At 70.8% G+C, this 40,837-nt stretch carries 32 protein-coding genes, 1 tRNA gene and 1 pseudogene; 14 read left to right on the top strand and 20 right to left on the bottom strand.

The features are described from left to right. Positions 1-147 precede the first annotated feature (147 nt). The 6 genes from ACFV9O_RS30490 to ACFV9O_RS30465 all read left to right on the top strand — a co-directional run bounded on the left by ACFV9O_RS30490 (position 148) and on the right by ACFV9O_RS30465 (position 4,748). Positions 148-813 (top strand): amino acid ABC transporter permease, encoded by a 666-nt coding sequence (locus ACFV9O_RS30490; RefSeq protein ID WP_385423449.1) that lies wholly within the window; start codon positions 148-150, stop codon positions 811-813. Further along, a complete protein-coding gene (locus tag ACFV9O_RS30485; RefSeq protein ID WP_385423447.1) occupies positions 810-1,748 on the top strand; it encodes an amino acid ABC transporter permease in 939 nt (312 codons plus the stop codon). The genes ACFV9O_RS30490 and ACFV9O_RS30485 overlap by 4 nt, the downstream gene beginning before the upstream one ends. Before the next feature lie 200 nt (positions 1,749-1,948). Further along, entirely contained in the window at positions 1,949-3,550 is a 1,602-nt protein-coding gene (locus tag ACFV9O_RS30480) for an FAD-dependent monooxygenase (protein WP_385423445.1), read from the top strand. 32 nt (positions 3,551-3,582) lie between these two features. Beyond that, positions 3,583-3,669, top strand: coding sequence for a putative leader peptide (locus tag ACFV9O_RS30475; RefSeq protein ID WP_311307652.1), 87 nt, complete (start codon positions 3,583-3,585; stop codon positions 3,667-3,669). Between the two features lie 147 nt (positions 3,670-3,816). Beyond that, positions 3,817-4,344, top strand: coding sequence for a cysteine dioxygenase (locus ACFV9O_RS30470; RefSeq protein WP_385423441.1), 528 nt, complete (start codon positions 3,817-3,819; stop codon positions 4,342-4,344). Beyond that, positions 4,341-4,748 (top strand): rhodanese-like domain-containing protein, encoded by a 408-nt coding sequence (locus tag ACFV9O_RS30465; protein WP_385423439.1) that lies wholly within the window; start codon positions 4,341-4,343, stop codon positions 4,746-4,748. Before ACFV9O_RS30470 ends, ACFV9O_RS30465 begins: the two co-directional genes overlap by 4 nt. A gap of 406 nt (positions 4,749-5,154) precedes the next feature. Here ACFV9O_RS30465 and recX read toward each other — a convergent pair whose 3' ends face one another. Together recX and recA are read right to left on the bottom strand one after the other, a co-directional pair. Next, positions 5,155-5,748, bottom strand: a complete 594-nt coding sequence (gene recX, locus ACFV9O_RS30460; protein WP_385423469.1) for a recombination regulator RecX — start codon at positions 5,746-5,748, stop codon at positions 5,155-5,157. Continuing rightward, a complete protein-coding gene (gene recA, locus ACFV9O_RS30455; protein ID WP_385423437.1) occupies positions 5,745-6,878 on the bottom strand; it encodes a recombinase RecA in 1,134 nt (377 codons plus the stop codon). Before recA ends, recX begins: the two co-directional genes overlap by 4 nt. 246 nt (positions 6,879-7,124) lie before the next feature. Here recA and ACFV9O_RS30450 point away from each other — a divergent pair, with 246 nt between their 5' ends. Next, complete coding sequence (locus tag ACFV9O_RS30450; protein WP_385423435.1) at positions 7,125-8,108, top strand: SDR family NAD(P)-dependent oxidoreductase; 984 nt, start codon at positions 7,125-7,127, stop codon at positions 8,106-8,108. A 54-nt stretch (positions 8,109-8,162) separates the two neighbouring features. Here ACFV9O_RS30450 and ACFV9O_RS30445 read toward each other — a convergent pair whose 3' ends face one another. After that, positions 8,163-8,384, bottom strand: coding sequence for a hypothetical protein (locus ACFV9O_RS30445; protein ID WP_385423433.1), 222 nt, complete (start codon positions 8,382-8,384; stop codon positions 8,163-8,165). A gap of 62 nt (positions 8,385-8,446) precedes the next feature. On the opposite strand from ACFV9O_RS30445, the gene ACFV9O_RS30440 reads away from it, so the two are divergent. Next, the gene (locus ACFV9O_RS30440) at positions 8,447-8,752 is read left to right on the top strand and encodes a hypothetical protein (protein ID WP_385423431.1); all 306 of its coding nucleotides are present in this window, start codon (positions 8,447-8,449) and stop codon (positions 8,750-8,752) included. Between the two features lie 27 nt (positions 8,753-8,779). Here ACFV9O_RS30440 and ACFV9O_RS30435 read toward each other — a convergent pair whose 3' ends face one another. Together ACFV9O_RS30435 and ACFV9O_RS30430 are read right to left on the bottom strand one after the other, a co-directional pair. Continuing rightward, complete coding sequence (locus ACFV9O_RS30435) at positions 8,780-9,934, bottom strand: AI-2E family transporter (RefSeq protein ID WP_385423467.1); 1,155 nt, start codon at positions 9,932-9,934, stop codon at positions 8,780-8,782. 393 nt (positions 9,935-10,327) lie between these two features. Further along, positions 10,328-10,522: a DUF3046 domain-containing protein gene (locus ACFV9O_RS30430; RefSeq protein WP_385423429.1), complete on the bottom strand. Its 195-nt coding sequence runs from the start codon at positions 10,520-10,522 to the stop codon at positions 10,328-10,330. A 79-nt stretch (positions 10,523-10,601) separates the two neighbouring features. Between ACFV9O_RS30430 and ACFV9O_RS30425 the strand changes: the two genes are divergently transcribed. Continuing rightward, a complete protein-coding gene (locus ACFV9O_RS30425; protein ID WP_385423427.1) occupies positions 10,602-11,507 on the top strand; it encodes a hypothetical protein in 906 nt (301 codons plus the stop codon). A 45-nt stretch (positions 11,508-11,552) separates the two neighbouring features. On the opposite strand, the gene ACFV9O_RS30420 is transcribed toward ACFV9O_RS30425, so the two are convergent. The 3 genes from ACFV9O_RS30420 to ACFV9O_RS30410 form a co-directional block, all read right to left on the bottom strand. After that, complete coding sequence (locus tag ACFV9O_RS30420; RefSeq protein WP_385423425.1) at positions 11,553-11,861, bottom strand: AzlD domain-containing protein; 309 nt, start codon at positions 11,859-11,861, stop codon at positions 11,553-11,555. After that, a complete protein-coding gene (locus ACFV9O_RS30415; RefSeq protein WP_385423423.1) occupies positions 11,858-12,601 on the bottom strand; it encodes an AzlC family ABC transporter permease in 744 nt (247 codons plus the stop codon). The genes ACFV9O_RS30420 and ACFV9O_RS30415 overlap by 4 nt, the downstream gene beginning before the upstream one ends. 408 nt (positions 12,602-13,009) lie before the next feature. After that, positions 13,010-13,843: an AraC family ligand binding domain-containing protein gene (locus ACFV9O_RS30410; RefSeq protein ID WP_385423421.1), complete on the bottom strand. Its 834-nt coding sequence runs from the start codon at positions 13,841-13,843 to the stop codon at positions 13,010-13,012. 55 nt (positions 13,844-13,898) lie between these two features. On the opposite strand from ACFV9O_RS30410, the gene ACFV9O_RS30405 reads away from it, so the two are divergent. From ACFV9O_RS30405 to ACFV9O_RS30395, 3 genes are read left to right on the top strand one after another with little or no spacing between them, the layout of a single operon-like run. Next, positions 13,899-18,521 (top strand): ATP-dependent helicase, encoded by a 4,623-nt coding sequence (locus ACFV9O_RS30405; RefSeq protein ID WP_385423419.1) that lies wholly within the window; start codon positions 13,899-13,901, stop codon positions 18,519-18,521. A gap of 52 nt (positions 18,522-18,573) precedes the next feature. Continuing rightward, positions 18,574-19,398, top strand: coding sequence for an Fpg/Nei family DNA glycosylase (locus tag ACFV9O_RS30400; RefSeq protein WP_385423417.1), 825 nt, complete (start codon positions 18,574-18,576; stop codon positions 19,396-19,398). A 33-nt stretch (positions 19,399-19,431) separates the two neighbouring features. Further along, positions 19,432-20,208: an SDR family NAD(P)-dependent oxidoreductase gene (locus tag ACFV9O_RS30395; protein WP_385423415.1), complete on the top strand. Its 777-nt coding sequence runs from the start codon at positions 19,432-19,434 to the stop codon at positions 20,206-20,208. Here the strand turns inward: ACFV9O_RS30395 and ACFV9O_RS30390 are convergent. The 11 genes and pseudogenes from ACFV9O_RS30390 to ACFV9O_RS30340 all read right to left on the bottom strand — a co-directional run bounded on the left by ACFV9O_RS30390 (position 20,156) and on the right by ACFV9O_RS30340 (position 36,618). Then, on the bottom strand, positions 20,156-20,410 hold the full coding sequence (locus ACFV9O_RS30390) for a hypothetical protein (protein ID WP_385423413.1): 255 nt from the start codon (positions 20,408-20,410) through the stop codon (positions 20,156-20,158). The two genes, ACFV9O_RS30395 and ACFV9O_RS30390, sit on opposite strands and share 53 nt — an antisense overlap. Positions 20,411-20,995: 585 nt before the next feature. Then, positions 20,996-21,853: pseudogene (locus ACFV9O_RS30385) on the bottom strand (alpha/beta fold hydrolase). Between the two features lie 128 nt (positions 21,854-21,981). Beyond that, on the bottom strand, positions 21,982-22,452 hold the full coding sequence (locus ACFV9O_RS30380) for a Dps family protein (RefSeq protein WP_385423411.1): 471 nt from the start codon (positions 22,450-22,452) through the stop codon (positions 21,982-21,984). Between the two features lie 200 nt (positions 22,453-22,652). After that, the gene (locus ACFV9O_RS30375; protein WP_019889909.1) at positions 22,653-23,036 is read right to left on the bottom strand and encodes a helix-turn-helix domain-containing protein; all 384 of its coding nucleotides are present in this window, start codon (positions 23,034-23,036) and stop codon (positions 22,653-22,655) included. 109 nt (positions 23,037-23,145) lie between these two features. Continuing rightward, positions 23,146-23,679, bottom strand: coding sequence for a CinA family protein (locus ACFV9O_RS30370; protein WP_385423409.1), 534 nt, complete (start codon positions 23,677-23,679; stop codon positions 23,146-23,148). Then, on the bottom strand, positions 23,676-24,380 hold the full coding sequence (gene pgsA / locus ACFV9O_RS30365; protein ID WP_385423407.1) for a CDP-diacylglycerol--glycerol-3-phosphate 3-phosphatidyltransferase: 705 nt from the start codon (positions 24,378-24,380) through the stop codon (positions 23,676-23,678). Before pgsA ends, ACFV9O_RS30370 begins: the two co-directional genes overlap by 4 nt. Next, on the bottom strand, positions 24,377-25,924 hold the full coding sequence (gene rimO / locus ACFV9O_RS30360; RefSeq protein ID WP_385423405.1) for a 30S ribosomal protein S12 methylthiotransferase RimO: 1,548 nt from the start codon (positions 25,922-25,924) through the stop codon (positions 24,377-24,379). Before rimO ends, pgsA begins: the two co-directional genes overlap by 4 nt. A 76-nt stretch (positions 25,925-26,000) precedes the next feature. Beyond that, entirely contained in the window at positions 26,001-26,840 is an 840-nt protein-coding gene (locus tag ACFV9O_RS30355; RefSeq protein WP_385423465.1) for a helix-turn-helix domain-containing protein, read from the bottom strand. 226 nt (positions 26,841-27,066) lie between these two features. Next, positions 27,067-29,820 (bottom strand): DNA translocase FtsK, encoded by a 2,754-nt coding sequence (locus tag ACFV9O_RS30350; protein WP_385423403.1) that lies wholly within the window; start codon positions 29,818-29,820, stop codon positions 27,067-27,069. A 288-nt stretch (positions 29,821-30,108) separates the two neighbouring features. Then, positions 30,109-30,789 carry a two-component system response regulator gene (locus ACFV9O_RS30345; protein ID WP_385423401.1) on the bottom strand — a complete coding sequence of 227 codons (681 nt, stop codon included), beginning with the start codon at positions 30,787-30,789 and terminating at the stop codon, positions 30,109-30,111. A 306-nt stretch (positions 30,790-31,095) separates the two neighbouring features. Continuing rightward, positions 31,096-36,618 (bottom strand): HAMP domain-containing protein, encoded by a 5,523-nt coding sequence (locus ACFV9O_RS30340; protein ID WP_385423463.1) that lies wholly within the window; start codon positions 36,616-36,618, stop codon positions 31,096-31,098. A 269-nt stretch (positions 36,619-36,887) separates the two neighbouring features. Between ACFV9O_RS30340 and ACFV9O_RS30335 the strand changes: the two genes are divergently transcribed. Then, positions 36,888-39,542: a SpoIIE family protein phosphatase gene (locus tag ACFV9O_RS30335; protein WP_385423399.1), complete on the top strand. Its 2,655-nt coding sequence runs from the start codon at positions 36,888-36,890 to the stop codon at positions 39,540-39,542. Positions 39,543-39,613: 71 nt separating this feature from the next. Here the strand turns inward: ACFV9O_RS30335 and ACFV9O_RS30330 are convergent. Then, positions 39,614-39,686, bottom strand: a tRNA-Thr gene (locus ACFV9O_RS30330). A gap of 115 nt (positions 39,687-39,801) precedes the next feature. Here ACFV9O_RS30330 and ACFV9O_RS30325 point away from each other — a divergent pair. Beyond that, positions 39,802-40,707, top strand: a complete 906-nt coding sequence (locus tag ACFV9O_RS30325) for an alpha/beta hydrolase family esterase (protein ID WP_385423397.1) — start codon at positions 39,802-39,804, stop codon at positions 40,705-40,707. Positions 40,708-40,837 lie beyond the last annotated feature (130 nt).

Raw genomic sequence — 40,837 nt, 5'->3', positions numbered from 1 at the left:
TTTTCACCTAATCAGCAAAAAAAACATCCCCCCCAAAAGCACCCCCCCCCCTCGCAGCGCTCCTGCGCTTCGTGCACCCCCCCCCCCCCCGCCCGCCCCCCCCCCCCCGGGCCCTTCCCACACGCATACGCGGAAGCGCGGGAGATCGTGTTCGACTTTCTTGATATGAACGCCCTACTGGGGGCCTTCTGGGTGACGGTGAAACTCACCGTCTACTCGGCCCTCGGCTCCCTGATATGGGGAACGCTGCTGGCCGGCATGCGGGTCAGTCCGATCCCGCTGATGCGGGGTTTCGGTACCGCGTACGTGAACGTCGTGCGTAACATCCCGCTCACCGTCGTCATCGTCTTCACCTCGCTGGGCCTGTTCCAGACGCTCGGTGTCACCCTCGGCGCAGACGACTTCAAGGTGATCAACTTCCGGCTCGCGGTGCTCGGTCTGATCGCTTACACTGCCGCGTTCGTGTGCGAGGCACTGCGGTCCGGCATCAACACGGTGCCGGTCGGGCAGGCTGAGGCCGCGCGTGCGCTCGGCCTCAGCTTCACGCAGGTGCTGCGGCTCATCATCCTCCCGCAGGCCTTCCGCTCGGTGGTCAATCCCCTGGCGAACGTGCTGATCGCGCTGACGAAGAACACGACCGTGGCGTCGGCCATCGGCGTCGCCGAGGCCGCGTACCTCATGAAGGGCTGGATCGAGGAGTACGCCGCCCTCATCCCGATCGTCGCTGTCTTCGCGTTCGGGTTCATCTGCCTCACGCTGCCGACCGGACTGGTCCTCGGCTGGGTCAGCAAGAAGGTGGCGGTGAAGCGATGAGTTCCGTTCTCTACGACGCCCAGGGGACCCGCGCCAAGCGGCGCAACATCCTCTACACGGTGCTGTTCACGATCGCCCTCGCCGGTGTGCTGTGGTGGGTGTACGACAGCCTGAACGCCAAGGGCCAGCTCGACTGGATCAAGTGGGAGCCGTTCTTCACGAGTTCCCAGCCGTACACGACGTACATCTGGCCGGGTCTGCAGAACACCCTGATCGCTGCGAGCCTCTCGCTGGTCATCGCGCTGCCGCTGGGCGCGTTCTTCGGTATCGCCCGGCTCTCCGACCACCGGTGGGTCCGGGGCGTCGCCGGCACCGTCGTGGAGTTCTTCCGCGCGATCCCGGTGCTGATCCTGATGCTGTTCGCCAACCAGGCGTACTCGGACTTCACCGACATCAGCAGTGATGTGCGGCCGTTGTACGCGGTGGTCACCGGCCTGGTGCTCTACAACGCCTCGGTGCTCGCCGAGATCGTCCGGGCCGGCATCCTGTCGCTGCCCAGGGGGCAGAGCGACGCGGCCAAGGCGATCGGTATGCGCAAGGGCCAGACGATGCGGTACGTGCTGCTGCCGCAGTCGGTGACCGCCATGCTTCCGGCGATCGTCAGCCAGATGGTGGTCATCGTGAAGGACACCGCGCTCGGCGGCGCGATGCTCACCTTCTCCGAACTGCTCGCATCGGTCCGTCCGATGAGCGCGAACTACGGCGCGAACACCATCGCCAGCTTCACCGTCGTCGCCGTCATCTTCGTGGCCCTGAACTTCGCTCTCACCTCGGTCGCGAGCTGGCTGGAGAAGAAGCTCCGGCGCGGGAAGAAGAGCACGGGCGCGGTGGTGCACGCCGGGCCCGGGGGCGGCCTGGAGACGGTCGGGCCTCCCGGCGACGGCATCTCGACGCAGGGCGACTTCAAGTCCGGCGCCGGAGGCGGCGGCATCTGACGGCACGAGTCCGAAGGCTCCACGGGCGAAGGTTCCACGAGCGAACGCTCCACGGGGGCGGCGGCGCGAACGCGCTGCCGCCCCCGTCGCTTGACGGGGGCACCGGCAGTGGGTTGCATACGTTCTGTGATCGCGCACCGGGCTTCGCCCAGCCCATTCCCACTGTTCCCTCTGTCTCCGCGGGCCTCAGGAGCAGCGCCGTGGACCCGGTGATCGTCGTCGGCGCGGGGCCCGTCGGGCTCGCGCTGTCGCTCGCTCTCGCTGCGCAGGGTGTTCCTTCCGTCGTGCTCGACGAGGGTGCGGGGAAGGACGAACCGCGCCCCGCCCGCACGGTCGTACTGCGTGCCGACACCGCGGCCCTGATGGAACGGCTCGGTTGCGCCACGATCCGTGACGAGGGAGCCCGCTGGATCGGCTGGCGTTCGCTTCGGCGCAAGCAGGAGATGCGCGTGCTGGAGCTCGGCGGGGACGAGATGCCGGCTCCACTGCACATTCCGCAGCACGCTCTGCTGCGCGGGCTGCGCGACGCCATCGCCGCGGACGACCTCGTGCAGGTCGCCACGCACAGCCGGCTGGACGCACTGGAGCAGGACGGCAGCGGGGTCACCGCGCACACGCGCGGGCCCGAGGCGACCTGGTGGCGCGGGAGTTATCTGGTCGGCTGCGACGGGGCACGGTCGACCGTGCGGAAGCTGCTGGGGGTCCGCTTTCCCGGGCGTACCGCCGTGGAGCGCCATGCCGTGGCCGCTCTCCGCACCGAAATGCCGTGGCCGGACGAGGCGGTGCTGCACCGGCTGCCGCCGTGGCGCTCGGGCGGCGAAGAGGTGACGGCCCGGCCGCTGCTGGACGGTGCCTGGCGGCTCGACTGGCTGTTGCCCGCCCGCGGCGAGCTGGTGACACCGGACGCGCTGGTGTCCCGGGTGCGGGACACCCTGTCCGGCTGGTGCGACGGGCCACCTCAGTACGAGCTCATCGACACGGGTGTCTACACCCTGCATCACCGTCTCGCCCGGCGCTGGCGCGTGGACCGGGCCTTTCTCGCCGGCGACGCGGCCCATCTCCTCGGCGCGGTCGGTACGCAGGGGCTCGACGAGGGGCTGCGCGACGCCGACAACCTCGCCTGGAAGCTGGCGCAGGCCTGGCACCACGGCGCTTCGGACACGCTGCTGGACAGCTATCAGGCCGAGCGGCGCACCGCCGTCGCCGCGCGGCTGCGCGCCGCCGACCAGTCGCTGCCGATACTGCGGAGCAGCGGCGGTCTGCGGACCTATCTGCCGGGTGCGGGGCGCGGGCACGACACCCTGCTGACCGACGGGCATCTGGGGCTCGGGCCGCTGGGCGCGCCCCCTTCGTACCCGCACTCTCCCCTCGCACCTCAACACGCCGAGGCGCACACCGCGGTCGGTACCCCGTTCGGAGCACCGGTCGACGACATCCGGGTCACGGCCCCGGACGGCACGGCCGTACGGCTCCGGGACCGGCTGGGGCGGGGCCGGTTGCTGGTCGTGCTGGTGGCGCCCGGCACCGGGGTGTGGGACCGGCGGCACTGGGTGAGCGCGGGTGTGATGCCGCGGCTGGCCTCGGCCGTCGAGGCACTGCCGGTACGGGCCGAGTTGCTGGTCACCGAGGCCTACCCGGGGGCTTCGGCGCACACGGTCCTGCTGGTACGGCCGGACGGGCATCTCGTGGCGGCGTTCGGCGGGGTGCACCCGGCCGAGCTGTACGCGGCGGCGGACGCGGTGCGTGGGGGCGTGCCCGAGTCCTCCTCGGTCGGTGCTGACCGCACTGCGGACATCAATTGACCGACGCAGGCGCACATGGTGTACTCCGGATCGTGACCGACACCGATGTGCGCCTGTGGCGGAGGGTCCATATGGATCTGCTCCGCTATGCGGGCTGCGTGTGTCGTCCGTCCTGCTGAATTCGCCTTCTTCCCCCCTCGCGGCCCCTTCGCGTTCGTACGCGTTCCTCGTACGCGCTTCTCCTACGCGTGGTTCGCGCGCATGAATTCGTGCGCGCTTCGTACGCCGGGCCGTATGCATCTCAGCGAACTTCCAGGACGGTTCTTGTGGCCCAGTCTGTCCCTGTACCCACGAAAACGGCCGCGCCCACCGCGGCCGACCTCCTCGACTTCGTCCGGCGCACCGTCGCCGACGCCGGACTGATCAGCTCCCTTCCGCTCGATCCGGAGGGCCGCACCTGGGTACGGCTCGACGGGCCTGGTGGCAGCGAGGCCTGGCTGATCAGCTGGCCTCCGGGCACGGGAACGGGCTGGCACGACCACGCCGAGTCGGTCGGCGCGTTCGCCACGGCCTCCGGCGAGCTGAAGGAGAACTCGCTCGCGGTACGGCTCCCGGCGAGCGGCTGGAAGACCCTGGAGCTGGCCGAAGGGGTGGACCGCGAGCGGCAGTTGGGCCCCGGCCAGGGCCGGGCGTTCGGGCGGCACCATGTGCACGAGGTGCTGAACGAGTCGGAGACCGAGCACGCGGTCTCTGTCCATGCGTACTATCCGCCGCTGCCGCTGATCCGGCGCTTCAGCCGGTCCGGCGCGGTGCTCCGTCTTGAGCAGGTCGAGCGTCCGGAGGACTGGCAGTGAGCAACCGCCCTGTGGGTGTCGACGAGTTGCTGGAGCAGGTCCGGGTGGGCCTCGACCGGGTCGGGCCGAGCGAGGCCTTCGACGCGGCGGCGAACGGGGCGCTGCTGGTGGACATCCGCTATGCCGCGCTACGGGACCGGGACGGGCTGATCCCCGGCGCGCTGGTCGTGGAGCGCAATGAACTGGAGTGGCGGCTGGACCCGCAGGGCAGCCACCGTGCGCCCGAGGCCACCAGCCATGACCTGCAGGTCGTGGTGATCTGCAACGAGGGGTACGCCTCGTCGCTCGCGGCCGCCTCGCTCAAGCAGCTGGGGCTGCACCGGGCAACGGATCTGGTGGGCGGCTTCCAGGCCTGGCGGGCGGAGGGCCTGCCGGTGCAGGTGCCGCCGGGGGCGGTGGCGTAGGCGCGCCTGGCCGTGGGCCCCTGCACCCGCGTGCCCGTGGGCCCCGGGCTGGGGGAAGGGCACAGGTGCGGGCTTTGCGGTACCCGGCCCGGCGGCGAGGGGCATGCTGCCCTGAGCGCCACCGGTGGCCGGTGCGTATGACTCGGTGCACCGGACCGGCGACCCCGGGGTGGAGCTTCCCCCACCCCGTCCCCTCCGGGGTCGCCGGTCCGGTGGTGCCCGGTACTGCGGGCAGATGCACCCGTCGGCCCGCCCCGAGCGCGGGCCGTCATGGTGCTGAGGTCACAGAGGTGCCGGTGGTCAGAGCAGTGCCGCGAGCACAGCAGTGCCGGCACAGCGGTACCGGTGGGCACGGTGCTGGTGGGCACGGTGCTGGTGGCACGAGCGGTACCGGGTGGGCACCGGGTCAGTACAGGCCGTCGTCCAGGCCCTCGCCCAGACCCTCGGTGTCCTCGCCCTCTTCCTCCAGCGCCTGGCGGACCACCCGCAGGGCCATGCCCTCCGGGTATCCCTTGCGGGCGAGCATGCCCGCGAGGCGGCGCAGCCTGCGGTCCCGGTCGAGGCCGCGGCTGGTCCGGATCTTACGGGCGACCAGCTCGCGGGCCGTCGCCTCCTCCTGGTCCGAGTCGAGCTGACCGACCGCCTCGTCGATCAGCGCCGGGTCGACGCCCTTGGTGCGCAGTTCGCGCGCGAGGGCGCGGCGGGCCAGGCCCCGCCCATGGTGCCGGGACTCCACCCAGGCGTCCGCGAACGCCGCGTCGTCGATGAGGCCAACATCCTCGAAACGGGACAGGACCTCATCGGCGACATCATCCGGGATGTCCCTCTTGTGCAGCGCGTCGCGGAGCTGCTTCCGCGTGCGCGGGGTCCCGGTGAGCAGGCGCAGGCAGATCGCCCGCGCCCGCTCAGCCGGATCCTGGGGCGACAACTCCTTCTCGGCCCTCGACGAGTCGGGGCTGTCGCCCGGCCATTCGGTGCGCCGGGTCACGGATCGGCTCAGCTCTTGGCCGAGGCCGCCGCCTTGGTGGCTTTGGTGGCCTTCGCGGCGGGTGCGGGAACCGACTTCGCGGGCTCATCGGCCGAGGCCGCGGCGCTCGCCGCGTCCGCGCCCGGCTCTGCCGACGGCGCCTCCGGGCGGACACCGACGCCCAGCTTCTCCTTGATCTTCTTCTCGATCTCGTTGGCCAGGTCGGGGTTGTCCTTCAGGAAGTTCCGCGCGTTCTCCTTGCCCTGGCCGAGCTGGTCGCCCTCGTACGTGTACCAGGCGCCGGCCTTGCGGACGAAGCCGTGCTCCACGCCCATGTCGATGAGCCCGCCCTCGCGGCTGATGCCCTGGCCGTACAGGATGTCGAACTCGGCCTGCTTGAAGGGCGGCGCCACCTTGTTCTTCACGACCTTGCAGCGGGTGCGGTTGCCGACTGCCTCCGTGCCGTCCTTGAGGGTCTCGATACGGCGGATGTCGATGCGCACCGATGCGTAGAACTTGAGGGCCCGGCCACCGGTCGTGGTCTCCGGCGAGCCGAACATCACTCCGATCTTCTCGCGGAGCTGGTTGATGAAGATCGCGGTGGTCTTCGACTGGTTGAGCGCACTGGTGATCTTCCGGAGCGCCTGGCTCATCAGCCGGGCCTGGAGACCCACATGCGAGTCGCCCATCTCACCCTCGATCTCCGCGCGCGGCACGAGCGCGGCGACGGAGTCGATGACGATCAGGTCGAGGGCGCCGGAGCGGACCAGCATGTCGACGATCTCGAGCGCCTGCTCGCCGTTGTCGGGCTGGGACAGGATCAGGTTGTCGATGTCGACGCCGAGCTTCTTCGCGTACTCGGGGTCGAGGGCGTGCTCGGCGTCCACGAAGGCGACCTGTCCGCCGGCCTTCTGCGCGTTGGCCACGGCGTGCAGGGTCAGGGTCGTCTTACCGGAGGACTCCGGTCCGTACACCTCCACCACACGGCCGCGCGGCAGGCCGCCGACGCCGAGGGCCACGTCGAGCGCGGTCGACCCGGTGGGGATGACCTCGATGGGCTCATTCGGCCGCTCGCCCAGGCGCATCACGGCGCCCTTGCCGAATTGCCGTTCAATCTGTGCGAGCGCGGCGTCGAGCGCCTTCTCGCGGTCGGTTCCTGCCATGGGTTCCACCCGGGTTGCTTGAGTCGATCGCTTCACGTCAAAGACGCTAACCCCTGCCACTGACAATGCGCCCCGACGTCCGTCCGGCCTGTGGAAAACCCGGCGGAATACCCCGGAGTTTCAAGGGCCGAACCCCATAAGAATGGATGTTCGATTTTGGTGTCAAGCGCGCCACGGTGCGTGGCGCGCCGACGCCACGGCGCCACGACTTGCCTTCGAGTGCGCTCCAATTCGTAGCGTCGAAGCATGACAACTCCTCAGCACAAGATCGGATCGGGCTTCGGAGCCCGGAGCACCACACAGGAGGTTGCGCGGGGGATCGACCTCACCGGAAAGCTCGCGATCGTCACCGGCGGCTACGCGGGCCTCGGGCTGGAAACGACGCGGACACTCGTCAGCGCCGGCGCCCACGTCGTCGTACCTGCCCGGCGGCGCCCGGTCGCCGAGGAGGCGGTCGCGGGCATCGACGGCGTGGAGGTCGACGAGCTCGATCTCGCCGACCTCGACAGCGTCCGCGGTTTCGCCGACCGCTTCATCGCCTCCGGCCGCAGCATCGACCTGATGATCAACAACGCCGGAATCATGGCCAGCCCGGAGACACGGGTCGGCCCGGGCTGGGAGGCGCAGTTCGCGACCAACCACCTCGGCCACTACGCGCTCGTGAACCGCCTCTGGCCGGCGCTCTCGCGCAACGGCGGTGCGCGTGTGGTCTCCGTGTCCTCCAGGGGCCACCACCTCTCGCGCATCCGCTGGGATGACGTCCAGTTGGAACACGGTTACGACAAGTGGCAGGCGTACGGTCAGTCGAAGACGGCGAACGTACTGTTCGCGGTACGGCTCGATGCGCTTGCCCGGGACTTCGGAGTGCGGGCGTTCGCGCTTCATCCCGGCGAAATCATGACCGAGCTGGTACGCCACCTGGCCAAGGAGGAGATGGTCGCCGCCGGCTGGATCGACGAGGAGGGCAACCCGACGGACCGCAGCTTCAAGACGCCGGAGCAGGGCGCGGCGACGCAGGTGTGGGCCGCGACCTCCCCACAGCTGGCAGGCATGGGCGGCGTCTACTGCGAGGACTGCGACATCGCGGAGCCTTCGAGCGAGGACGACCGTGAGGGAGAGCTCACCCATGGGGTGCGCGCCTACGCGATCGACCCGGCGCAGGCGGCGCGGCTGTGGACGCTCTCGGCCGAGCTCACGGGCGTCGACGCGTTCGCGGCGACGACCGCCTGAGGCGTACCGTCCCGCCCGCCCGGACGGGCCGCTGCCGACAGCCCCACTCGACGGCTACTCGCCCGTTGGGGAGTCGGCGGAGCGACTGACCTCGGCCCACTCCGCGGCTTCGGCGGCACGGTCCCTGGAGGCCCGGTCGGCGAGCTCGGCGGCCCCGGCACCGAGCAGGAGGCGCAGAGACGGTTCGTCGAGGCGGGCGATGTCGGTGATGATCCTCGCCGCGCGGGCGGGGTCTCCCGGCCAGGTGGCGACGGTGGATTCGCGGTATCGGTTCATCTCGCCGACCGTCCGGTCGTAGTCCGCGCTCACCGGGCCGGCAGGACGCGCATGTCGCGCGCGTGCTCGACGAGGTCCCCTTCACGGCCGACGACCTGCCGGGCTACGCGGGCCGCCTCTTCGACTTCCTCATCGCCAATCCGCACCAGCTCCGGCCGGCCACCTGGAACCGCCTCGAACGCGCGGTCGCGCTCGGCGTGATCACACTGCTCGCCGTCGGCTTCGGCGAGGCACATCAGACCGCGGGCAGGCGTCAGATCGACGACACCATCGTCCCTGCGGTCATTCAGCTCCTCGGGCGCAGTGCCTGGTGGCTGCCCTCCTGGCTGCGCCGGGCGTTGCCGAAGGTGGAGCTGGAGCACCACTGACGCGCGGCCGGGACCGCCCGAGGCGTCTCAGGCGTCGCCCTCCGCGGCCGGCGCCTGCTCCTCCCGGGCAGCCGCGTTCTTGCTGCCCGGGGCGGGCTGCAGCCGGGCCACCACCGCCTCGCCGTGGCGACGGTGGCCGTGCACGCGCGGGTCGTCCGTCACGGCGTACCGCTTCACATACGCGCCGAGGAACGCCTGGAGCGTCGCGACCGCCGGAATCGCGATCAGCGCGCCGACCGCCCCGAGCAGCGCCGTGCCGGCGATGACGGATCCGAACGCCACCGCGGGGTGGATGTCCACGGTCCTGGCGGTGAGCTTGGGCTGCAGCACATAGTTCTCGAACTGCTGGTAGATCAGGACGAAGCAGAGCACCCACAGCGCGTACCAGGGATCGACCGTGAACGCGATCAGCATCGGCAGGGCGCCCGCCAGATACGTGCCGATCGTGGGGATGAACTGGGAGACCAGGCCCACCCACACCGCCAGCACCGGAGCGTACGGGACGTCGAGCAGCGCCAGCAGGACGTAGTGCGCCACACCGGAGATCAGGGCCATCAGACCGCGCGAGTAGAGATAGCCGCCCGTCTTGTCGACGGCGATCTCCCAGGCGCGCAGCACCTCGGTCTGCTTCGCCGGCGGCAGCACGGAGCACAGCGCCCGCCGCAGCCGGGGCCCGTCGGCCGCGAAGTAGAAGGAGAACAGGAAGATCGTCAGCACCTTGAACATGCCGCCGAGCACGGTCGCGGAGACGTCGAGCACGCCGGTCGCACTGTTCTCCACGTACTGCTGCAGCCAGTCGGAGCGCAGCAGGCTGTCCTGTATCTCGACGCGGGACAGCTCGGTGTGGAACGTCTCGTTGATCCAGTTGATCACCTGGTCGAGATATTTCGGGAAGTCCCCCACCATCTCGACTATCTGACCCGCCAGCATCGAGCCGAGCAGCACGACGAAGCCGGCGCCTACGGCCAGCACCGCGAAGAAGACGAGGAAGGTCGCGAGACCGCGGCGCATGCCGCGGGCGGCCATGCGGCCCACTGCCGGCTCGATCGCCAGCGCCAGGAAGAACGCGATCAGGATGTTGATCAGCAGCCCGATGAGCTGGTGGAAGGCCCAGCTGCCGAGCTGGAAGCAGGCGTAGAGAGCCAGGGCCAGGATCATGGCGCGGGGCAGCCAGCGGGGCATACGAGCGGGACCGCCGGTCTTGGCGGTCCCTGTGCCCGAGCCTGCACCCTGACCTGCGTCGCGGTCGGGTCCAGGGGCGATCCCGGCTCCGGGGCCTGCCTCGGGAGCGGCGCCCGGCTGGGGGACGGTCGCGGAGGCGGGCGCAGAGGCGGAGCCGGGGGCGGAGGCGGGGGCGGTCCCGGGACAGGTGTCCGTCCCGGGTGCCGTACGCGTGTCCGCGTCCGCGGCCGTGTCGGCAGCCGCGCCCGCTTCCGTGCGCGTGTCCGCCCCGCCGGCGCCGGGCAGGGCGGTCGGCGGCTCTTCGTCCCGGACTGTCTCGTCAGTCGATGCCACGGAGCCAGTCTCGCGTACCGCTCCGACGACTGGACCACGGCCTGTGGAAAACTCCTCGGCTCATCGCTTGTCCGCGGGGATCCCCACGGCGGCGCAGACCCCTCGCCAGACGTCCTTCGTCTCCCATCCGGCCGCCAGTGCCTCGTGCACCGTGCGCCCGCCGAGTTCGGCCATCACATGGTCGCGTGCGAAGGAATCGGCGTACGCCGCGCCGAAGTGCTCTTCCATCCGCTCCCAGAAAATCGTCAACCGCATGCCCTCAGTATCCCGCTCCTGAGAGTGCAGCCGTGTCCGTCCGCCTTGCCGAAAGCCCTTTCCGCCCTACGGTCGGAACATGGCTGGAACACCCTCGGCACGGGCCGAGCACTTCATCTGGCTGACGGCCCGCGTGCTCGAGCAGCGGCGGTTCGCGTACCACTTCCTGCGCGCGGACGCGGAGCCGGTCGAGGCCGCGCTGAGCGCGTATCTCAACGAGGACGGCGGTTACGGACACGCCCTGGAGCCCGATCTCCGCGGCCCGGTGAGCCAGCCGCTCCACACGGCGCACGCGCTGCGCGTGCTGGACTCGATCGGCCGCTGCGGCGGGCTGCGGGTGGAGCGGATGTGCCGTTATCTCACGGGCGTCGCCACCCGGGACGGCGCACTGCCCGCGGTGCACCCCTCGCAGCGGGGCTATCCCGCTGCGCCGTTCATCCCGATCGTCGACGACCCACCGAGCGAGCTGCTGGCGACGGGGCCGGTCGTCGGACTGCTGCACCGCAACCGTGTGTGGCACGCCTGGCTCTTCCGCGCGACCGACTTCTGCTGGGCGGCCGTCGACGCGCTGGAGAAGTCGCATCCGTACGAGATCGAGGCGGCGGTCGCCTTCCTGGACGGCGTCCCGGACCGGGCCCGCGCCGAGGCCGCGGCGGACCGGCTCGGCCGGCTCGTGCGCGAGCAGCGCCTCGTGGTCCTCGACCCGTCACGGACGGACGCGTACCCGGTAGCCGAGGGGTACGCCCCGGGCGAGCACCACTTCCCGTACGACTACGCGCGCGTGCCCGACTCGCTGGCCCGCCGCTGGTTCACGGACGAGGAGATGGAGCGCTCGCTCGACCACCTCGCGGCGGAGCAGCAGGAGGACGGCGGCTGGCCCGTCAAGTGGCGTCAGTGGGCACCGGGCACGGCCCTGGAGTCGCGTCCGATCGTGACGATCGAGGCCCTCAGGACGCTGAGGGCGCACGGACGCGCGGTGCGCTGAGGCACCCGTCGCCGAGCCGGCTTTACGGGGTGGATCCCACGAGTCTCATCCCCCGAGGGCCCGTACACCCGCGGTGACGAGCACGGCCGCGGCCACGACGACGAGGAAGGGCGCGCGCAGAATCAGGGCGACCGCTGCCGCTCCCAGCCCCGCGGCCCTGGCGTCGAGGACGAGTGCGCTGTCGGCGCCGAACGTCTGCTGCGCGGTGAGGGCGGCCAGCAGTGCCACCGGGAGCAGCGCGGCGAGCCGCTGCACGAGCGGGCGCTCCAGCACCCCGGCGGGGACCAGGAGGCCGGTCAGTTTGACCAGGTAGCAGGCGACCGCGGTCACGCCGATCGCGATCCAGACGTTCAACGGTCCGTTCCCTTCCGGTTGTTGGTTTCCTGCCGATCGGTGATGGCCTTCCGGCTGTTGGTTTCCTTCCGGCTGCCGATCCTGCGCCCGTCGAGCCAGAGGACGGCGGGCGCGGCGAGCGCCGCGATCAGCACCGGCACCCCCGCTGGGAGCACCGGCAGCAGCCCGAGACCGAGGACGACCGCGACACCGGCGACGATCCGCTCGGTCGTGGTCCGCAGCATGGGTGCGAGCAGGGCGAGGAACACCGCAGGCCCGGCGGCGTCGAGACCCCAGGCATTGGTGTCACCGATCGCCTCGGCGCCGAGCGCGCCGAGCAGCGTGGTGAGGTTCCACAGCACGTAGAGGGTGAGGCCGGTGACGGTGAAGCCCAGTCGGGCGGCGCGACGGGTCGGCTGGGCCAGGGAGACGGCCGTGGTCTCGTCGATGACCCAGTGGGCCGCGAAGGGGCGCACCGGCCGCGGCAGGGCGAGGAGCTGCGACAGCCGCAGGCCGTAGAAGGCGTTGCGGGTGCCGAGGAAGAACGCACCGGCCGCCGCGGTGAACGGGTTGCCGCCCGCCGCCAGGGCGCCGACCAGCGCGAACTGCGAGGCGCCCGTGAACACGAGCAGGCTGAGCGCGCAGATCTGCAGCACATCGAGTCCGGCCCCCGCCGCCGTGACGCCGAAGGCGAAGCCGGAGAGGCCGACGGCGACACCGACGCCGAGGGCGTCCCGTACGACCGCGGAGTCGGCCTTCACGGAAGCACCGGGGACTCCGGATGCGCCCAGAGTGCCGAAAGCGCCGGGTACACCGTGTCCTGCGGGCCCACGGGCGGCCGTCGGTCCTTCGCCGATGGGTATGTCTGCGGATGCTGTCTGTTCTGCCACGTCGTGGACGTTACGGGGGCGGTTCGCATCAGGTCTTGTACGTTTTTGCGCTTCGCAGCACCGGCCCGGCCCAGCGTACCCGTGACGTCAGGCGCTCTTGATGTCAGGGCGCCCTTGACGTCCCTTGCGGGCGAGCCGGAACGGATCGCGAAAGACCGGGGACGGAGCCCGAAGGACCGGAAGCGAACCCCGAAGGACAGGGCACCCCCTGAGCCTCTCGAGTGCCCGCCTGCCCGCCTGCTCGCCAGCCCGCCAGCCCGCCTGCTCTCCGCCCGGATCTCAACGGGCTCCGTCGAGCCCCCGCCCCCGCTGGTACGCGCCCGGCGGCACCCCCACGATGCGCGCGAAGTGCCGGTTGAGGTGCGGCTGGTCGGTGAAGCCGACCGCCACGGCCGCCTCCGCCGGGGCGATGCCGGCGTCCAGCAGCCGCCGGGCGCGGCGGACCCGCGCGTCCGTGAGCCAGGTGTGCGGCGGCATGCCGTAGCTGTCGCGGAAGGCCCGCAGCAGGGCGAACGGGCTGGTGCCGAGCTCGGAGGCCAGGGCCTGGAGGGTCGGCGGATCCGTCATCCGCTCCTCCAGCACCGCGCGGGCGCGTGCGGCGTCGCGCGCGCCCGCAGTGCGCAGCTCGCGCGGGGGCAGTGCGCTGCCGTACGTGCGCAGCATCCGGGAGACCATGATCCGCAGCATGCTGTCGGCGGCGAGCGCGTTGCCCTCCTCGGCCGCGCGATGGACCTCACGGATCAGCCGGGCGGCCTGGTGGTCCACCACATCGGTCTCGGCGAAGCCCGGCGTGCCGCGGATGGTGGTCGTCTCGGCGGCGATGTCGGCGACCACCTGGGACGACGGGTAGAGCGTCGAGTACATCCAGCCCTCGGGGCCCCCGGCCCGCGCGGTGTGCGGGACCTCGGGATTGATCATGACGACGGTGCCGGGTCCGGCGTGCACGACCCCGTCCGGCAGCCCGACGTCCTCGATCCCGCCGGTGATCGTGGCGAAGACGTACCCCTCGTGGCTGTGGCGGGGGAAGGTGTGCCGGACGTAGTGGGCACGGAGCAGATCGATGCCCGGCAGCCCGTCATGCTGCCAGTAACGCGCCCACTCACCCTTGGCCATGAGGACATTCTCGCAGGTCGGACCCGTTGTCAGTGGCGGGGTGCAGGATGGGTGCATGTCCAGGACAGCGCTCGATTCCTTCTCCCCCGCGACCCGCGGCTGGTTCACGGGGGCGTTCAGCGCGCCCACCGCGGCCCAGGAAGGTGCGTGGCGGGCCATCGGGCAGGGTTCGGACGTGCTCGTCGTGGCCCCGACCGGCTCCGGCAAGACCCTCGCGGCGTTCCTGGCAGCTCTCGACCGGCTCGCGTCCACTCCGCCCCCCGCGGACACGAAGAAGCGCTGCCGCGTGCTGTACGTGTCGCCGCTGAAAGCGCTCGCGGTCGATGTCGAGCGCAATCTGCGCAGCCCGCTGACCGGTATGCGCCAGGAGTCCGTGCGGCTCGGCCTGCCCGAGCCCGAGGTGCGGGTCGGGATCCGCTCCGGCGACACTCCGGCCGCCGAGCGGCGGGCGCTGGCGACGCGTCCGCCGGACATCCTCATCACCACACCCGAGTCGCTGTTCCTGATGCTCACGTCCTCGACGCGCGAGGCGCTGGCGGGGATCGAGACGGTGATCCTGGACGAGGTGCACGCGGTCGCGGGGACCAAGAGGGGCGCGCACCTCGCCCTGTCGCTGGAGCGGCTGGACGAGCTGCTGCCGCGCCCGGCCCGCCGGATCGGTCTGTCCGCGACCGTCCGGCCCGTCGACGAGGTGGCGCGCTACCTCTCGCCGCAGCGCAAGGTGGAGATCGTCCAGCCGCCTTCCGGCAAGGAGTTCGACCTCTCCGTCGTCGTTCCCGTCGAGGACCTCGGCGAGCTCGGCGGCTCCCCCGCGTCCGAGCCCGACGGCCCTGGTGAGAAGCCGTCGATCTGGCCCCATGTCGAGGAGCGCATCGCCGACCTGGTGCAGGCACACCGTTCGACGATCGTCTTCGCCAACTCCCGCCGTCTGGCGGAGCGGTTGTGCAACAGGCTGAACGAGATCGCGTACGAACGGGCCATGGGCGCGGCTCTCCCGGAGAGCGCCCCGCCGGCCGAGATCATGGCGCAGTCCGGGGCCGCGCAGGGCGCCCCGCCCCTGCTCGCCCGCGCGCACCACGGTTCGGTCTCCAAGGAGCAGCGCGCCCTGGTCGAGGAGGACCTGAAGGCGGGCCGGCTGCCCGCGGTCGTGGCGACGTCCAGTCTGGAGCTGGGCATCGACATGGGCGCGGTGGATCTGGTCGTCCAGGTCGAGTCGCCGCCGTCCGTCGCGTCCGGTCTGCAGCGCGTCGGCCGAGCCGGACACCAGGTGGGCGCGGTCTCCACGGGCGTCGTCTTCCCCAAGTACCGGGGCGATCTTGTCCAGGCCGCCGTGGTCACCGAGCGGATGCGCACCGGCTCCATCGAGTCGCTCCGTATCCCCGCCAACCCCCTGGACGTGCTGGCCCAGCAGCTCGTCGCGATGGTCGCCCTCGACACCTGGCAGGTCGACGACCTGCTCGCCCTGGTGCGGCGCGCCGCGCCTTTTGCCTCGCTCCCCGAGTCGGCCTTCACGGCCGTGCTGGACATGCTCGCGGGACGCTATCCGTCCGACGCCTTCGCGGAGCTTCGCCCGCGCGTGGTGTGGGACCGGGTCGCCGGGACAGTCACGGGGCGTCCCGGAGCCCAGCGCCTCGCCGTCACCTCGGGCGGCACGATCCCCGACCGCGGGCTGTTCGGCGTCTTCCTCGCCGGGGCGGACCCGAAGAAGGGCGGTGGCCGGGTCGGCGAGCTCGACGAGGAGATGGTGTACGAATCCCGTGTCGGGGACGTCTTCACGCTGGGCACGACCTCGTGGCGCATCGAGGACATCACGCGCGACCGGGTGCTGGTCTCTCCCGCTCCCGGTGTGCCGGGCCGGCTGCCGTTCTGGAAGGGCGATCAGCTGGGGCGGCCCCTCGAACTGGGGCGCGCGGTGGGCGCGTTCCTCCGTGAGGTCGGCTCGCTCTCCGAGGAGGACGCCCGGCTGCGGCTGCTGGCCGCCGGTCTCGACGCGTGGGCTGCCGGCAATGTGCTCGCGTATCTGGACGAGCAGCGCCGCGCCTGCGGCCATGTGCCCGACGACCGCACGATCCTGGTCGAGCGGTTCCGTGACGAGCTGGGCGACTGGCGAGTCGTGGTGCACTCCCCGTTCGGCGCGCAGGTGCACGCTCCCTGGGCGCTCGCGCTCGGCGCCCGGCTGGCGGAGCGGTACGGGATGGACGCGCAGGTCATGCACGCCGACGACGGCATCGTGCTGCGGCTTCCCGACGCCGATCTGATGGGCCTGGACCTGCTCGACCAGGACCCTGTGCACCTGGACACGACCTACGACAGCGAGCAGGCCCCGGTCGGTGCGGCCGACACCCTCTTCGACAAGGGCGAGATCGGTCAGATCGTCACCGATCAGGTGGGCGGCTCCGCGCTGTTCGCGTCCCGGTTCCGTGAATGCGCTGCGCGCGCCCTGCTGCTGCCGCGGCGGAATCCCGGCAAGCGCACCCCGCTGTGGCAGCAGCGGCAGCGCGCGGCCCAGCTGCTGCAGGTGGCAAGCGAGTTCGGTTCGTTCCCGATCGTCCTGGAGGCCGTGCGGGAGTGCCTCCAGGACGTCTTCGACGTTCCTGGGCTCGAGGAGCTGATGGGCGACATCGAGTCCCGCCGGGTCCGGCTCGTCGAGGTCACCACCCCCGAGCCCTCCCCCTTCGCCCGCTCCCTCCTCTTCGGGTACGTGGCGCAGTTCCTGTACGAGGGGGACTCGCCCCTCGCCGAGCGCCGCGCCGCCGCCCTGTCGCTGGACTCGCGGCTCCTCGCCGAATTGTTGGGCCAGGCCGAGCTGCGCGAGCTGCTCGACGCGGACGTGCTGACCGAGCTGGAGCAGGAGCTCCAGTGGCTCACCGATGACCGCCGTGTCAAGGACGCCGAAGGCGTCGCCGATCTGCTGCGCGTCCTCGGGCCGCTCACGACCGCCGAGCTGGAGGAGCGCGGTGCCGACCCGCGCTGGCCCCAGGAGCTCGCCGCGGCCCGCCGGGCCATCCGGGTCCGTGTCGCGGGGGCCGACCACTGGGCGGCGATCGAGGACGCCGGACGGCTGCGGGACGCGCTGGGCACGGCGCTCCCGGTCGGCGTGCCCGAGGCGTTCACGGAGCCCGTGAAGGACCCCCTGGGCGATCTGCTGGCCCGCTTCGCGCGTACGCACGGGCCGTTCACCTCGTCGCAGGCCGCTGCCCGGTTCGGCCTCGGGGCCGCCGTCACCGACGGGGCGCTGCAGCGGCTCGCGGCGACCGGGCGGGTGGTGCAGGGCGAGTTCCATCCGTCGGGCATCGGCCAGGAGTGGTGCGACGCGGCCGTGCTGCGGCGGCTGCGGCGGCGCTCCCTCGCCGCGCTGCGCCAGGAGCTGGAGCCGGTCCCCCCGGCCGCGCTCGCCACGTTCCTCCCCCAGTGGCAGCACCTGGGGAACAACAGCCTGCGCGGCGTCGACGGACTGGCCCGCGCCATCGAGCAGTTGCAGGGCGCGCCGGTGCCCGCCTCCGCGCTGGAGAAGCTGATCCTGCCGTCCCGCGTCACGGGCTACTCCCCGGCGCTCCTCGACGAGCTGACGACGACGGGCGAAGTCGTGTGGGCCGGAGCCGGCGCGCTCCCCGGCAAGGACGGCTGGATCTCCCTCTACCTCGCCGAGGCCGCACCGCTGCTGCTCCCGCAGCCGCACCCGCTGGAGCTGACCGCCCTCCACGAATCGGTGCTCACCACACTCTCCGGCGGATACGGGCTGTTCTTCCGTCAGATCGCGGACCAGGTCCGCGCCACCACCCACCCCGACGCCACCGATCCCCAACTGGCCGACGCCGTCTGGGACCTGGCATGGTCCGGACGGCTCACCAACGACACCCTGGCACCGCTGCGTTCGCTCCTCGGCTCGGGCCGCACCGCGGGCTCCACGGCGCACCGCGCCAAGCGCACGGTCCCGCGCGGGCGTTACGGCTCGCTTACGGCGGCCGCCCGCCCCGCGTCCCGCACGGGCCCGCCCACCGTCTCCGGGCGCTGGTCCCTGCTCCCCGCCCAGGAGCCGGACCCCACGCACCGCGCCCACGCCCTGGCCCGCACCCTGCTGGACCGCCACGGCGTGGTCACCCGGGGCGCGGTCGCCGCCGAAGGCGTCGAGGGCGGCTTCTCGGCGACGTATCGCATCCTGTCCGCCTTCGAGGACAGCGGGCAGGCCCGGCGCGGCTATGTCGTCGAGGGCCTGGGGGCCGCCCAGTTCGCGATGGACGGCGCGGTCGACCGGCTGCGCGCCGCAGCCACGGCCCGCGACCGCGCCGATGCGCAGGCGGCGCCCCGCGCGGTGGTGCTCGCGGCGGCCGATCCGGCGAACGCGTACGGGGCGGCGCTGTCCTGGCCCGAGCCGCCGAGCGGCGCGGGCCACAAGCCGGGACGCAAGGCGGGCTCCCTCGTCGTCCTGGTCGACGGCGAGCTCACGCTCTACATGGAGCGGGGCGGCAAGACCCTGCTGTCCTGGCCCACCGAGCCGGACGCCCCCGAGCTCCGGTCCGCCGCCGAGGCCCTCGCCGCGGCGGCCCGGGCGGGCACACTCGGCACGGTCACCGTCGAGCGGATCAACGGAGCCGCGGCCCTGACCTCCCCCTTGTCCCGCCCCTTGGAGGAGTCCGGCTTCCACGCCACCCCCCGAGGCCTCCGGATACGCCCGTAGCGACCCTCGGGTGCCACCGCGCCCGAGCCCGTCGTCCCGCATGATGGATGCCATGCCCGAAGGAGACACCGTCTGGCTGACCGCCCGGAAGCTGCACGACGCCCTTGCCGGGCGGATACTCACCCGTTCCGACCTGCGGGTTCCGCGGTTCGCCACCGCGGATCTCACGGGCCGGGAGGTTCTTGACGTCACCCCGCGCGGCAAGCATCTCCTCACCCGTATCGAGGGAGGCCTCACCCTCCACTCCCACCTGCGGATGGACGGTTCCTGGCAGGTGTACGCGGCCGGGGAGCGCTGGCGCGGCGGTCCGAGCCACCAGATCCGGGCGATCCTCGGCAACGACGAGAGCACCGCCGTCGGCTATCGCCTGCCCGTCCTGGAGCTGCTCCGCACCAGGGACGAGGAACAGGTTGTCGGCCATCTCGGCCCCGATCTGCTGGGCCCGGACTGGGACCCCGCCATCGCGGCGCGCAATCTGCTGGCCGACCCCACCCGCCCCCTCGGCGAAGCCCTGCTCGACCAGCGCAATCTGGCCGGCATCGGCAATGTCTACAAGTCGGAGCTGGCCTTCATGGCGCGGGTCACGCCCTGGCTGCCGGTGGGTGAGCTCCCCGCCGGCGTCCCCGACCGGCTCGTCGCCACGGCCCATCGCCTCCTGGAGACGAACAAGGACCGTTTCGACCGCCGCACGACACCCACGGCGCGTGGCACCGCGCAACGCCGCACCGAGCAGCGCCTGTTCGTCTACGGCCGCGAGGGCCATCCCTGTCTGCGCTGCGGCACCCCGATCCGCAGGGCGGGCCAGGACGACCGCGTCACCTACTGGTGCCCGGACTGCCAGTCCGGCCCCGCCGACCGGACCACGACACCTAGTTGACGATCCGTCAGATATGGTCGTACGTTCACCGCCATGCCCCTCACCGCGTACGACCTCACCGGCCGCACCGCGTTCATCACGGGTGCGGCGAGCGGCATAGGCCGCGCCACCGCCGTCCTCCTCGCCCAGGCGGGCGCCACCGTCCACTGCGCGGACATGCAGGAGAAGGGCCTCCATGAGACCCGGACCCTGATCGACGACGCCGGGGGCACTGCCCACACCCACCTCGTCGACGTCAGCGACCGCGACCGGCTCCACGCGGCCGTACAGGCTGCCGTACAGGCCTCGGGACCCCTGCACATCATGGCCGCGGTCGCCGGAATCATGCATTCCAGCCCGGTCCTGGAGACCCTCGACGAGGACCTCGACCGGGTCCTCGCGGTCAACTTCAAGGGCGTGCTCTACGCCGGCCAGGCAGCTGCCCGATCCATGATCGACGCAGGCGTGAGGGGCTCCATCGTCACCATGGCCTCCGGCGCGGTCGATGCCGCGAACCCCGGCCTGCTCTGCTACAGCGCCGCGAAGGCGGCCGTCGTACAGCTGACCAAGACCCTTGCCGCCGAGCTCGGACCGCACGGCATTCGGGTGAACGCGGTCGCACCGGGCTGGATCCGCACCCCCATGACCGACCGCCATGACGCAGGCCTTCGGCAGAAGGCGGAGGCCGCCATGGTTCGGCTGTCACCGCTCGGCCGGGTCGGCGAGCCCGAGGACATCGCACACGCGGTCCTCCATCTCGCCTCCGACGCGTCGTCGTTCACGACGGGTCAGATCCTCCGTCCGAACGGGGGCGTCGCGATGCCGTGGTAGCCGTGGTCGTTCCCCCGGCCGTGCCGGCATTCCCGGCCCGCGACGCGACATGCACCGGCAGCAGACTGAGCCCCCACCCGCCTGCCGCCACTGCCCCCTCGACGAGCCCCGCATGCTCCGGCACCAGCGCCAGCCGCAGTACGGCCCACCACCACAGTGCGCCCAGTGCGAGCGCCGGCAGCAGGACCCATCGCCTCACCATGGCCGCCTCCTCCGGTCGACGCTAGACCGGACCGATCACTCGGCGGGAGGGCGCACCGGATGCACACCGGGCGCGCCGGCAGCGTATGTGCCAGGCGCCCCAGGGGTTCATGCCCCGGGCCATGCGCCCGCGCACACCCCAAACGTCAGCCGCACCCTCGATCGATGCGGGAGCATCCTCGATCAGCGCAGGAGCGTCGTCGATCACGGCGGGAACACCCGCGGCCAGGGCGGCCCGGGGGCGCCTCTCGGAGACCCCTCCGGCAGGCCCCTCGGACACCATCGCCACCGGACGCTCGCCTACAGGCTCTCCGCTGGGAACACCCAGGTGTGACGTCGCGGGACACGCCCTGGCCTGGGACAGACTCGGTTCGTCGCCACGAGATTCCGGGATCCTTCCGCTCGGTTCCGGAGATTCCTCCGTCGAGCCAGTCTCACCCGCGCCATCCCCCGCCGCATCCAGAACCGAGCAGGTCCACCCCTCCGCGCGCGGGCGAACATACGTACGCGCACCGCACGCTGCGCGACCGCGTCCTCGCCGAGTCCGTCCGCGTCATGCGTCGAAGGGCGCTGCCCGTCGGGTCGTTCACCCCAGGAACGCCGCAGTGGTCGCCACGAACCGGTCGGCGTCGTCGAGCCACGGGAAGTGTCCGGCTCCGGGCTGGACGACGTACTGGGCGTTCGGAAGCAGCCCGGCGAGCTCGGCCATCGCGGGAGGCGGGGAGTTCAGATCGAACTCCCCGGCGAGTACCAGCACCGGCTGCCCGAACGCTGCGGGTGCCGTGCGGGTCGCGTCCGGGTCGAAGGCACCCTCGGCACCGAAGACAGCCGCGGCCTCCCCGTTCCTGTGCCCGCCCTCCGCGGCCTGATGAGCCCGGGCCGCGTCGGCCCAGCGGCAGTGGCGCGGCGGTGCGACGGCCTCCCAGGAGTCGGCGGTGGCCTTGCCCGCGACGATCGCTTCCAGGGCCGCGAACGCCGCCGGGAACCACGGCTCGTCCCGGAGGAGCCGGGCCGTCGCGCGCCGGACGTCCCCGGTGATCGTGATGCCGACGCCGATGGGGCTCGGCGTGATCAGCGCGAGCCTGCCGACGCGTTCCGGATGGCGCTCGACATAGCGTGCGGCCAGAATCGTGCCGCCGGAATGCGCCAGCAGGTCCATCCGGTCGAGGCCCAGGTGCTCGCGCAGGGCGTCGACGTCATCGACGAGGCGGTCGCAGCGGTAGGAGGCAGAGTCTTACGGTGTCGCCGACCGACCGGTTCCCCGAGGGTCCGGCATGATCAACTGTCGGTGCGCGGAGAGTCCGCCGAGGTCGCCGAGGCACATGGAGTCCCGCATAGGTCCGCCGGGAAGGCAGACCGCCGGAGGGCCGTCTCCCACCAGGTGTTGGGCGAGCTCGGTCCCGTCGTGCGCGGAGAAGGCAGGCGTGCGGCACGACCCTGTCAGCGGCACCCAGCCAGAGCAACTGGGTTCCTCATCCGGTTCCTTACCGGGCACTTCACCGGCAGGCCGCCCCCGGGCCCGGCCTGCCGGAGTCCCGGCCGGCCGGGGCTACAGGGGACTTCCCCACGAGGTCAGACGCTCTCCGCCTGGAACATCCACGCGTGCTTCTCCAGCTCGCGTGTCAGCCCGATCAGGATGTCCTGGCTCACCGGGTCGGGCTCCGCCGTGGCGTCGATACGCTCCCGCATCTTGCCGATCACGGCACCGAGCGCCTGCACCATCGTGCTGACCACATCGACGTCCTGGATCCAGCCCTCCGGCACCTTCCCGATCGCGCTCGTCGACGCGACGGTCCCGGCCCGCCCGTCCGGCGTGACGCCGATCGCCGAGGCCCGTTCCGCCACGATGTCGGAGTGCTGCCGCGCAGCGGCGACGACTTCGTCCAGCTGAAGATGGACCGAGCGGAAGCGCGGACCGACCACGTTCCAGTGGACCTGCTTGGCCACCAGCGCCAGATCGACCAGATCCACCAGCGCGCCCTGGAGCGCCTCGCCGGTGACCTTCCGGTCCGCCTCGGACAGTGGGCTCTTCACAACAGACATGCGTGACCTCCCTTGAGATGACACCGCATCCCACGATGGCACATATGCCGAAAAACAGTCATTCGGTGACAAAGCGAAATCGGTGACGCAACGAAAGCGGCACCGCGAAAGCGGACACAGTGATACCCCGGCCGGATACCCACCCGACCGGGGCTCACACGTGGAGATTCAGCGTACGGACGCCATTCGGCACATCGCCGTCACGCGGCGACGACGTCCACCGCTTCTGCGGGCGCCTTGATCGTCACCCGCTCCGTCGGCACGCCCGCCACCGACGTCACGGACACGGAATTGAGCATCGGGCGTACTGGCGCAGGCACCGGCTCACTCGCCGCTGCCGACTCGGCCAGCTCGGCCAGCGACAGCTCGTCGCTCACTTCACGCATGAGCTCGGACATCCGTACGTCAAGCGCGTCGCAGATCGCGGAGAGCAGCTCGGAGGAAGCCTCCTTCTGCCCCCGTTCCACCTCGGAGAGATAGCCGAGCGATACTCGGGCGGACGAGGAGACTTCGCGCAGAGTACGGCCCTGGCGCTGGCGCTGCCGACGCAGCACGTCACCCAGCAGGCGACGGAGCAGAATCATCGGTGGCTCCCTCCTCGGACCGCGTAGCCGCATCCTTCACGCCCCACCGTACCGCCTCGCGCTGCGGCCGTGCGGGGAGCGATGACGTGTTCACTCAGGGCTGCAAACATCAAGTCCCCCCGTTCTGTTCCGTATCCTGTGCCCGCTCATTCCCCGGGAGTTCGCCGGCAAGCACTCCCGCGAGCAGCTCCAACACGCTCCGTACACTCTCTCTACGGATTTCCGAACGGTCGCCGTTCAATCGCAGAGCGGCCACTTTCCGTGTGCCGTCCGGCCCGGCGACCGCCAAGAAGACCGTTCCGACCGGCTGTCCGTCCTGCTCCTCGGGACCTGCGACACCCGTGGTCGCGATCCCCCAGCCAGCCCCGAGCCTGGCCCGCACGCCTGCCGCCATCTGGGCCGCCACGTCGGGGTCCACCGCGCCGCGCGCGGCCAGCAGGGTCCCGTCGACCCCCAGGATGTCCTGCTTCAAGGCCGTTGCGTACGCCGTCACGGAGCCGCGGAAGGATTTCGAGGCGCCGGGCACCGCGGTCAGCTCCGCGGCCACCAGGCCGCCGGTGAGCGACTCGGCGACGGCCAGGGTCTCGCCACGCCGCGCAAGGAGCGCGAGCACCCCGGCTGCGGATCCCGGCACGGCACTCATCGCGAGCGCTCCGCGCCGTCCCGTCCGGCCGTCTGCGCCTCGGCGGCGGCCCGCTCGGCGCGCTCGGCCGCGAGCCCCTTGCGCCGCAGGACCACTGCCTGGCGCACGTAGTCGAGTCCCGTGACCACGGTGAGGACGACCGCCACGGCCATCACCCACCACCGCAGGGTGGCCAGCGCACCGGTCAGCGCGAGCACGTACATCCCGACCGCGGTGCCCTGCGCGAGGGTCTTCATCTTTCCGCCGCGGCTGGCCGGGATGACCCCGTGCCGGATGACCCAGAAGCGCATCAGAGTGATCCCCAGCTCACGGAAGAGGATCACGCCCGTCACCCACCAGGGCAGATCCCCGAGCGCCGAGAGGCAGATCAGACCGGCCGCCATGATCGCCTTGTCGGCGATCGGGTCCGCGATCTTCCCGAAGTCGGTGACCAGGTTGTACGTACGGGCCAGGTGGCCGTCGAAGATGTCGGTGATCATGGCCACGGCGAACGCGGCCCACGCCCAGGCGCGCCAGGCCGGGTCGTACCCGCCGTCCTGGAGCATCAGGATCACGAACGCCGGCACGAGCAGCAGCCGCACCATCGTGAGGATGTTGGCGATGTTCCACAGGCTGGCCTGATTGACGGCCGCAGCACCCAGCTTGCCCCCGGGCGCCGGCCTTCCGGTCCCACCCGCCGCGGATGCCGGGACTCCCGTCATCTGGCTGCCTCCTCACGACACTCCGTAACGACCTCGGCCACCAGGTCGACGCCCTCGGTGCCGACGACCTTGGCCTCGACCATACGTCCGGGGACCAGGCCGTCGGCACCCGTGAAGATCACCTGACCGTCGGTCTCGGGCGCCTGGTGCGCGGCCCGGCCCACCGCCGCGTACTCGTCCTCGTCGCGCTCCTCGTCCTGATCCGCGTCGAAAACGGACTCGACGAGTACTTCCAGGGTCTCTCCGATCCGCTCTTCCGCGCGCTGGGCGGTCAGCTCCTCGGCGAGCCGGGACAGCTGCGCGAGGCGCTCGTCCACGACGTCCTGGTCCAGCTTGTGGTCGTACGTGGCGGCCTCGGTGCCCTCCTCGTCGGAGTAGCCGAAGACGCCGATGGCATCCAGCCGCGCGGCCGTGAGGAAGCGCTCGAGCTCGGCGAAGTCCTGCTCGGTCTCGCCGGGGAAGCCCACGATGAAGTTGGACCGCACACCGGCCGTCGGGGCCTTCGTACGGATCGTCTCCAGCAGCTCCAGGAACCTCTCGGTGTCGCCGAAGCGCCGCATCGCGCGCAGCACGCCGGGCGCGCTGTGCTGGAAGGACAGGTCGAAGTAGGGCGCGACCTTCTCCGTCGACGTCAGGACGTCGATGAGACCCGGGCGCATCTCGGCGGGCTGCAGATAGCTGACCCGTACGCGCTCGATCCCGTCGACGGCCGCCAGCTCCGGCAGCAGGGTCTCCAGCAGCCGGATGTCGCCGAGGTCCTTGCCGTACGAGGTGTTGTTCTCGGAGACCAGCATGATCTCCTTGACGCCCTGTTCGGCGAGCCAGCGCGTCTCGCCCAGCACATCGCCGGGGCGCCGCGAGATGAAGGAGCCGCGGAAGGACGGGATGGCGCAGAAGGAGCAGCGCCGGTCGCAGCCGGAGGCGAGCTTCACGGAGGCGACGGGGTTGGTGTCCAGGCGGCGGCGCAGGGGGGCGCGCGGCCCGGAGGCGGGCGCCAGACCGGCCGGCAGGTCGGCGGGCACGTTCTCCGGAGCCTGAGCGGGTGCCTGGGCCGGAACCTGGGCGTGGGCGGGTGCCTGGGCGTGCCCCGGGAGGGCCACGTCGGCCGCCTGCCGCTCCGCCGGGCTGATCGGCAGCAGCTTGCGCCGGTCGCGCGGGGTGTGCGAGGCGTGGATGCCGCCGTTCAGGATGGTCCGGAGCCGGTCGGAGATGTCGGCGTAGTCGTCGAAGCCGAGCACCCCGTCCGCCTCGGGCAGGGCCTCGGCGAGCTCCTTGCCGTACCGCTCGGCCATGCAGCCCACGGCGACGACGGCCTGGGTCTTCCCGTGGTCCTTGAGATCGTTGGCTTCGAGGAGGGCGTCGACGGAGTCCTTCTTGGCGGCCTCGACGAATCCGCAGGTGTTGACGACCGCGACGTCCGCGTCGGCGGCGTCCTCGACGAGCTCCCAGCCGTCCGCTGCCAAGCGGCCTGCGAGCTCCTCCGAGTCCACCTCGTTACGGGCGCAGCCAAGAGTGACAAGGGCGACGGTACGGCGTTCGGGCATGGGCTCAAGACTACTTTGTCCTGGCCCACGCCCGATCCGCGAGGTGAACTGTGGGGAACCACCAGGTCCCGGCGGTTCAGCCGGCCTCGGGGTCGCCCTTCGAGTACGACAGGCGCTCGACCTGCCCGGGCTCGAACTTGTCCTCGACCTTCTTGCCGTTCACGTACAGCTCGATCGCACCGGCGTTGCCCAGTATCAGGTCCAGCCGCTCGTCGTCCTGGAACGTCTTGGACTCGCCCGCGAGGAGCAGCCCGTCGAAGAGCAGCTTCCCGTTGGCGGACTTGGCGGAGATCCAGCTCTTGTCGTCGACGGCGGACAGCTTCACGGTCACCTTGTCCTGCGGAACAGCGGCGATCGCGCTCTCCGAGGGCGCAGGCGGGGGCGCGGCAGGCTGGGTCGGGGTCGGCTTCGGGGTGGTCTTCGCCGGGGCCGGCCCGGCGACCTGCTTGCCGCTGTTGGCGCCGTCCCCACCGTTGAAGAGCGTGAATCCGGCGAAGCCGACGACGGCGACGATCGCCGCCACCATGGCGGCGGTCCAGTTCGGGCGCCTGGGCTCGGGACGGATACGTTCCGCCTCGAAGAGCGGCGCGGCAGGCGTGGGCGCCGGCCGGCCGCCGTGCTCGTCGTCGTACTGCGCGACGAGCGGGGCGGGGTCCAGTCCTACGGCGCGCGCAAGCGTCCTGATGTGCCCGCGCGCGTACACATCGCCGCCGCAGCGGGAGAAGTCGTCCTGCTCGATCGCCTGCACGATGGGGACGCGGACACGGGTGGAGGTACTGACCTCGTCCACGGTCAGACCTGCGTCGATACGGCCCTGCTGGAGCGAGCGACCGATGGAAGGCAGGTCGTCTCCGATCGAGGGCCGGTCGTCCTCGGTGGAAGGCCGGGCGTCTTCGGGGGAGTTGCCGATGGACACGGGGGCGCCTTTCGAGCGTGTAGCCACCTGCTGGATGTTCAGTCTAGGGGTGGTACGAAAGGGTGGGGCAACCGGGCGGATGCCGTTTGTACGCCATCAGAATGGCCGGACAGCACGGCCGGACAGCGAGAGGGTGGGACACGAACCCGTCCCTCCTCCCAACTTGACGTACAACCAAGGGAAACGGTTGCCTCACAATCCCGTACGTCATCCTTTATGACATCCCTTAGGAGTCAGACTCCCCACGGATCACGGCAAGCACTCCATCCAGCTCATCAGGTTTCACCAGAACGTCGCGCGCCTTGGACCCCTCGCTGGGTCCGACGATGTTCCGCGACTCCATCAGATCCATCAGCCGGCCGGCCTTCGCGAAGCCGACGCGCAGCTTCCGCTGGAGCATGGACGTTGACCCGAACTGGGTGGACACCACCAGCTCGGCGGCCTGGCAGAGCAGATCCAGATCGTCGCCGATGTCCTCGTCGATCTCCTTCTTCTGCTTCGTCCCGACCACCACGTCGTCCCGGAAGACGGGGGCCATCTGGTCCTTGCAGTGCTGGACGACGACGGCGACCTCCTCCTCGGTCACGAAGGCGCCCTGCATACGGGTCGGCTTGTTGGCCCCCATGGGAAGGAAGAGGCCGTCGCCCTTGCCGATCAGTTTCTCGGCGCCGGGCTGGTCGAGGATGACGCGGCTGTCGGCGAGCGACGAGGTCGCGAAGGCGAGCCGGGACGGCACGTTCGCCTTGATCAGACCGGTGACGACGTCGACCGATGGCCGCTGGGTGGCCAGTACCAGATGGATGCCGGCCGCGCGCGCCAACTGCGTGATCCGGACGATGGCGTCCTCGACGTCCCGCGGGGCGACCATCATCAGGTCCGCGAGCTCGTCGACGATCACCAGCAGATACGGGTACGGCTGGAGCTCGCGCTCGCTGCCCTCGGGCGGCTTGACCTTGCCGTTGCGGATGGCCTGGTTGAAGTCGTCGATGTGCCGGTAGCCGTACGCCGCGAGGTCGTCGTAGCGCAGATCCATCTCGCGGACGACCCACTGGAGTGCCTCGGCGGCCCGCTTGGGGTTGGTGATGATCGGCGTGATCAGATGCGGGATGCCCTCGTACGCGGTGAGCTCGACCCGCTTGGGGTCGACAAGGACCATCCGGACGTCTTCCGGGGTCGCCCGCATCATGACCGAGGTGATGAGGCAGTTGATGCAGGACGACTTTCCGGAGCCGGTGGCACCGGCGACCAGGACGTGCGGCATCTTCGCCAGGTTGGCCATGACGTAGCCGCCCTCGACGTCCTTGCCGAGCGCCACCAGCATCGGGTGGTCGTCCCCCGCCGCGTCGGCCAGCCGCAGCACGTCGCCGAGGTTGACCATCTCGCGGTCGGTGTTGGGGATTTCGATGCCGACGGCGGACTTGCCCGGGATCGGCGAGATGATCCGTACGTCGGGGCTGGCCACGGCGTACGCGATGTTCTTGGTCAGCGCGGTGATCCGCTCGACCTTCACGGCGGGGCCGAGCTCCACCTCGTAGCGCGTGACGGTGGGGCCCCGGGTGAAGCCGGTGACGGCGGCGTCGACCTTGAACTCCGCGAAGACGTTCGTCAGCGAGGCGACGATCGCGTCGTTGGCGGCACTGCGGGTCTTGCCAGGTCCGCCGCGCTCCAGCAGGTCGAGCGACGGCAGGGAGTAGGTGATGTCGCCGGACAGCTGCAGCTGCTCGGCGCGCGGCGGGAGCGGCTGGGGCGCCTCGGGCGCGGACTTGGTCAGGTCCGGTACGGGGACACTCGGCTCGGGCTGACCGGTCCGTGCACCAGGTACGGGGCCGATGGCGCGCCGCCGGTCGGCGGTGAGGTCCCGCGTCAGATCGGCGACGACCGGGGAGGGCGGCATTCCGTTCAGTACGGCGCCGTCGAGGGCCGCCGCGGCGGCCGCGGCCACGTCGACCGGGTCCATGGACCGGTCGAGGGCGGCGGGCTGCGCGGAGGCCTTGCGCGGCCTGCGCCGGGAGAGCGCCTCCTCCTCCGCGTGCTCCGCGTCGTACACCTCCGCCGAGGAAGGGCCGCGGCGGCGGGAGGGCCTCGCGGACACGACGTCGCGCCACTGCTGGTCGTACCGCTCGTCGTCCTCGCCGTCCTCGCGGGCCCCGGGCTCGTAGGGCGCGTCGATGAGGCCCAGCCTGACCCCGAGCCCGCGCAGCCGCTGCGGGATCGCGTTGACCGGGGTCGCGGTGACGACCAGGAGGCCGAAGACGGTGAGAAGCACCAGCAGCGGTACGGCGAGGACTGTGCCCATCGCGAGGATCAGGGGCTTGGAGGCGGCCCAGCCGATCAGCCCGCCCGCGTCCTGCATCGCCTCCGAGCCTTCGCCGCGGCCCGGCGCACCGCAGGCGATGTGGACCTGGCCGAGCACGCCGATGACGAGTGCCGAGAGGCCGATGACGATACGCCCGTTGGCCTCGGGCTTCTCGGGGTAGAGGATCAGCCGCACGCCGATCGCGGCGAGCAGTATCGGCACGAGCAGGTCGAGCCGTCCGAATGCGCCCGTGACGAGCATTTCGACGAGGTCGCCGACCGGGCCGCGCAGATTGGACCAGGTGCCGGCGGCGACGATCAGCGCGATACCGAGCAGGAGGAGCGCGAGGCCGTCCTTGCGGTGCGCCGGGTCGAGTCCCTTGGCGCCGCGCCCTATGCCGCGGAGCATCGCGCCGACGGCGTGGGCGACGCCCAGCCACAGGGCGCGGGCGAGCCGGTACACGCCGCCGGTGGGGCTGGGGGCGGGCCTGGGTGCGGCCTTCTTCGCCGCCGTCTTCCGCGCGGGTGCCTTCTTCGCGGGGGTGGTCTTCTTGGCGGCGGTCTTCTTCGCCGCGGGCTTCTTGGCGGGCGCCGCCTTCTTCGCGGCGCCCGTCGTACGGCCGGCGCGCGGCTTTGCGGTGCCCGCCGTGCCCTGGGAACCCTTGCCGGACGTACGTGAGGCCATGGTGGTGAGGTTACCGGTGTGAACGCCGGCGGACACGCGTGCCCACCGCTTCACCCGTTCGTGTCGCCGTACGGCAGCGGGAAACTGACGTTTCCTCAAACGGCACACCAGCAGCAGGCGAACGGGGTCGTGTCCGCCGGCGATCCGTCCGGCCGAAGACGCCAAGACGCCAAGGGGCCGCGCCGGGCTCGCGCCCGATCGACCGGAATGGACCCCGGGCGTGCCTTTTCGCGGACCGGGCCCGGTTCTCCCGGAACGGGCCAGGGGCCAGGCCTGTGCGGATCGGCCCTAGCTCTGCGAGGGGAGCGTGGGCGCCTTGCTGCCCGCGCCCGGTTCCAGGGCGTCCAGCGCCCTGCGCAGACCGGTGAGTTTACGCTCGAGATGGGCGGCGGTGGCGACCGCGGCGGCGTCCGCCGACTCGTCGTCGAGCTGCTTGGACAGCGCCTCGGCCTGCTCCTCAACGGCCGCGAGCCGCGCCGAGAGTTCGGCGAGGAGGCCCGCCGGCTCCTTGCTGTCGCCCGCGCCCGCGTGGCCGCCCTCCAGCTGGAGCCGGAGCAGCGCGGCCTGCTCGCGCAGCTGGCAGTTCTTCATGTAGAGCTCGACGAAGACGGAGACCTTCGCGCGCAGCACCCACGGGTCGAACGGCTTGGAGATGTAGTCCACCGCGCCCGCGGCGTACCCGCGGAAGGTGTGGTGCGGGCCGTGGTTGATCGCGGTCAGGAAGATGATCGGGATGTCCCTGGTCCGTTCCCGTCGCTTGATGTGCGCGGCGGTCTCGAATCCGTCCATTCCTGGCATCTGGACGTCCAGCAGAATGACCGCGAAATCGTCTGTCAGCAGCGCTTTGAGCGCTTCCTCCCCGGACGATGCCCGTACCAGCGTCTGATCGAGCGCAGAGAGGATGGCCTCCAGCGCCAGCAGATTCTCCGGCCGGTCATCGACCAGGAGGATCTTGGCCTTCTGCACCATGCCTCGCCCTCCTCGCCCCGGCTTTGGGTCACCCCAGCTCGACGAGCCGGGGGAAGCACCGGGCGCCGCCCCAGGGGACGACTCCCTTGCGTCGCCCGTCCTTGTGCCGGTCATGGTAGCCGCACCCCGCCCGTCGCCACACCCTGTCACCGCGATGTCACTGTGCACGTAGCAGAAACGCGATGGGAGACCAGAAGGTTCCCCGGATACCGCCCTCTCACACGCCTTCGGCCACAGTCCGTCAGCAACTCGCGAAAATTCGCACAGCCTGCAATCAGACCGTGATGCGCCCGCGACCAACCACCGTCACTTTCCGCGCATCCACTGCTCCATGACCGAGAGCAGATGATCAGGATCGACCGGCTTGGTGACGTAGTCGGACGCGCCCGATTGGATCGCCTTCTCCCGGTCGCCCTTCATCGCCTTCGCGGTGAGCGCGATGATCGGCAGCCCGGCGAACTGCGGCATCCTGCGGATCGCCGTCGTCGTCGCATAGCCGTCCATCTCGGGCATCATGATGTCCATCAGTACGACCGTCACATCGTCGTGCTGCTCCAGGACTTCGATGCCCTCGCGTCCGTTCTCCGCGTAAAGCACGGACAGCCCGTGCTGCTCCAGCACGCTGGTGAGCGCGAAAACGTTGCGGATGTCGTCGTCGACGATGAGCACCTTCTCGCTGTGGAACTCGAAGGTGCGCCGCACTTCGGGCGCGGCATCCTGCGGGTGCTGCCCGGCCCACGCGTCCTGCGCCGAACCCGGCGATCCGGCCGGCTGGCCGGGCAGGGCGGCCCTCAGGTCCGCACCGCCCAGGGCCTTGCGGCGGCGCCGGAAGAGCGTCGCCGAGCCGGCGTACCCGTCGGAGGCCGACGCAGGCGCGCTCGGGGAGTGCTGGGAGTGCGAGGGCTGCGGATCCTGCGTGCCGTCGTCGACGGCCGCCGGGCCGTCGACCGCGGCGAACTGCGCATCGGCGCCGGGAGCGAGCTGCGGGTAGCCCTGCGGCGGAAGTTCGGTCGGGTGGAGCGGCAGATACAGCGTGAACGTCGAACCGCGGCCTGGCTCGCTCGCCGCATGGATCTCGCCACCCAGCAGCCGGGCGATCTCCCGGCTGATGGACAGCCCCAGGCCCGTACCGCCGTACTTGCGGCTCGTCGTGCCGTCCGCCTGCTTGAACGCCTCGAAGATGACCCGCATCTTGCTGGCGGCGATTCCGATACCAGTGTCGGTGACCGAGAAGGCGATCAGATCGCCGTCCGCGTCGCGCAGCGAGCCCGCCTCCAGCAGCTGCTCGCGGATCGACTGCGGTACGTCGGCGTTCGCCGGCCGGATCACCAGCTCCACCGCACCGGTGTCGGTGAACTTCACCGCGTTCGACAGCAGATTGCGCAGCACCTGGAGGAGCCGCTGTTCGTCGGTGTGCAGCGTGGCCGGCAGCTCCGGTGACACCCGCACCGAGAAGTCGAGCCCCTTCTCGGCCGTGAGCGGCCGGAACGTCGCCTCCACGTAGTCGACGAGCTGCACCAGCGCGATACGGGTCGGGCTGACGTCCATCTTGCCCGCCTCGACCTTCGACAGATCGAGGATGTCGTTGATGAGCTGCAGCAGATCGGAGCCCGCGCCGTGGATCGTCTCGGCGAACTCGACCTGCTTCGGCGTGAGATTGCTGTCGGCGTTGTCGGCGAGCAGCTTGGCAAGGATCAGCAGCGAGTTGAGCGGGGTGCGCAGCTCGTGCGACATGTTCGCCAGGAACTCGGACTTGTAGCGCATGGAGACCGCGAGCTGCTCGGCCCGCTCCTCCAGCACCTGCCGCGCCTCCTCGATCTCGGTGTTCTTCACCTCGATGTCGCGGTTCTGCTGGGCCAGCAGCTCGGCCTTCTCCTCCAGTTCGGCGTTGGACGCCTGGAGCGCCTTCTGCCGGTTCTCCAGCTCCTCCGAGCGCTCGCGGAGCTGCTCGGTCAGCTCCTGCGACTGCTTGAGCAGCACCTCGGTCTTCGTGTTGACGCTGATCGTGTTGACGCTCGTCGCGATCATCTCGGCGATCTGGTTGAGGAAGTCGCGCTGGATCTGGGTGAACGGCTGGAACGACGCCAGCTCGATGACCCCGAGGACCTTCCCTTCGAAGAGCACCGGCAGGACGATCACGTACGCGGGCGGGGCCTCGCCGAGCCCCGACGAGATCTTCAGATAACCCGGCGGAACGTTGACCTGGATCGTCCGCTTCTCCTCGGCCGCCGTCCCGATCAGGGTCTCCCCCGGCCGGAAGGAGATGGGCATCGAGCCCGCCGAGTAACCGTAACTGCCGCGCATCACCAGCTCGTACGAGCCCTCGCCTCCCGCACCGAGCTCCCCGCCGCCCGTGGGCATCGCCAGGAAGAACGCGCCGTGCTGCGCGGAGACCACCGGCGTCAGCTCGCTCATGATGAGGGACGCGACATCGTCGAGATCGCGGCGGCCCTGCATCAGGCCCGAGATACGGGCCAGGTTGCCCTTGAGCCAGTCCTGCTCCTCGTTGGCGAGGGTGGTGTCGCGCAGGTTCGCGATCATCGTGTTGATGTTGTCCTGGAGAACCTGGATCTCGCCCGCCGCGTCCACGTCGATCTTGAGGTTCAGGTCGCCGCGGGTCACCGCGGTGGCGACGGCGGCGATCGCGCGCACCTGCCGGGTCAGGTTCCCTGCCATCTCGTTCACGGACTCGGTGAGGTCGCGCCACGTACCGTCGACGTCCCGCACCCGCGCCTGGCCGCCCAGGATGCCCTCGGTGCCCACCTCGCGGGCGACCCGCGTGACCTCCTCGGCGAACGACGACAGCCGGTCGACCATCGTGTTGATGGTGTTCTTCAGCTCCTGGATCTCACCGCGGGCGTCGATGTCGATCTTCTTGGTGAGATCGCCCTTGGCGATGGCGGTGGTGACCGTGGCGATCTGGCGCACCTGGCCCGTGAGGTTGGACGCCATCGAGTTCACGGACTCGGTGAGGTCCTTCCACGTACCGGAGACGCCGGGGACGCGGGCCTGACCGCCCAGCTCGCCCTCGGTGCCCACCTCGCGGGCCACCCGCGTGACCTCGGCCGCGAACGACGAGAGCGTCGTCACCATCGTGTTGACGGTCTCGGCGAGTTCGGCGACCTCGCCGCGCGCCTCGACCGTCACCTTCTTCGTCAGATCGCCGTTGGCGACCGCGGACGACACCCGGGAGATGTTCCGCACCTGGCTGGTCAGGTTGGCGGCCATCGTGTTGACGTTGTCGCTGAGGTCCTTCCAGATGCCCGTGGCGCCGCGCACCCGGGCCTGGCCGCCGAGGATGCCCTCGGTGCCCACCTCGCGGGCGACCCGCGTCACCTCGTCGGCGAAGTTGGACAGCTGGTCGACCATCGTGTTGACGGTCGTCACCAGCTCCAGGATCTCGCCCTTGGCATCGACGGTGATCTTCTTCGACAGATCGCCCTTGGCGACCGCCGTCGTGACCTCGGCGATGTTGCGCACCTGCGAGGTCAGGTTGTTGGCCATGAAGTTGACGGACTGGGTGAGGTCCTTCCAGGTGCCGGAGACACCCTGCACCTCGGCCTGGCCGCCCAGGATGCCCTCGGTGCCCACCTCGCGGGCCACCCGGGTCACCTGCTCGGCGAAGTTCGAGAGCTGGTCCACCATCGTGTTGAGGGTGTTCTTCAGCTCCAGGATCTCGCCGCGCGCGTCCACGTCGATCTTCTGCGACAGGTCACCGCGCGCCACGGCCGTGGCGACCTGCGCGATGTTGCGCACCTGGGCCGTGAGGTTCCCGGCCATGCCGTTCACCGAGTCCGTCAGATCGCGCCACACACCGGCGACGCCCGGCACCTGCGCCTGACCGCCGAGCCGGCCGTCCGTGCCCACCTCGCGGGCCACCCGGGTCACCTGCTCGGCGAACGCCGACAGCTGGTCGACCATCGTGTTGATGGTGTTCTTGAGCTCGAGGATCTCGCCGCGCGCATCGACATCGATCTTCTGCGACAGGTCACCGCGCGCCACGGCCGTGGTCACCTGAGCGATCTGCCGCACCTGCGACGTCAGGTTCCCCGCCATGAAGTTGACGGAGTCTGTGAGTTCCTTCCAGGTGCCGGACACACCGTCGACGCGGGCCTGGCCGCCGAGCCGGCCCTCCGTACCCACGTCCCGCGCCATCCGCGTCACCTGGTCGGCGAACGACGACAGCTGCGCCACCATCGTGTTGACGGTGTTCTTCAACTCCAGCATCTCGCCGGCCACGTCGACGGTGACCTTCTGCGACAGATCACCGTTCGCGACCGCCGTCGTCACCTGCGCGATGTCCCGCACCTGGCCGGTGAGGTTACGGAACGCCGTGTTCACCGAGTCGGTGAGGTCCTTCCACGTACCCGCCGCGCCCGGCACCTCGGCCTGGCCGCCGAGCCGGCCCTCGACGCCGACCTCCCGGGCCACCCTGGTCACTTCGGAACCGAACGACTGCAGCTGGTCCACCATCGTGTTGACGGTGTTCTTCAACTCCAGCATCTCGCCCGCGACATCGACGGTGACCTTCTGCGACAGATCACCGTTCGCGACCGCCGTCGTCACCTGCGCGATGTCCCGCACCTGCGTCGTCAGGTTGCGGAACACAGTGTTGACGGAGTCGGTCAGGTCCTTCCACGTACCCGCCGCGCCCGGCACCTGCGCCTGACCGCCGAGCAGACCCTCGGCGCCGACCTCGCTCGCCACCCGGGTCACTTCGTCGGCGAACGTACGGAGCGTCTCCGTCATCTGGTTGATGGTCTCGGCCAGCTGCGCCACCTCGCCGCGCGCGCTCACCGTGACCTTCTGCGACAGATCGCCGTTGGCGACGGCCGTGGTGACCTCGGCGATGCCCCGCACCTGCGAGGTCAGATTGCCCGCCATCGTGTTGACGGAGTCGGTGAGGTCCTTCCACACACCGGCGACGCCCGGCACGGTCGCCTGACCGCCGAGCTCGCCCTCCGTACCCACCTCGCGCGCGACCCGCGTCACCTCGGAGGAGAACGAGGACAGCTGGTCCACCATCGTGTTGACGGTGTTCTTCAGCTGGAGCATCTCGCCGGCCACATGGACAGTGACCTTTCGCGACAGATCGCCCTTCGCGACCGCCGTCGTGACGAGAGCAATGTCACGCACCTGAGCCGTCAGCCGGTACGCCATGGTGTTGACCGAATCCGTGAGATCCTTCCACGAACCGGACATACCTCGCACTTGAGCCTGGCCGCCGAGCTTGCCCTCGGTGCCGACCTCCAGCGCGACCCGCGTCACCTCGTCGGTGAACGCCGACAGCTGGTCGACCAGATTGTTGACCGTACGCGCGACCTTCAGGAACTCGCCGCGCAGCGGCCGCACCGAACCGTCACCCTCCGACCCGTGCGACCGGAGCTCCATACGCTGCTGCAGATCGCCCTCCGCGACCGCGGACAGCACCCTCCCGACCTCGGACACGGGCCGGGCCAGATCGTCCACCAGCGCGTTCGACGCGTCGATCGCGGCCGCCCAGGAGCCCTCGCAGGCGCCGGGTTCCAGCCGCTCCGTGAGTTTTCCCTCACGCCCGACGACCCTGCGCACCCGGGCCAGCTCACCGGTGAGATGCAGATTGCGGTCGGCGACCTCGTTGAACACGGCCGCGATCTCGGCCATGACACCGTCGCCGGAGACGGTGAGCCGCTTGCGGAAGTTCCCGTCCCGCATCGCGACGAGCGCCGACAGCAGCCGGTTCAGAGCCGCCGTGTCCACCGCCGTCGTCCCCCCGCGTGGTTGATTTTTCCGGGACTGTCCGCCTTGTGCGCGCGTGCCAGTGACCCGCGCTGCTGCACCAGACTCCACCGTGTCCCTCCCGCAAGGGTTGACCGTCATGCTCGTGCTGTCTCAGGAAGCTTGCCCAGTGTTTCACCGCAGCCGAACCAGGCCATAACAGTTCGGCAGCTTCGCATAGCGTCCCCGCCATCCGTGGGCGGAAACGGCGGTGACCGGCATCCGTCCGGACAGCGAAGGTAAGTAACCTGGCATCCGGCTGTCCAACCGCCCCGGTCGCCCGGCGCGGACGGGACGGAGCGAGGACTACCACCGGGTACCGGGAGGGGCAGGCACCGACCATGGCAGAGCCGGGCGTCGAGACGCGTACGAGGACTTCTGAGATCACCGCGCGGGCGGCTGCCAGCTTCGACCCTGTGGGGCGGTCCGTAGCGACCGCCCGGGCCTTCGTCAGGGACACGCTCCAGGGCTGGGGGTACTCCGACGTCGTCGACGACGCCGTGGTCCTCACCAGCGAGCTCGTCACCAATGCGGTGATCCACGCCGGCACCGCGGCCGACGTGCTCTGTCTGCGGACCGACGACGGCGTACTGGTCGAGGTGGCCGACCGCTACCCAGAGCGCGAGATCCCCCTCCAGGGCACCGGCAGAACCCTCGCCCACCCCGACCGCGAGAACGGCAGGGGACTGCTGCTCTGCGCCGCCCTCGCCACCCGCTGGGGCGTCGAGTACACACCGACCCACAAGCAGGTCTGGTTCCAGCTCGACATGCCGCAGCGCCAGGTCGGCACCCGCTCGGCAGGACCGGTCCTGCCCACCGACCTCCTCCCCGTCGCGGACGAACGCGTCCGTGTCGCCGTCGTCCAGATCGACCGGAACGGAGCGATCAGCTCCTGGAACGACGACGCGGAGCACCTCTTCGGGTACGCGGCCGACCAGGTCCTCGGCAAGCCCCTCGGTGACTTCGCCGCCTGGCCGCACACGCCCGGCACCGGCACCGGCATCGTCGAGGCCCTCCAACTCTCCCGCTGGGAAGGCAGTTACGGAGTCCGCGACACCGGCGGCCGTGTCGTCGCCGTGTACGCCTCCCACCTCCGCGTCCGCGACACGCAGGGCGAGGCCTCCACCGTCTGTCTCCTCGTCCGCGACTACGAACGGGCGGTCCTGCAGACCCCCCTGCGCGTACCCTCCGGCGACGGCGTGGGATCCGAGAGCCGGAGCTCGGACCCCTTCGAGCTGTTCATCGGCTCCCCCGCCCCCGACGACCTCGACGGCCTCCTCCAGCGCACGGTCGAGCGCGCCCGCGACATGCTCGACGGCGACTCCGCGTTCCTGCTGCTCGCCACGGACGACGAGACGGAGCTCGAGGTACGGGCCACCACCGGCCTCCCCTCCGCACGGCAGCGCTTCGCCCGCGTCCCCGTCGAGGCCGGCACCGGCCGCTACGGCTCGGCGCGCATGCCCGCCGTCCACGAGGACCTCACGGCCGTCCCCGGCGCCGTCCCGCTGCTCGCCGGCACCGGAATGCGCTCCGTCGTCACCGTCCCGCTCAAGGTCGAGGGCCGCCTCACCGGCTCGCTCGGCGTCGCCGCCGAGGCCGCGGGATGCTACTCCAACGAGGAAGCCCTGCGCCTCCAGTTCGCCGCCGACCGCATCGCACTCGCCGTCGAGTCCGCCCGCCTCGGCGAGCTCGAGCGGCTCCGCCGCGGCTCCCTCAGCTTCCTCGTCGAAGCCTCCGACCTGCTCGCCGGCACGCTCGACCGCGACCAGACCCTGGCCCTCATGGCCCAGATGACGGTGCCCACCCTGGCCACCTGGTGCGCGGTCTACACGATCGCCGACCAGGCCTCGGAGCCGTACCTCTCGTACGTCCTCCACGAGGACGAGGAGCGCATCGACGGCCTCAAGGCCCTCCTGTCCAGGATCGCGCCCCCGGACCCGGTGCCGACCCCCGGCGCCCGCGTCTGGACGGCCCCTGCCGACGCCGCCCACCAGGCCGCCCTGCGCACCTCCATGCGTGAACTCGGCCTCGGCGCCACGCATCTGTCGTCGGGTATCGGTACGACCCTGGCCACCGCCTCCGCGGTCGGCGGTGAGACCGTGGTCCTCCCACTCGTCGCCCGCAACCGCGTCATCGGCATGCTCACCCTCGGCAAGCCGTCGGACGACCACTTCCGCCAGGAGATCCTCGAACTCGCCGAGGACCTCTCCCGTCGAGCGGCACTCGCCCTCGACAACGCACGCCTCTACTCCGAGCGCACGGCCATCAGCCAGTCCCTGCAGCGCAGCCTGCTCCCGCCCGGCCTCCCCCAGATCCCGGGCGTCGAGGTCGAGGTCATCTACCGCGCGGCGGGCGAAGGCAACGAGGTCGGCGGCGACTTCTACGACCTCTTCCCCATCCGCGACGGTGCGTACGGCTTCGCCATCGGCGACGTCTGCGGCACGGGCCCGGAGGCCGCGGCCGTCACGGGACTCGCCCGGCACGCCCTGCGCCTGCTCGCCCGCGAGGGCTTCGGCGGCCCGGCGGTGCTGGAGCGACTCAACGCGGCGATCCTCGACGAGGGCGCCCGCAGCCGCTTCCTCACGCTCCTGTACGGCGAGTTGTGGCCCCAGGAGGACGGCTCGGCGCTCCTCAAGGTCGTCTGCGCCGGCCACCCGCTCCCCCTGCGCCTGCGTCAGGACGGGACCGTGGAGCCCGCGGCCGAACCTCAGCCGCTGCTCGGCGTGATGGAGGACCTCGAGCTGTACGAGCAGACCGTCACCCTCGATCCGGGCGATGTCCTGCTCTGCGTCACCGACGGCGTCACCGAACGCCGCGAGGGCACCCGCATGCTCGGGGACGACGGCCTCGTCGACGTCCTGACGACCTGTACGGGCCTGACGGCCGGTGCGGTCGCGTCACGCATCCTGCGCGCGGTCGAGCGTTTCGCGGCCGAACCCGCATCGGACGACATGGCGATCCTCGCGATGCGCGTCCCGGAGCCGCAGATGATCTGAGCGACGCATCGAGGACGCGTCGGGGCACGCAGAAGGCCCCCGCCGTGAGGCGGGGGCCTTCTGGAGTGCTGAGCCCCCAAACGGAATCGAACCGTTGACCTTCTCCTTACCATGGAGACGCTCTGCCGACTGAGCTATAGGGGCCTGTTGCTCTCACGGTCTCCCGCGCGGCAACGAAAAGAATCATACCCGAACCCACGTGTGCCCTGAACCATCCATTCCTCTGGACCGCTCCCCGCCCCACTGTCACCATGCGCCCATGCGGATACGCCCACAGTGGATCGCCGCTCTGGCCCTGCTGCTGCCCGTAGTGGGCTGTGGCTCCGACGACGTCAAGGGCGGTGGCGCCGGAACGGAGAGGCCGAAGAAGCCCGCCGCCGCGAAGGAGTCGCCCCGCCCGGGCGACCAGACGGTCACGCTGCCCTGGAAGGGCAAGGACCGCGTCTACACGGTCCATGCTCCGCCCGGCTACACCCCGGCCGATCAGCTCCCGTTGGTGATCGCCATGCATCCGTACCCGAGCGACGGCGCATACGCCGCCAAGCTGACCGGCCTCAACGAGAAGGCGGACCAGGAAGGCTTCCTCGTTGCCTATCCGAACGGGCTGGACCAGGCCTACAACGCGCTGGTCTGCTGCGGCACGGAGGACGACGTCGGCTTCATCGGCGCCATGACGAAGCGCGTCCTCGGGACGTGGAACGCCGATCCCCAGCGGGTGTACGCGACGGGCATCTCCAACGGCGGCGACATGTCCTTCAAGCTCGCCGTCGAACTCCCGGACACCCTGGCCGCGATAGCTCCGGTCAGTAGCGGCTACATCGGCCTGGACACCGCGAAGCCCGCGTACATGCCGAAGAGCCCGGTCTCGGTCGCCACGTTCATCGGGGGCCTCGACCAGCACTACGGGGAGTTCGAACGAGGCATCACGGCCTGGTCCACGCGCCTGAGCTGCAAGGCCGGCCGACCGGAGAAGATGAAGGCCAACATCACCCGTACGACGGCCAAGTGCCGCGACAAGTCCGAGTTCGTGACGTACCGCCTCCCGGACATGGGCCACAACTGGCCTGGCAGCAAGGACCAGTCGATGGGCGACCCCACGGCCGGCGTCAACGCCACGGATCTGATCTGGGAGTTCTTCGAGGCCCACCCGAAGGTCGCACCCTGAAGCCTCTGCCGCCGGCCCTGACCTGGCTTGGCCTTGAACGCAGAAAAGCCCCGCACCAGAAATGGTGCGGGGCTTCCCGCAATGATTGTTCGGCGGCGTCCTACTCTCCCACAGGGTCCCCCCTGCAGTA

The sequence above is a fragment of the Streptomyces sp. NPDC059909 genome, from assembly GCF_042730885.1.
Taxonomy (GTDB): Bacteria; Actinomycetota; Actinomycetes; order Streptomycetales; family Streptomycetaceae; genus Streptomyces.
Note: the sequence above shows the minus strand (reverse complement) of the source record. Positions and strands in the feature narration are given on the sequence as shown.

What these genes read in the sequence shown, in the direction of transcription:
- ACFV9O_RS30400 (WP_385423417.1), top strand. Translation starts at nt 18,574, where the DNA reads ATGCCCGAAGGAGACACCGTCTGGCTGACCGCCCGGAAGCTGCACGAC.
- ACFV9O_RS30435 (WP_385423467.1), bottom strand. Translation starts at nt 9,934, where the DNA reads ATGCCCCGCTGGCTGCCCCGCGCCATGATCCTGGCCCTGGCTCTCTAC.
- ACFV9O_RS30380 (WP_385423411.1), bottom strand. Translation starts at nt 22,452, where the DNA reads ATGTCTGTTGTGAAGAGCCCACTGTCCGAGGCGGACCGGAAGGTCACC.
- ACFV9O_RS30395 (WP_385423415.1), top strand. Translation starts at nt 19,432, where the DNA reads ATGCCCCTCACCGCGTACGACCTCACCGGCCGCACCGCGTTCATCACG.
- rimO (WP_385423405.1), bottom strand. Translation starts at nt 25,924, where the DNA reads ATGCCCGAACGCCGTACCGTCGCCCTTGTCACTCTTGGCTGCGCCCGT.
- ACFV9O_RS30390 (WP_385423413.1), bottom strand. Translation starts at nt 20,410, where the DNA reads ATGGTGAGGCGATGGGTCCTGCTGCCGGCGCTCGCACTGGGCGCACTG.
- recA (WP_385423437.1), bottom strand. Translation starts at nt 6,878, where the DNA reads ATGGCAGGAACCGACCGCGAGAAGGCGCTCGACGCCGCGCTCGCACAG.
- ACFV9O_RS30345 (WP_385423401.1), bottom strand. Translation starts at nt 30,789, where the DNA reads ATGGTGCAGAAGGCCAAGATCCTCCTGGTCGATGACCGGCCGGAGAAT.
- ACFV9O_RS30325 (WP_385423397.1), top strand. Translation starts at nt 39,802, where the DNA reads ATGCGGATACGCCCACAGTGGATCGCCGCTCTGGCCCTGCTGCTGCCC.
- ACFV9O_RS30335 (WP_385423399.1), top strand. Translation starts at nt 36,888, where the DNA reads ATGGCAGAGCCGGGCGTCGAGACGCGTACGAGGACTTCTGAGATCACC.
- ACFV9O_RS30485 (WP_385423447.1), top strand. Translation starts at nt 810, where the DNA reads ATGAGTTCCGTTCTCTACGACGCCCAGGGGACCCGCGCCAAGCGGCGC.
- ACFV9O_RS30375 (WP_019889909.1), bottom strand. Translation starts at nt 23,036, where the DNA reads ATGATTCTGCTCCGTCGCCTGCTGGGTGACGTGCTGCGTCGGCAGCGC.
- ACFV9O_RS30425 (WP_385423427.1), top strand. Translation starts at nt 10,602, where the DNA reads ATGGCTGGAACACCCTCGGCACGGGCCGAGCACTTCATCTGGCTGACG.
- ACFV9O_RS30350 (WP_385423403.1), bottom strand. Translation starts at nt 29,820, where the DNA reads ATGGCCTCACGTACGTCCGGCAAGGGTTCCCAGGGCACGGCGGGCACC.
- ACFV9O_RS30410 (WP_385423421.1), bottom strand. Translation starts at nt 13,843, where the DNA reads ATGGCCAAGGGTGAGTGGGCGCGTTACTGGCAGCATGACGGGCTGCCG.
- ACFV9O_RS30370 (WP_385423409.1), bottom strand. Translation starts at nt 23,679, where the DNA reads ATGAGTGCCGTGCCGGGATCCGCAGCCGGGGTGCTCGCGCTCCTTGCG.
- ACFV9O_RS30430 (WP_385423429.1), bottom strand. Translation starts at nt 10,522, where the DNA reads ATGCGGTTGACGATTTTCTGGGAGCGGATGGAAGAGCACTTCGGCGCG.
- ACFV9O_RS30445 (WP_385423433.1), bottom strand. Translation starts at nt 8,384, where the DNA reads ATGAACCGATACCGCGAATCCACCGTCGCCACCTGGCCGGGAGACCCC.
- pgsA (WP_385423407.1), bottom strand. Translation starts at nt 24,380, where the DNA reads ATGACGGGAGTCCCGGCATCCGCGGCGGGTGGGACCGGAAGGCCGGCG.
- ACFV9O_RS30450 (WP_385423435.1), top strand. Translation starts at nt 7,125, where the DNA reads ATGACAACTCCTCAGCACAAGATCGGATCGGGCTTCGGAGCCCGGAGC.
- ACFV9O_RS30405 (WP_385423419.1), top strand. Translation starts at nt 13,899, where the DNA reads ATGTCCAGGACAGCGCTCGATTCCTTCTCCCCCGCGACCCGCGGCTGG.